The sequence below is a fragment of the Polyangium jinanense genome (assembly GCF_028435365.1).
This window is the reverse complement of the sequence record NZ_JAGTJJ010000025.1, coordinates 1-57,671: the sequence shown is the minus strand read 5'-3', so window position 1 is coordinate 57,671 and position 57,671 is coordinate 1. Positions and strand designations below refer to the sequence as shown.

The following is a 57,671-nucleotide window of genomic DNA, read 5'->3' as shown; positions in this document are numbered from 1 at the left end:
AGGCGCGGGCCGAGCCGGGGACGATCTCTTCGCCGGAGAGGAAGGCCTCGATGCGTGAGGCTCCCTCGGGGACGAGGATGCGGCTCTTGCGATCCCAGAGCAGGAAGGCCCGAGGCGCGCCCGCGGGCTCGCGGTAGGCCTGCACGATGCCGTGGAAAAACGAGGGGCGGTATCCCTCGGCAGCTGGATCCGCGTCGAGCGAAGCGCCTCCGCGGCGGAGCACGATCTCGATGCGGCCGCGGCCGTCCGCTCGGCCGATGCCTTCGTCGAGGCCGAGCTCGTGGACGAGATCGGGCGCGCCGTCCTCGGTTGTCCAGGCGAGCGTCGCGCCGTGCAGCGCCGCGGTTCGCATCTCGCGTCAGGCCGGCAGCACGAGGCCGTCTTCGAGCATCTCGCGCAGCACGCTGTCGACGTCGCGCGCGGCGGTCTCGCGATCGACGCGGAAGAGCGAGGTGATCCGCTCGGCGATCACGCCCGGCTCGGCGATCGGCTCGGCGAGGGATTTCCACACGATCACGGCGGCCGCGTTCAGCGTGAAATAGAACTTCGTGTCGAGGTGGAGCAGGACGCCCGTGCCGTCGTCGAGCTCGGTGAAGAGCACCTGGGGGTTCGGCCTGGGAAGGCGCGGCTCGGTCACGCGGCGGGCTCCTTTGGGTTTAGGCAGGGGTAGGCGTACGTCACGATGAGGTCGGGGGAAAGCTCTTCGCCGTACGGCGTGCCATCGAGCTCCACCCACGCATGCCCCTCGATCTCCCCGGGCCGCGAGAGGCCCATGACGAAACGTGCGGCATGCCCGGCGCGGCGGAGCAGCGAGAAGCGCGCGAGCGAGCGGTAGAGGCAGGTGTCGGGCACGAAGGGCAAGCGATGGGTGATCGCGTCCGCGCGCGCGAGGGCTTCGTCGATGGCGTCGAGCGGCGCGGGCTCGATCGTGCCCCGCGAGAGCGCGTCGAGCAGCGCGGGCAGGCTCGACTGCGCGACCCGCAAGGGGAGCGAGAGGCGCAAGGCCACCGCGGTCGCGGAGAGGCGGAGGTGCCGCGGCAAGGGCGAAGGCATTTCGCGCTCCCCCGAGCCGCCTAGCGCACGACGGGCAAGGTGACCTTTTTCGCCCACGCGCCGCGCCATCGCTCCCGCTGCGCCGGAGGACCGCCCGTGCCCGCGTTCGTCCAGTGGGGTTTGTCGAAGTGCTTCATGCACCAGTTGCAGGGGAAGTGGTCCCACGCGTCGAGCGAGCCTTCGGCCATGGCGGCGAGCCTCGCGGCCTGGGCCTCGTGGATGATGCCGAGCAGGCGGCCGTGGGCTTCGAGCAGGCTCGTCGTAGCGAGGTCGCCGGCGACGTCGCGCGGCGGGCCCGCGCTCGGGACGCCGGCGTGCTGGCAGCAGAGGTTCAGCCGGCCCTCGACGTCGACGTGGAGGGCCTCGCTCTTCATGGCCTCGCAGACGTGGAAGGCCTGCTCGCGGTAGAACCCCTCGGGCATCGTGACGGGCATGGTGAGCGCGGCGGCGAGGCGCTCGATGCGGTGCTGCGCGTCCTGCCAGGCGCGGGGCGGCAGGTACAAGGCCTCGTCGTGGTGCGTGCCAGTCGCCTGGAGCATGGAGAGCGAGGCGCGCGCCGCGCCAAGCTGCGCGGCCATGAGGCCAAACGCCTCGATCTGATGCACGTTGCGCGCGTGCAGCACCATCTGGAGCACGAACGGGATGCCGTGCGCGGTGCAGAGAGTGACGGCCTTCATGACGTCGCGGAAGCTGCCCGCGCCGCGGATCGCGTCGTGCGTCGCCTCGTCGGCGCCGTCGAGGCTGAGGTTCACGGCCGTGAGGCGCTCGCGCCGTGCAGGATCATCACGCACGAGCGAGAGGAGCTGCTCGAAGCGCCGGCCGTTCGTGACGATGTGCCACGTGCAATCATGCTCGACGATCGCGTCGAGGACGCCTTCGAACTCGGGATGGAGCGTGGGCTCGCCGCCCGTGAGCGCGACCTGGCGCGTGTGGTAGCGCCGCCGGGCCTCGGCAAGGACCTTGCGGATCGTGTCGAGCGAGAGATCCTTTGGCTTCTGTCCGGGATCACGCAGGCAGTGCTGGCAGTCGAGCTGGCAGCGATCCGTGAGGTGCAGGGCGATCCACGTGACGGCCATGGCGGATGGGAGCTCCAGGAAACGCGCAGCGGGGCCGCTCAGCCCATGACGACCATGCCCGTCGCCGGGCCCATGGGCGTGAAGAGCGTCGCGCGGGCGACGGAGCGCTTCTTCGTGAGGCGCGGCGGCTCGTAGGGCTTGCGGGGGTCGTCGGCCTCTTCGCCCTCCGCGTGCGGAGGGGCTTCGAGTTCGGCGCTTCTGTCTTCGATGTCGGCCATGCGCGTCGTTCTCCTTCTACCGCCGCCGCAGAGGCGCGCGCCTCCGATGACGCTTCGGCCAGCGTACCACCCGGGTGCGGAGGCCACAACGACGGCCACCGGACTTCGTTGCACCCGCGCAGCGGCGCATTCAGACCGCGCCCGTAAGCGGGGCGAGCAGCGCGTGCGGGTAGGGGCCTTCTTCGAAGAGCACGACCTCGTAGCCAGCCTCGAAGGCCACGCGCGGGATCTCGTCGGGTGAGAGGTACGAGAAGAATCCGCCATCCGGGTAAAACTGATCGCCCGGCTCGCTGCGGCCGGGAGCGCCCATCGCGGTGAAGGCGCGGCGGAGCGCGTCGCGCAGGCGTCCCTTGGTCTCGGTCTTCGCCTCGCTGTCGTGGCGGAGCTGGAAGCTCGTGAGCACGACGGCGCGTGGCGCGAGCGCGCGGACGGCGCGAAGAAGACCGAGCCGCGCGGAGGCAGGCAGGACGTGCGAGAGGCTGCCCCAGCCGAGGATCACGGCGTCGAAGGAGAGCGGATCGCCGAGCGAGGCGAGCGGGCCGCCGCGGCCCTCGGAGGCGGCGATGAGGTCGTCGTAGGAGCCGAGAAGGATCTCGGCGGAGCGGCCTCGGGTGAGCGTGCGGGCGCTCTCGACGAAGTCCTCGCAGGGGTCGAAGGCCGTCACTTCGTAGCCGCGCTCGAGCAGGGCGACGACTTCGCGCCCGGCGCCGGCCGCGCCGACGAGCACGCAGCCGCGGCGGGGGAAGGTGGGCGCGTCGAGGACACGTTTTTCCCAGGTGAAGAGGCCGCTCTCGAAGCGATGGCCGCCGGGGAGGTAGGTCTTCTGGCGCGCGTAGAGCGCGGCGGTGAGGGCGGCGCGATCGGCCTCGGGGATCCAGGCGAGGAGCAGCTCGTCGCGCAGGCCTTCGCGCGCGGTGGCGATGCGGTGTGCGAGACGGTCGGCCGCGAGCAGGGCGCGAATCCAGGGAGGGATCCTGTACGTCACGGGGCGCATCCTAGCGTCGCCGCATCCATCGGGGAGCCGTTTCGCTGGGGCGTTGCCCCAGGCCCCACCAGGGGCTATCCGCCCCTGGACCTGGACCAGCGCAAGCGCTGGACCCGGGGTCGATGAACTGCGCGATGCGCAGTTCATCGAACAGGCCGAGGCAAGACCGGCGAGCGACGCTGCCAATCAAGACAGCCGCGCTGCCATTTCGATCGGCAACGCTATCCCACCGGCCTGTGGGAAGAACTGCGCATCGCGCAGTTCTTCCCCCTGAGGTCCAGGGCTTGCCCTGGTTCGGGTCGAGGGGCGAACAGCCCCCGCGGGGCCCGGGGCAGAGCCCCGGTGCGGCGGCCCCAAGAAAAGACCCATGCGCAGGCCCCACGAGCAGCGCGCGCCTTTCGATCGGCCTCGCTGTCGGAGGGATATTCGCCGAGGGGATGCGAGGAGGGGATCCATGCGGGCGGTCCTTTCGGGGATCGAGTCTCGACCTGGGTGGTCGTAAGGCGGGTCGCATGCTGCCCGAGGCGCGACGAAGAAGATAAGGGGGGTTCGTAGGCGTGACTCCGACGCGCGCGCGCAAGGGGGGGAGGCTCGTGGGCCGCGACGTGAACCTGGGTGAAAGAGGGCGCAGGGGTCTTCGTTTGGAACACGCGCGCGGACTGAAGTGGGCGCGGGGGGCCTCGCGTCGCGCTCGGCGTGCGCGCGAGGAGGCACGCGACCTCGATGGTCGCGACGCGAGCGCCGATCGACGAGGCCGGAGACCTCCTTTCTTGGCACGCGTGTCGCGAGGCAAGAGCCCTCCGCCTTCCTGTGTCGGCGTCGACGCGCGAGACGAAGGGGGGCGCGACCTCCAAGGCGGAAGCTCACGTCGCGCGTCTTTCGGGCGGAGCGCGGCGCTCATCGGGTTCGGGTCGGAGGTTTCGAGGGGCGAGGGCTTCGAGGTTCGCGCGCGAGAACGAGGCGGCGAGGGGCGGGGGCGGTTTTGTCCGCGATCGAGAAGGAAGTGACGAGGCCGGGGGGGTCTTGGGCCGGTGTTCGAGGGACGTGCGCCGAGGGGCGCGGGCGTCTCGGCTGGGGGTCGAACGGGGGGTCGGGTGGGGGCGAGGGGCCGTGGAGGGGGGTGACCCTACGCTCTAGATCCCCAGCCCTTGGTCGAGCAACTGCGTGTACAGCTTCAGCTCGTCGTAGGTAGGTTGGCGTGCGTAGATCTCGAATACCGCGTCGTTGACGAGCTGCACGTATTCCTTTGCCTGCGCCAGGCTGCGGCCATCCAAAAGCTGGAGCGACCAGAAGGCCCGCTCGGCCGGGTTGGGTACGCGGCCGTAGTGCTCGCTGTAGATGCGGTCGACCTCGAGCGCCTGGGCCTCCTGCTCATGCAGGCGGAAAACCACGGACGCCACGTCCCCATCGCCGTAGCCGAGGTCGAGCAGCTCGCGGCCGGCGCGCAGCTCGTCCGCGGTCGGCTGGCGGTGCAGCAGATTGGCGTAACGGGCGCCGATGCGCGCGTTCTGCGCCTGCTGGTGCGCCCTCCAGTTGCTCGAACCGACGGTCCGCTCGTACTCGTACGAGAGGCGCAGGCGCACCGCCGAGAGGGGCACACGCGCGCCCTGGAACACGGTGCGCACCGAGAACTTCGCCCACGGCGAGGGCCGGGCGAAGAGCATGAGGTTGGCGTCGTCGCCGGTGAGCAGCGCACGCAGGAGCGACGCGGCGGCGGGGCTCGGCTGGTGCATGGTGAGCGTTCCGTTCTGCGAGCGTGCCGTCCAGCGCAGCGGGTCGCGCGTCTTCTGGTTGTAGTGCTTGAATACGTGCACCACGCCCTCGTGGAAGATGCGCGACAGCCCGCCGTGTTCGAACACCAGGTCCATGAAGCTCGCGCCTGCCGGCGGCGCGCCGGCGAAGCGTAGGTCGACGACCTCCAGGCCCAGCAGGCGCAGGTTCTCCTCTTCGAGACCGAACACGCCGCGCTCGGCGAAGTCGATCTCGAGCGGCGATCCCTCGTTGATGCGCGTGATCTCGTCGGGGGTGAGGTCGATCTCGACCTGGGTGGTCTGCAGCCGGCCTGCGTGCTCGGTCACGACGAGCTCGACCAGCGACGAGATCTCTTCGCGGTAAAGCGTGTACAGCTGCTCGTCCTGCTCGGTCGAGATCACGCCGGTGGCGTCGTTCTTCACCAGCGAAAGCACCTCGTTGAACAGCCGGGTGAGCGTCAGGTCGCCCGGGTACGGACGCAGCATGGTGTACTCGAACGAGCGCCCCAGCAGGTAGTGGTACTTGAGCAGCCGCTGCTCCGCCTTGGCACGCATGTCGCCGATGGCGAGCATGGCGCGCTGGGTGAGGAGCACCTCGGTGATGCCCTCCTCCTCGGGCAAGAGCTCGGCGAGGTGCAGGTAGTGCTCGCCCATCTTGCCCGCGGCGTTCTCCAGCTTGTCGAGCGTCTCGGTCAACCGGGCCGCGAACGCCTCGCGCTCCTTGGTGATCGCTGCGGCCTTCTCGGCGACCTCCTTGAACGCGGCGTCCTCGCCCTTGAGCTTCTCGAGCTCCTTCTCGAGCTCCTCCTTGGGCGCCTCGGCGCTCGCGAAGAGAGCCTTGTGCTTCTTGGCCTCTTCGATCACCGGCGACAGCTTGGTGGCGAGCTCCTTCACCCCCTCCCGCAGCGTCTTCTTGGTCTTCTTGGTCTCGGGCTTGACCTTCTCCTCCTTGGCCTTCTTGGCCGCCGCTGCCGCTTCCTTGGCCTTGTCGATCGTCTCGCTGGCCTGCTTGACCTGGTCGGGCAATGCCTTGACGGAGTCCCAGGGCGCGTCGCTCTTGACCTCGGCGATGGCGTCGAGCGCAGTGCCGGCGATCGCGCCCGTGTACGGCTGGCCCACCGGGATCAGGCGCGCGACGCTGGCGAGCACGCGCAGACCCTTCTTCCAGAACGGCACCTTGTGGCGATCCTCGACGTTCTCGCGCGCCCGCGCCTCGAGCCGCTGCTCGGCCACCAAAAGCTCACCCTCGAGCGTCGCGAGGTGGCTGGCCGCCGTCTCTGCGTCGATCTGCAGTTGCGGTAGCGCCAAAAGCGCGTCGTTGTATTGCGACTCGAGGGTACGGATCTCCTGGCGCAAGAGGTTCTTGGCCGCGTCGATGGCTGCGGCCCGGTCGACCTGACGCTCCTGCGTTTCGGTGATCCAGTCGGCCATGTAGATGGTGCGGATGGCCCACCTCACCTCCTCCTCGAAGAGCAGTTTGTTGGCCTCGAGCGAGAGCGCAGGCACCCAGTGCTCGGGGTTGCCGAAGTAGTCCTGGCGCGCGGCCAGCTTGCCCAGGAGGGTCTCGACGCGTAGCTCCTGCTGCTCGAGCAGCGCCTGGTCGCCGAGGGCGAGCGCCTGCCAGTCCGGGCTTTTCTGGTAGGTGTCGAGCGCCTGATCGAGCGAGGTCAGCTCGTCGACGGCCAGGGTGCGGAAGCCGTTCAGGAACGCGTCCTCGACGAAAGACAGGGTCATGGCCACCGAATGGGGGTGCAGCCAGGCGAATGGCGCGTTCACCAGCTCGGCCTGGCCCGCGTCGCCGGTGGAGCGGTTTGGCGAGGGCGAGTCGACGCTCCGCCCGTCGGTGGGCGTGGCCCGGGTGACCGAGGGAACGATCAATCGATCGGCCATATGGGTCGACCCGCCACAACCTCGGCAAGCGCCCGTGGAGAACCCAACCAGGTGCTGGCACTTTGCCGAGGCCAGCTTGATCGCGGGCGTGGGCTGGCCGGCCCGGCCGCCCCTGTAGTACCCGGCACTCAGGCCCGCACTCCCCCCCAACATTTCGGCGTAGGGCGCGAGGCCAGGCAGGTTGGCGTGCAACGAGCCGGCGTTGCCGGGTTCGCCCGGGCGCCCACCCGGGCTCGCGTTGGTGCCGCTCGTGGGAAGGTCCACCCCGAGCGCGACGGCATTGTTTTCGAGCTCGTCCAGGGTCAGGGGAGCCGGGTCGAACTTGAAACTGGAGACGTGAAAGTTCATCGAGGCGGCGATGCCGTGCTTGCGCGCGCACTTGAGCAGGTCCTGATGCGCGCTGGCAAAGGTCGTTTGCGATACCCCCGGGGCCCCGTGCTTGCCCGGGCCCGCGTTCTGCCCGTTGCCCCCGTTCATGCGAAAGCGCGGGAAGCGATTGCCCTGCGAGGAGAACTCCTTCACGAACAGGTGCACGTCGCCGGCGGACTGGCCGTTGTCGCCGTTGCGAAATTGCTCCGCACCGACGGGCGGCTGTTTCGCCGAGGTGTCGAGGAGCGCCGGCTCCGCGCCGGTGTCCTCGAAGCGCAGCTCGCGGGCGTAGATGCGCACGTGGGCGCCGGGCACCCGGATGGGGCGCCGTACGATCAATCGCTCGGCGTAGATGTCCAGCCGGGTGACGTTGCCTGCCTGGATGTCCTTCCCCATGCTGTTCACGTAGGCGTCGTCGAGGACGATCAGCTTTCCGGCAATCTGCACCTCGCGGGTGCCATTCGGCCACTTCTGCCAGTTGAAATCGGTGCGCGTCGGATCGAGCTTCTGAAAGGTGTTGACGTAGCGCTTGTCGGCTGGGTCCGGCGCCACCACCACCGGCTGGGTCGTGGTCGCGACCGAGGTTTCGACCGGAGAGGGCTCGACGTCGCCCAAAATGCAGGCCGACATGCCGAGCACGAGCGCCGAGAGTGCCAGAGGAAACGAGCCGGATGTCATCATGGTCGTTCTCCTCAGAAGGGCGCGTAGTCGCCGTGCTTGTCGGTGCGTGAGTTCTCGCCGCCGAGGATGGTGGCGGACTTGTGCTCGGCCGAGCCGGAGTAGCCGCCCAGGATCTGCAACTGGCGCGTTGCCAGCGTCAACGAAGTCACCTGGACGCGTAGCGCTTCGAGCGGGGCGTCGCCGGCATCCTGAGCCCACACGACCGCGGGCAAGAGAGCGGCAGCGAAAACGATGGCCAAGGTCTCCTTGGTCGACATGACTTGGTTCCTTTTCATTGGTTCGGAATTGCGCGAGACGAAGAGCGGACGCGCCAGCTCGGCAATGGGTGGCACGCTTGGTCAGGATTCCGGCCCCGACACGCGGCGAGTGCAGCGACGAGACGTGCGACCGGCAGCGACTGAAGATTGGAGGCCCCACGCCCACGCCTCGAGCAAGCCATGAGCCATCGCCCCGAGCGCTTCATTGCGGGGGCTCGCTCTCGCGTCGCTTTGCAGGCAACTTCAACGCTGGGAACGTTTCGAGAATACCAAGCCGGCAAGAATCATCGTCCGGGGCGTTCGCGCCGGATGGGCGCAGCTCTGCGGAACATGTTGTGGCTCGTGCCGTTCAAAAATGGCCGCGCTGCCATTTCGACCGGCAACGCCGTCTTTGGTCTTGCCACCGGCGCCTTGGAAGAACTGCGCATCGCGCAGTTCTTCCACAAAAGGTCCAGCGCTTGCGCTGGTCCGGGTCGAGGGGCGGACAGCCCCCGCGGGGTCTGGGGCAGCGCCCCGGCGCGGCGGCCCAAAAGAGAGCCTTTGGATACTCCCTTCTGTTCAGCTTGTCGCAGCGCGGTGGCGGATCGTCACCGAGGTCGGCAACGGGCCGAAATGGGACCGACGTAGATTGGTATGGGCGGTGCTTGCGAAAGAGGCATGAGCAACCGCCGCCTCTTCGGAGCCACCGCTATCGCCCTCTTTCATACATTCGCGGCCGGATGCGGCGACTCTCCTCGAGAGAAAGACGACGCGGCAGAGGGCGCGCAAGCGGTGGCCGTGGCGCGGCCTCCGCAATTCGTGATTCTCGCCTTCGACGGGTCGTACAACCTCTCGTTCTGGCGCGAGTCGCGCGCCTTCGCCGCGGCGAACAATCTGAAGTTCACGTACTTCATCAGCGGCGTGTACTTCATTCCGAACGCGGCCAAGCTACGTTACAACGCTCCGCGGCACGGCCCGGGGAAGTCGGCGATCGGGTGGGGCGGGACGGTCGACGAGATTGCCGAGCGCTTCGAGGAGGTCAAGAAGGCTGCGGCCGAGGGCCACGAAATCGCTTCGCACGCGAACGGCCACTTCGACGGGAGCTCGTGGAGCGAGGCCGACTGGAAGAGCGAGTTCGATCAATTCGAGGAGATCATCTTCAGGGGCGTCGGGCTTTCGGCTCCCGAGCTCGGCTTCGGCCCGCGCGACGTCGTGGGCTTCCGTGCGCCGCTGCTCGCGCACAGCCCCGGCCTTTTCAAGACGCTGGTGAACAAGGGCTACACGTACGATACGAGCCGAACGAACGCCGCGAATTACTGGCCCGAGAAGATCGCGGGCATCTGGAACTTCCCGCTGGCAGAGCTGCGCATCGTCGGCTCCGGCAAGGCCACGCTGTCGATGGACTACAACTTCTACTTCGCCGATTCGGGCGCCAAGCCGGACCCCGACCACAAAGAGACGTACAAAAAGCAGATGGTCGATACCTACATGGCCTATTTCGAATCGAACTACTTCGGCAACCGCGCCCCGCTGCACATTGGTCACCACTTCTCGAAGTGGAACGGCGGCGCATACTGGGAGGCCATGCAAGCGTTCGCGCAGGCCGTGTGCAGCCTGCCCGAGGTGACATGCGGCACGTACAAGGACCTCGTGAAATTCGTCGAGGAGCACGAGGACGAGCGGCGCGATCTCCAAGCCGGAAACTTCGCCCCCCTGTCCGAAAGCGACTGAGCTTTTGTCTCATCTGGGAGGCGCTGCGCTGGGGCTTTGCCCCAGACCCCACCGGGGCTATCCGCCCCTGGACCTGGACCAGCGCAAGCGCTGGACCCGGGGTCGATGAACTGCGCGATGCGCAGTTCATCGAACAGGCCAGGTCAAGACCAACGACGCCTCTGCCCGCCGCCAGCGTGGAAGCACCTCCATGGTCTTGCCACCGGCCTGTTGGAAGAACTGCGCATCGCGCAGTTCTTCCACGAACAGTCCAGGGCTTGCCCTGGTTCGGGTCGAGGGGCGAACAGCCCCCGCGGGGCCCGGGGCAGCGCCCCGGCGCGGCGGTTTGCGATTCAAATAGGGCTAAACAATACGCACCCTCGCCGGAATCGTAGGTAGGCACGATTTCGGCTCGCGTATCGGGCGTCCATCCTTTACCTTCGGGGCCGAAACGGAGACCGCCATGAACCGCATGAAACCCCGAACCACATTCGCCAACCGCCTTGCGCTCTCGCTCTCGCTCTTCCTCGTCGCGCCCGCGCTTGCCATACCCGCGTGCGGCGGCGAAGGCGGAAACGGCGGCTCGGGCAACCAGGGAGGCAGCGGCAATGGTGGATCCGGCGGGAGCGGCGGGGCCGGCGGCATCGGGTTCCCCGGCAGCGGCGGCAACGGCGGCAGCTCGAGCTCCGGCATTGATGCTTGCGTCTCCACGAACAAGACCGCCGAGCTGCGCCCGCTCGACATGTATGTGATGCTCGATCAGTCGGGCTCCATGGTCGGCTATCACGACACCTCCAAGTACGACAATTGCACCGCGGCCGTGGAGGACGACGGGCTCGTCTCCATCTCGCGGTGGAAGGACGTCACGACGGCGCTGAACGGGTTCATGAAGGACCCGAGCTCCACCGGGATCAACGTCGGCCTCGGGTTCTTCCCGCCGTATCAGGCGCCCACGCCTGGCGCGACGAAATGCCAGGACAACATGTGCGACATCAACGAATATGCGACGCCCGAGGTGCCCATCGCCGCGCTGCCGGGCAACGTGACGCCGATTGCCGACGCGCTCGATTTCACGCCTTGCCCGTGCAACGGCACGCCCATGTCGGCGGGGCTCCAGGGCGCCGTCAAGTACGCGAAGCAGCGGGCGGCGGAGAACCCGGATCACGTCGTCGTCGTCGTGCTTGCGACGGACGGCGAGCCGAAGGGGGATTGCTCGGGTGGGAGCGACGACGACGAGAATTATACCCCGCCCACGGAGGTCGCACAGGACGCGTTCACGGGCTCGCCGAGCATCCCCGTTTACGTCATCGGCGTGGGGGACCTGCTCTCGTCCCTCAATGGCATCGCAGCGGCGGGTGGGACGGGCCAGGCGTTCCTGGTGGACGGCGATCAAGGGACGACGGCTGCCTTCGTCCAGGCCCTCAACGACATCCGTGGCAAGGCGCTTTCCTGCGAGATCGCGATCCCGGCGCCGCCTCCGGGAGAGACGCTCGATCCGAATCTGGTCAACGTCGTGTACAAGCCGAGCGATGGCTCGCCGGAGGTCACCTTCACGAAGGCGGCCGATGCTGCGGTCTGCGCCGACGTCCCCGGGAGCTGGTATTACGACGACCCGGCCAAGCCGACCCAGATCATTCTGTGCCCCGAGGCGTGCTCGAAGATCAAGGGGGACAACAGCGCGCAGCTCAACGTGGCCTTCGGCTGCGAGTCGGTGATCGCGATCCCGAAGTGAGGCGTCACCTCGCCGTGATCCGATCCCCCACGCGCGCCGCCGCATACCGCGCGAGGCCTCGCGCCCACGCGCCGAGATCGTCCCGCAGCGGCGTTTGTCCCACGACCCACCGGATGCCGAGCGCTGCCTTCGTGCGCGGCACCGGAAACCCTCCCACGTCGTAAAACGGTACGAGCGCCGCGCGGCGGAGACGTCCGGGATCGAACGCCTGGACGAGCGCGGGATCGACGCTCGCGGCGCCGAGCGCTCGAAGCGTCGAGAGCATCACGAACATCACCGTCCCGAGGCGGAATTCGCGTGCTCGCTCGACGAGGACGCGCTTGTCGATCCCGCCTCGCATCAAGAGCTCCAGATCGAGCAACGCGATGTCGTGCCGGAACTCGTGCCCCGCGGCGTGCAGCGCCACGAGCAGCGCATGATCCTCGGCCGACGGCAAGAGCAGCCCCGAGAGCCCCGGCGCGGGCGTCGCGCGATCTTCCACGGCCGTGAGATCGATCGGCCGCGGCACGATCTTGTCGAGCGTCCCGTGCACCTCCACGAGCAGGCGCATCTCTCCGGCGCGCGCGACGAGCTGCGTTTCGCCGAGCATCTCGCGACTCCTCGGGCGAAAGCGATTCTCGTGCAGCTCGAGCCCGGCCGCCGCGAGCGCTTCGATCACCGCACGCTCGCGCTGCGGCGGCACGAGCAGATCGACGTCGCTCATCGGACGCGCGGCGGGCGAGGGGTAGATCGTCAGCGCGAGCGCCGCGCCTTTCACGAGCATCGCGCGCTCGCCTCGCGCCACGAGCGCGCGCGAGACGAGGCCAAGGACATGCGCGCGCAGCATCGCCTCGGCGTGCGCCTGCGGCGTCGGCGCCGGCATCACGGCGCGCGGATCACGCAGCAGATCGAGGATGGGCGTCGGGGGCGTCGTCATGCGGAGAGCCGGAGCACGTGGTTGGCAAAGCCGAGCACGGCGGGATCGTGGATCGCGGCGATCACGCGGCGGCGCGTGGCGAGGCGTCGAAGCAGCCCGGCGAGCTCGGTGACGCTCGCAGCATCGAGGTGCGCTTCGGGTTCGTCGAGCACCACGAGCTCGGCCTCGCGCACGAGCGCCCGCGCGAGCATCACGCGCCGCGCTTGCCCGCGCGAGAGCGAGCCGAGGCGAAGCTCGAGCGCCGCTGCATCCGAGCCGGCGCGCGCCCGGAGCACGTCCCAGAGCCCCACCTCGTCGAGGGCGGATGCAAGACGGGAATCGGGCGCATCCGCGTCGAAGGCGCGCAGCGACGCGGCGATCGTCGCGTCCGGCGGTTCGAACGGCGCTTGCGAGACGAAGGCCACCCGATCCCCGAAGCGCGCATGTCCCGGCCCCGGCGGCTCCTCGCCGCCGATGAGGACACGTCCTTCGTCCGGACGAACGAGGCCGAGTACGAGGTAGAGCAGCGTCGTTTTCCCCGCGCCGTTCGGGCCGAGCACGGCGAGGCTCTCGCCGGCCGGGAGCACGAGCGAGACGTCCCGCAGCGCGGGCGTCTTCGACGCGAAGGCGCCTTCCCGCGGAGGGTACGCGTATCCCACGCCGTCGAGCCGGATCTCCGCGCGAGCATCGAGCACACGAGCGGACGCGTCCACGGCCGCGGGACGAACCTCCGCGTCGCCCAACGCCCGCATGTCCCCGAGCGACGCGAGCTCGCCCCGCGCATGGACGAAGTTCCCGAGCCCCGCGATCGTCATCTGCAACGTGGGGATCGCGGCGAGCACGAGGAGCAGCGATCGGTGCACGTCGCGCCCTTCGCCGGCCTCGAACGCCTTCACGCCGAAGAGCTCCGCCGCGCCGAGCGCCGCGGCGATCGTCGCGAGCAGCGCGCCCCAGCCCGCGATCGCGCTCGTGGCGCGGGCCAAAAGCTCCGCCGAGGACCACGCCGACACCTCGGCCCTGAGCTCGTCGGCGAAGGCCCGCGCGCGCCCGTGGGCCACGAGCTCCGCCGCGCCGGCAAACCCCGCCGACGCCTGCGCCAAGAGCACACGCGCTCGCTCGAAGACCACGTCCCACGCCGCCTCGACGCGCTTAGCGCCGAGGATCGTGACGAGCCCGCCCGTCACGCCCGCGAAGGCGAGCGGCGCGAGCGCGGACGCCCCGAGCGCCGAGACGAGCAGCGCGGTCACAACGGGCACGGCGATCGCGCCGGCAAGCAGGATCGCCACGCCCTCCACGGCCCAGCTCACGAGCACGGGAAGCGCTGTCGAGAGCCGCGCGGACGTGACCTCCGGAGGTGGCATCGCCACGACCGCGCCACGTTCGAGCGGCGCAACGAACAGATCGACGACGCGGAGGCGCACCTCACGCGCGAGGGCATCCGCGGCCCGCGCGCGGACGAAGCTCAGGGCGGCCGCGACCGCGAGCAGGAGGAGCGCGTCGCGAGGCCCGCGGTCGCCGAGCCAGAGGGCCGCGAGGGGCAGGGCGACACGCTGCGCGCACGCCGCGGCCGCGACGACCCCGAGGCTCGGCCCGGCCCCGCGGAGCAGCATGCGCGCGGGGGCGAGGGAGGTTCGCGGGGAGGTCGGGGCCAGCTCGGGCACTTGGGTGGGGTCGTTTGCGGGCGAGCTCGGCCATGAACTTCACCCGGGGGCGTCCCGGCTTGATAGCATCGGCGCGGCCACCGCGGGGATCCCGCGGGCGAGCCCTCACGCGAGCACCCCGATGTCGACCTTCCACTCCGCTCCCCGCTCGTCTCGATTCCGCGGCCACGCGCGGGCGCTGTCGTTCCTCTCGGCGCTCGCGTTCGCGGGCCTTTCCTTCGCGGCGTGTAGCCGCACCGGCATCGGCGCACCCCCGGAGGAGACCGGCCCGGGCGGCGCGGGCGGGCAAGGTGGCGTCGGCGGCGCGAGCTCGACCTCCAGCACCGGCGGCGGCGGGCAAGGCGGCGTGGGCGGCGCGCCGATGTGCGTCGTGGCTCAAGATTGCGTCGACGCGGACCCTTGCACGACCGACACGTGCATCGACGGCGTCTGTCAAAACGGTCCGCGCGACGACGACGCGGATGGGTTTCCTCCGCTCGCGTGCGGCGGGACGGACTGCAATGATTTGAACCCCAAGGTCTTCCCGGGCAGCCCCGAGATCTGCACCGACGCGGCGGACAACGACTGCAACGGCGTCGCCGACTGCTCGGATCCCGCCTGCCTGCTCGCGCCGACGTGCGGCTGCGTGCCCAAGCCGGGCGGCGAGTCTTGCGCGAACGGCGAGGACGACGACTGCGACACCATCGTCGACTGCTTCGACAACGATTGCCTGGGCACGCCGGCCTGCGGCTGCAAGCCGAGCGAGGCGCTCGATTGCGAGAACGGGTTCGACGACGATTGCGACGGCAGCATCGACTGCGACGATCCGGACTGCTTCAGCTCCACCGCCTGCTCCTGCCAGGCGCTGACCGAGTTCTGCAGCGACGGGGCCGACGAGGACTGCGATCTCCTCGTCGACTGCGCCGATCCCGATTGCTTCGGCATCTTCCCGTGCGCCTGCCAGCCGCCGGGCACGCCCGAGGTGTGCACGGGCGGGATCGACGAGGATTGCGACAAGCTCGTCGATTGCGCCGATCCGAGCTGCATCGTCTCGCCGGCCTGCCAGAACTGCACGGCCGAGATCTGCGACGACGGCAAGGACAACAACTGCGACAACAAGATCGACTGCGCCGACCCGGCCTGCTTCTTCTCGCCGAACTGCGCGCCCAAGCCCGAAGTCTGCAACAACGGGCTCGACGACGACAACGACACGCTCGTCGACTGCCAGGATCCCGACTGCGCGAACAACCCGATCTGCATCCTCCAGCAGGCGAACTGCCTCTCGCCGAAGCTCATCCCCGGCACGGGCCAGTACACGGGCGACACCACGGGCAACGTGAGCGAGACGAAGGGCGTCTGCGGCGGCGACGCCGGCGAGGCGGTCTTCTATTTCGTGCTGAACCAGCCCTCGCGCGTCCACCTCGACTCCATCGGGACGAGCTTCGACTCCACGCTCTACGTGCGCACCGGCAAATGCAACTCCGGCAAGGAGATCGGCTGCGACGACGACAGCGCGGGCGTCACCTGGTCGGCGAAGCTCGACTTCACGCTGCTCTATCCGGGCACGTATTACGTGTTCCTCGACGGGTACACCGTCGATCCGGAGCTCGGCGCGAACGAGGGGCCCTTCGTGCTCAACGTGGAGATCGAGCCGAACCCGAAGGAGAAGTGCGACGACGGCCTGGACAACGACGGCGACGTCTACGTCGACTGCGCCGATCCCGACTGTGCGAGCATCGGCATCTGCGCGACCTGCCTCAATGGCGGCCCCGGCAAGCCCGAGTTCGGCGTCGCGGCTTGCACGAACGGCATCGACGACGACTGCGACGGCGCGAGCGACTGCGCGGACGAGGACTGCAGCGCGAGCGATTATTACGTCACCGAGTGCTGCGACGGCCAGGACGAGAACGGGAACATGATCCCCGACGATTTCAACTGCCGCTGCGCCTCGAACGACGACTGCCCGAGCGGGCAGGTCTGCTACACGCACACCGCGTACGCCTGCGGCATCCCTTGCACGCAATACTTCGGCGACATTTGCCCGTTCGTCGCGGCGGGATCGTATTGTAATCCTGCGACGAACCAATGCGAGTTCTGAGCCGACCCGTCCGGGCGTAGGCGCGGCTCGTCTCGCGCCCACGTGATCCCGAACACTTGCGTTTTCCGTGCCCGTCGCTGCCAGGCGGGGGGCACGCGTGATACCTTCATCGGCGTAGCTTCGCAGAGGGACGAGGAGACCGGGGGCGGATGACCCTTCGTATCGTCTACGTGCCGATCGCCTGCAGCATGCCGCTCCTTTATGCTGCGTCGCGGGGGTTTTTCGAACAGAAGGGGCTCTCCGTCGAGCTCCGCAGGGCCCCGAGCTGGGACGCCGTGCGGCGGCTGCTCACCCACGACAAGGTCGACGCCGCGCACGTCCTCGCGCCCCTCGCCCTCGCCACGGGCCTCGGGATCGACGGACGCGCCGCCCCGATCCGCGTCCGCGCCCTCCAGAACCAGAACGGCAGCACGCTCGTCCTGGGCAAGAACCAGGGCCGGATCACCGCGCCACACGAGCTCGTGGGCAAGGTCCTCGGCGTGCCGCACCGCTTCTCGATGCAGTATTACCTGCTCTGCGACTGGCTCGCGCGGGGAGGCGTCAATCCCTTGATCGACCTCACGATCCGCGAGGTCCCGCCCCCGCGCATGCCGCGCTGGCTCGCGCTCGGGCGCATCGACGGCGCGATGTTCCCCGAGCCGTTCGCGCAGCTCGTCGTGGATCGCGGGGGCGGCGTGGCCTGCATGCAGAGCCGCGAGGTTTGGCGGGGCCATCCCTGCTGCACGCTCTCGTTCGGGGCGAGGTTCTGGCGAGAGGCGCCCGAGCGCGCCGCCGCGCTGCTCGAAGCCGTCGTCGAGGCCCAGGTCGAGCTTGATCAGATGGATCCCGAAGGTCGCCGTGCCGCCGCCGGCCTCGTCGTCGCCCGCGGCTACCTGCCCGCGGAAGCCTGCTCCGCCCTCGAAAAAGCCCTCGCCGGCGAGCCCATGAGCCCAAGCGACGCCCTCGGCCCCGATCGTCTCTGCTTCGCCCCCACGCCCTTCGTGGAGTACGGCGTGTGGATCCTCGCGCAGATGCAGCGCTGGGGGCAGCTCGCGGGCGACGTCGAGCACCTCGCCGCCGCGCGCGCGATTTTCGAGGCCGAACCGGCGCGCGGGATCGCGGCGCGTCTCGGCATGGACGACACGGTCCCAGAGCTCGACGGCGTGCGCGGGTTCTCCTTCGACGATCCGCTCGGCGCCGTGCGAGCGGCGCCCTTCTGTGCCCATCGCACCGAGCGCCCGTCGCCGCCGCGGGCCACGCTTTCCGAGCCTGCCCGCGAGCGCATCCACCGCATCCTCGACAGGCTCGCCGACATGGCCTGGGGCGCGCCCGATCTCGGGCTCTCGACCTTCGAGGACGACGAGCTCGGCGAGCTCGAACGCGCGCTCGACGAGTCGATCCGGGCCCGCGCGTTCGCCGAGGAAGCGCTCGTCGAACACATGGAGCTCGAAGAGGCGCACGCGCGGCAGGACGCGCGGATCGAGGCGCAACGCACGCTCATCCGCGAGCTCGCCGCGCCCCTCGCGCCCGTGCTCCCGGGCGTCTTGCTCCTGCCGCTCGTGGGCCGCATCGATCGGGAGCGCGCGGCCGACATCGAGGAGCGCGCGCTGCGCGCGGCCTGGGAACGATCGGCGCGCCGCGTGATCATCGACGTGACCGGCGCGCGCCTGATCGACGAGGAAGCGATCGCGCTCGTCCTGCGCCTCTCACGCGCGCTCCGCCTGATCGGCGCCGAGTGCCTGCTCGTCGGGGTTTCCCCGGAGGCCGCGCGGATCCTCGCCGCGAGCCCGGATCCGGCCGGATTGCCGCGCTGCGTGCGGGATCTCTCGGCGGCCATCGGGGCGCCCGAGGCCGCATTTCCCCGGTGATTTCGCGCAGGAACGAGCCCATCCCGCTCCGGAATTCCCCGACGGAGTATCAGGATCTTCACGGGTTTCGCGGCTCGGCTAAGGCGGGGAAGATTTTCGACAAATCATGGATCGTGCTGGACATTGGGAGAGGGATTCTGGGAGCGATCTCTTCTTCACCTCGGACGCTCGATCCTCCGTTCTCCGCGAGGAGAGCAGAGCTCCCGCGCGGTCCGACGAAACGCACGCGTGCGGCGCTCGCCGGCGCCTCGCTTGCCTCGAGGAGATCACGATCGCGCTTCTCACCGCGACGGGCGAAGACGCCGTCGCCAAGGTGATCCTCGAGCTCGGCGCGGCTGCACTCGGGGCGAGCGCGGCGCTCGTCGCGATGGTCGAGGACGATGCGCTCGTGATCCTCGATGTGCGAGGGATGCCCGAGGAAACGCTCGCGCAGTGGCGAAGGCACCCGCTCGACGTCTCGACCCCGCTCGCAACGGCCGTGCGAACGCGCGCGCCCGTGTTCATCGAGACCGAAGCGGAGTGGTCAGCGGCGTTTCCAGATGCCGTGCGGGCCATGATCGGTCCGCGCGGGCCACGCATCGCGCTCCCGCTCATCGTGGGAGATCGGGTCCTCGGCGGGATAGGCTTCTGCTTCCCGGCGAGCGTGCGGTTCACCGAGGATGACCGGGCGCTCGCGGTGACGCTCGGGCGCCAGTGCGCGCTCGCCCTCGATCGAGCGCGCCTCTTCGATGCCGAGCGCAAGACACGCGCCGAGCTCTCGCTCTTCGCGCGGCGGCTCGATCGCCTCCAGCACACGACGGCCGCGCTCGCCGCGGCCACGACGCCGCTCGAGGTCGCGCGCGCCGTGGTGGGCGACGCGCGCGCGGCCCTCGCGGCCGATCGCGCCGTCCTCGCGATCCCCACGCCCGACGGACAGAGCCTCGTGGTGCTGGAGCACGAGGGCGCGGCGCCGTGGGCGAGCGGGACGCCGCATCCGTCGTTCCCGCTCGACGCGAACATCCCCCTCACGGTCACCTTCCGCACGGGCGAACGCCTGTGGCTCTCGTCGAAGGCCGCGATCGAGGCTCGTTTCGTGCCTGCGAGCTGGGGCGGCACGGCCACGCCGGGCTCGCTGCTCGGTTTCCCGCTCGTGGCCCGCGGCCGCACGATCGGCGTGCTCCTTTTCGGCTGGGGTGCCGAGGGCGCGCCGGACGTGGACGGCGCTTCCATCGCCGAGGAGATCGTGCACCGGAGCGCGGTTGCGCTCGACCGGGCCATGCTCCACGCCGCCTTCGAGCACGAGAACCGCACGCTCACCGCGTTCACCGCGGCTTGCCCCGTGGCGGCCATGATCCTCGATCGCGACGGCACCGTGCGCGTCTGGAACCCCGCGGCCGAGCGCATGTTCGGCTGGTCCGCGGCCGAGGCCGTCGGGCGCTTCTTGCCCATCACGGACAAACGTCACGAGACCGAGGCGTTCATCGCGCGGGTCGCGGGGGGCGAGGTCCTCTCGGGCATCGAGGTCGAGCGCAGGCACAAGCTCGGTCACACCATCGACATGTCCCTCTACTCGGCGCCCGTCGTGCATGGAGACGGCACGGTCCAGTGCCTGTCGATCTGCATGGACATCCGGGAGCGCAAGCAGGCCGAGGCCGAGCTGCGCCGCGCCTACGAGATCGCCCGCGACGCCGATCGGCGCAAGGACGAGTTCCTCGCGCTCCTCGGGCACGAGCTTCGCAACCCGCTCTCCCCGATCCTCACGGCGCTCTACCTGATGCGCCTCAAGGGGCGCACTTCGGGCATCGAGCGCGAGCGCGAGGTCATCGAGCGCCAGGTCCAGCACCTCGTCGCGCTCGTCGACGACCTGCTCGACGTTTCGCGCATCATGCGCGGCAAGATCCAGCTCAGCACGCGTCCCATGGAGATCGCCCGCGTCTTCTCGCAGGCCATCGAGATCGCGAGCCCGCTCTTCGAGCAGAAGCGGCACGAGCTCCGCGTGGACGTGCCGGCCGAGGGGCTCGTCGTCGACGTGGACGAGACCCGCATGGCGCAGGTCCTCGCGAACCTGCTCACGAACGCGGCCCGGTACACGGAAGCGGGCGGGCACATCGCGGTCGCGGCGCGGCGCGAGGGGGCGGAGGTCATCCTCTCGGTGCGGGACGACGGCAGTGGCATCCCCTCCGAGATGCTGCCCGTGATCTTCGACCTCTTCGTGCAAGGCGCGCGGGGCGCCGATCGCGCGGGCGGCGGGCTCGGGCTCGGGCTCGGCCTCGTGCGTAGCCTGGTCAAGCTGCACGGGGGTACGGTGAGCGCGCACAGCGACGGTCCGGGCAGGGGCAGCGAGTTCGAGGTGCGCCTGCCTGCGCTCTCGCCGCGCCGCGCCTCCTCGCCGGACCTTCCTGCGCCCGTCTCCCTGCGGCTCAGCAAGGTGCGGCGTGTCCTCGTCGTCGACGACAACCGCGACGCGGCGCAGATGCTCGCCGAGGTCCTCGCGAGCCATGGCCACGAGGTCGAGCTCGCGCACGACGGCCCGCAGGCGCTCGCCGTCGCCGCGTCGTTCCGGCCCGAGGTCGGCATCCTCGACATCGGCTTGCCGGTCATGGATGGCTACGAGCTCGCGCTCGAGCTACGCGCGGCCTACGGCGATCGCATCATGCTCGTCGCGGTGACCGGCTACGGCCAGGAGCACGACAAACGCCGCGCCTTCGAGGCGGGTTTTTCCCGGCATTACGTGAAGCCCGTCGCGGCCGACGCGCTCCTCCGCGAAGTGTTGCCTTGATGGGCTGACGCGCACTCGGGTCGAGCGCGAAGGCGCGGGCGGGGGAGGTAGCTTCCCGCCCGCGCGTCGATCCTCAGTGGATCTTGATGTGGACCTTCGGGCCGCGGCCCTTCCAGCCCCACTTGCCCTTGCCCTTGCCCTTGCCGTGGACGACAACGACGGGCGGGGTCGGGACGATGACGACGGGGGCCCAGTTTGCCACGACGAACAGGCCCACCACGGGCGCGCTCGGGCCCACGACGACGACCGCGCCGGGGTGCCACCCGCAGAGCACGACGACCGGCGTCGGCACGTCCTCCGGGTAGAGCACGACCGTCAGCTTGTGCGGGTTCGTCTTCACCACGAGCTTGCCGGTGAAGTAGAGGCCCTTCGGCTCCGGGTCGAGCTCGACGTACTCGGGCGTGTTCGCGACGACCGCGATCTTCACCTTCCGCTTGCCGACGGGGATCGGCTTGAGATCGTCGTCGAGCACGTAGACGCGCGACTCGCCCGTCTTCGAGTCGGCCACGATCTCGATGAGATCATCGCCGGCGACCTGCAAGACGCCGCCGTTCGGGCCCTTCTTGCCCTCGGGGAGCTTCACTTCGGCGCTCACCTTCGCGGTCGCGACGAGTTCGTGCGTGCCGCCCTTGGGCACGTACAGCGTGCTCTTCAAGGGTTTGCCCTTCACCTGGACGTCGTACGTCACCTCGGTGAGATCGTCGTCGAGCTTGGGGATGTCGGCCGTGTGCACGCCGGCCTTCGCGTCGAAGACGAGCTTCGCGGTCACGGGCTCGGCGCCTTTGCGCGCGGGCTTCACGATCACGTTGCCGGTCACGCCATCGTCGAGCGGCGCGCCGTCGGGCGACTTGAAGCGGGCCTTCACCTTGCCTTCCGGCGCGACGGCCCACGTCACGGTCGCAGCTTCGTGCTGCTCCGTGATCGCGTCTTCTGCCGCGATGTTCTCGGCCGTCACCTCGGCTTCGGCCTTGTCGTCGTTCTTCGAGCACGCGGGCAGCGCCGCGACCGCGGCGAGCGACAGCGCGACGAGCGTGGAGTGCAGGAGCTTTTCGAGTCGCATCCCGAACATCCTACCCAGAATCGCCCCTCCGCGCGATATCGATCACGACGAATCCCTGCCTTTTCCGGCCTCGACCGCGCGCGTGCGGTGGAAATGCCGCATGGTAACTGGGATTGGCAGGGGCCCTTCGACGGGTGGACACGTCATATTTGTCGTTTGCGGACGGACCAAACGAAGCCGTCGTAGAAGAAATGCATCAAGGCCACGGTCTGGACGAGGCTCCAGAGCGCGCGGCTCTCGTCGGACGTGATTTCGGCGAGGGCGCCGTAGCCGAGGGTCACGCAGGCGAACACGGCGGCGGCGATGGGCGCGCCGAGCCGGAATTGTTGGAGCCGCAACCTTTGGAGGAGCACGCGTCGCTCCGACCACCAGACGAGGCCGAAATATTGCACCGCGTGAAAGAGGTTCATGATGAGAAAGGCTTGCCCGAAGGGGTTCCAGCCCCAGGCCCAGATCGAGCAGAGGCCCGTCGTAGCGAGCAAAAACACCTTGGGGAAGCTCACGGCGTGGCCGCGCCGTGCGAGGCGGACGTAGCTCCGCACGTAATGGACGAGGAACAGGCCTCCCCCGACGATCACGGCCCAGGCGATGGTGCGCTGGTGGGACGACATCGCGATCGGGATCTCGGTGAGGAAGAGGGCGCCGACGTCCTCGAAAAGCTCGAACTTCTGGAAATGCGCCAGCATCGTGGCGCCCGAGACGATGGGGCCGGCGTAAAGCAAGAGGTTCAGGCCGAGATCGAGCCCGCGGAGCGCGGTGGGATCGTTGCCCTGGTTGCGCTCGTAAATGCGCCCGAGGCCGAAGGTCTGGAGCGCCGAATGGTAGACGTCCCAGAACGTGACGAGCACCGTGGCGATCACCACGGCCCACATCGACGTCATCATCGCGGCGAACGCGGCGATCGGGACGACGAGGAAGCGGAACTTGTGGCGCGGGAACACGTCCGGGTTGAGGTGGCTGCGGACGAACACCGCGACGAGATGGGCATTCACCACGATCCCGAGCAGCAGCGTGCTCCAGGTGACGCGCTTGCCGGCGAGCCAGAATCGGTCTGTCGCGAGCCACGTACCCGAGATGAGTGCACCGACGATCACCGAGGCGATCGGTGGCAGCAGGAAAAACACCCAATCGTAGACGGGGCCTGCGATGTAGGCGGATCGGGCCTTCGTGGCGCTTTCGGCGGGCCTCGTCGCGCCCTGCGTCGTCATTCCGTGGCCTCAGCCTCGCCTTCGGGCGCGGGCGCGGGCGCGGGGTTCGCGAAACGCAGGGTGACGCCCTTCTCCGCGAGGTGATCGACGAGCCAGAGCACGAACAGGTTGAGCCCGAGCATTTCGAGCGACTCTTCGACCGCGTCGATGAGCCCGTATCCGAGGTTGTGCGTGCCATTCTGCTCGGTCCAGTACCCGAGCGGCAGCTCCATCCCCACCGCGCCGCCGACGTAAATGGCGCCCGCGGCGAGGAACCGGATCCGCGTTTTCAGCGGCAGATGCCGCAGGAACGGGATGTACGCGAGGCCCACGAGCAGCACCACGACCGCGGCCGGGATGACCCAGCTGAAGTAGAGGACGCCCGTGAGCTCCACGAACGTGCCGGCCATTTCGTGGAACTCGAAGACCTCGTCCACGGCGATGTACGCGAAGCCCGCGGAGAGCCCCCACCAGTGCGCGACGAAGCGCTCGCCCGCTCGTTTCGTGGCCGCCGCGGCGAGCGCGAGCAGGAGCGACGTGAACCCGAGCAGCGACGCCGTGTAGAACGTCGGCACGTTGCCCTCGTAACTCATCGACAGGAAAGGCACGATCCCGCTGCGGCTCGGCAGCTTGTAGAGGGGCTTCAGCACCTCCACGATCACGCCGCCGAGGACGACCAGGCTCATGGGCACGAAAAGAAGCGGCCGGAGCCTCGATTTCGACAGGACGACGTCCATCCCAGTGCCTCTACACTCGCCCTTCGATCGGGCTCATCATGCACCCGCGCGGAGGCCACGCGCAAGCCTCACGTTCGTGGTATCAAGGGTTCGTGCACGACGGTCGTCCAAGCTTCACATCCATGGCCGTGGCCACGATCCGGGCGCTTTACACCGATCTTCCAGCGCCTTTCGCCGGCGCGCGGGATCCCATCGCGGCCGCGCTCGTCCCGCGACCCCTCTCGCTCGCGGCGCGCCTCGCCTCGCGGGCGGCGGTCACGGAGCGCGCAACGGCGCTCGTTCATCGCGGGCTTGGTCTCGCCTCGCTCGGCATGACGTACCACGTCGCGCTGCGCACCCAAGCGATCGACGACGCGCTCCGCGAGAGCCTCGCGCGCGGCGTGCGGCAGCTCGTCGTGCTCGGCGCCGGGCTCGACGGGCGGGCGTATCGCATGGACGAGCTCGCGGACGCGGCCGTTTTCGAGGTGGATCACCCGAGCACGCAGCGCGACAAACGGGCGCGCCTGCGGGCGGCGCGGATCGAGCCCAGGGCGCGCGAGGTGCGGCTCGTGCCCGTCGATTTCGAGCGTGACGATCTCGGCACCTCGCTCGCGCGGGAGGGTTTTTCCGCGGAGGAGCCCTCGTTCTGGATATGGGAGGGCGTCACCATCTATCTGACGCGCGCGGCCATTGCGGGCACGCTCGGCTCCATCGGCGCGGCGAGCGCGCCGGGCAGCCGGGTCGCGCTCACGTATTCGCCCCCGCGCAAGCCCCGGGTCGAGCGGGTGCTGCTCGCGGGCGGGCACGTGATCGCGCGCGCGCTCGGCGAGCCCATTCGTGGATTCATCGAACCCGAGGACCTCGCGGCGCTCGGCCGGGATGCGGGGCTCGACGTGCTCCGCGACGAGGGCGCGGACGCGTGGGCGGAGCGGTACTGGTCGACCGAATACGAAGGCATTTTCGAGTGGGAGCGGCTCGCGATCCTGGAGCGACGCGCAGGGTAGTTCGTTAGAACGAACCGCGGAGCTCGGCCACGCCCGGCACGTTTCGTTCGGCGAGCGAGCGAATCGTCCGGACGACGATTTCGTATTTGCCCGGCAGAGGGCGCGCGAGCAGGGCGAGGCACGTTTCGAATCGACCGAGCTCACGGAGCGCCTCCGCTTTCATCAGGCGTTCGTCGGGGTCGTCCTCGGAGAGCAGGGCGACGAGCGCTTCGAGGTTTTCTGCAGCTTCGTTCGACCACGCGACGGCCGCCACGGAATCGGCGCCCCGGCGCGCGTCGTTTCCGGCTTGCCAGGCTTTTATTCGTAGCGTGAGCACGGCCTCGCGATTCGGAGCGAAATCGCCGCGCGCGAGCGTCGCAAGGAGGTCGCGCTCGCCGGGCGGCGCGAGATCCGGCGCTTCGATCCATTCGCGCGGCGTGGGGCCTTCATACCCCTCGCGAATCGTCACCACGTACTCGACCTCGGCCCCCATCTTTTCGAGCACCTCCGCGCGGGATCCAGCCTGGAGATGCGTGAGCCCCGTCGCGACCGTCACCGGCAGCGCCGCGAAAAGGGCCTCTTCCGACCAGGCCCCGACCTTCAAGCGCAAGAGCGAAAAGAGCGGAATGGATTTGCGCCGGATCGCGGTGACCCGGAGCGCATAACTTTGCGCGCCGAGCTCCTCGACGATGGTCATCGTCCCGGCCCGCGTGGCGTCCTTCGGGAAATGCACGAGCCCACAGGCCTGGCAACGCGCGACCTCGGGCCGCTGAGGCAGCATCGGCATGTCCCCCTTGCCATCGGTCCAGAAACGGGCGCCCATCGAGCTCCCCGAGCCGATCGTGCGGTCCTTGGCGAATGCGCCGCAACGCGGGCAGGTAAGGAGATGGATCGGGCCGGGGCGCACGCATCGAGTATCGGTGCGGCAGAGGCCGCGATCAAGCTCCACTGTCGAGCCCTTGACGGGTACGTCCGCGCCTCGCGGACCGGTCGGGCTCCTGGTACCATGAGCCCATGAAGTACCCTCTTTCCTTCCTTGTTTTCGCGGCTTGGCTCGCGGGCTGTGGACCCGTGGTGGATACGAACGACACCTCCACGTCCGGGAGCGGCGGCGCCGGCGGTTCGTCCGGCGTGGGCGGTTTCGGCCCGGCTCCGTCCGCGCGGTGCGTGCCGCTCACGAAACCTTCGGTCGACATGCTTCCGCTTTGCGGCTCGGGAGACGCGCCTTGCCAGATCCTCGAAGAGGAGCTGCTCGTGGTTCCGCCCGCATACCGGAACGACGCCCCGGCGCTCTCGCTCGACGCGTCCTGCCGGCCCCGGATCCTCTTTTCGTCGGCCGTGAACGAATACAAAGGGTTTTACGCCGTGCGCAAGGCAGCGGGCGATTGGGAGGTGAATCCGACACCGTTCGACTCGGCCACGGCGGGGCTCGTATCGATCACGCCCGATGTGCCGGTCGCGCTCGTGAACGACGGGGCCTTCGGGGCGTCGTTGTGGTCGTTCACCGCGGAGGGGTGGAGCCTCGTCGACCATGTACCGGAGGAGGGCACGAACCTGGCCCGGGGATTTGCGATCGGACAAACTGGTGAGCTCTTCGCTGGATTTCGTGGTCCCGGCGACGAGCTCCTCTTCGGGAGACATGGTTCGTCCTGGTCCGTCGAAATGCTGGGCGGGACGCCCTTTCCGTTCCCGGTCGTGGTCTCGCCCGAGGGCGCGCCGCACCTGATCGCGTGGGAAGCCGTGAATGGCGCGTGGGAGCTCCACTGGCATGCGCCGCCGCTCGCGCACGAGGTCGTCATGCCGCTCGGCTCGGGGACCCTGCAAGCGGATTCGTATCGCCTCGTGCTCGGCGCTACCGGGGCGGACGAGGCGAACCCCCAGGGCAAACCCCACGTCCTCGCATTACGTCAGCTCTCGGATTTCACGTTCGAGCTTGTATACGTGACGCGCGAGGGGACGAATGCGTGGACCGTCACGCCCATCGAACAAGTGCCGCAAGGGGTCACCGTGTATCCGCTCGGAGTCGTGACGGACGAGGCGAGCTCCGTGCGCCTCTTTTATTCGCGGTTCGAAATCGGCGCGCCGACCACGGGGCAGTTCGTCGTCGCCGCGCCGCATCCCGGCGGCATCGCGCAGGCCGTCGTGACGGAGGGGTTTTCCGCGTTCGGCGCCACGTTCGACCGCGACGGGGCCGGCCGGCTTCACGTCGCGCTCTACGAGCTCGGGATCTCGAGCGACGTTGGGATCCGATATCTCGTGCTCAGCCCGTGATCGGCTAGAATCCCCCCTCGACCCCGATGCTCGGGATCACGAGCGGCCCGATCTCCTCGGGTGCGCATCCGTCCTGGAAGCTGCATTCGTATTGCGTCACCTCCTTGCCGGCGGTCGCGTTCAGCACCTCCACGGTGAACGAGAGCCATTTGCCGTTCGGGAACGTCCACCGTTTTTCTAGACGCACGTCGAGGCGGAAGAACGCGGGCAGGCGGTCGGGCAAATTCAGGCTCGCCACGTAGTTCGCGAGCAGCTTCTGCAGCTCCTCGCGTTGCGCGTGCTCCTCGGGGGTGTCCGGGAGATCCGGGCCATCTTCGGGGTCGTCCGGCAGGCCGAGATCGCGGCGGCGGACGCGGTAATCGAGGATCATCGGGGAGCCCGTGTAAAAGACGATGCGGCCGCCGATCTTCCAGTTCCGGCCGAGATCGTAGGAGGCCGCGAGGTTCACGACGTGCCTCCGGTCGTAGGCCGACTCGAACGTCGAGTTGCCAATGTGGCGGAGCGAGCGCGAGAGCGTATACGAGAGGAACCCGCCGAGGCGCTTCGAAAGGCTGCGGCGCAGATAGAGCTCCATGCCGTACGTGCTGCCGATCCCCCGGAGCTCCGCCTGTCGGGCATAACCGAGCTCGGTCCCAGGCGGACGATTGCCGATCGGATCACTCAGGTTGAAGAACGCGCCACGAAAGCCCGTCACGGTCGCGCTGATGTCGAACGGCAGGCTCATCTCGACGCCCGCGCTCGACAGGAGCCCCGTCTGCACGCCGCCCTGCAATCCGCCGATCTGGAGGCCCGGGGCCGCGCCGAGGAAGCTCGGGGGCTGGTGCGTCACGCCAAACGCGCCGACGAGCGTGAAACGTTTTCCGACCTCGAGGCGGCTCGAGAGCCGCGGATCGAAGGTCGCCTTGGCGACGCCGTCGGACGTGAAGATGTCGGAGCGCACGCCGGGGATGAGCTCGAGCGCGGGGTGGGGGCGGATCACGGCGTCGGCCCAGACGGCGGCCGTGAAATCGTCGCGGCTCGTGAGCTGGCGCATGAGCGCGAGGTCGTTCGGGCTTGGCGCGTCGTCGTCGTTCTCCTCGATGTCGATCTCGAAGCGCTCGAGGTATGCGTCTGCGCCCGCGCGTACGGTCACCATGTCCGAGGGGCGCAAGGTGAGCTCGGTGCGTGAGCCGAGCAGCCACGTTGTGCCGGCGTTCTCGCCGCCGCGGGCCTGGCTCTCGTCGTAGCCGAGCGTGATCGCGTGGCGCAATTTGCCATGCGCGCCGAGTTTTCGATCGTAACGGAAATCGACGCGGTGAAACTGCCCGGCCACGACGGTCTCCTTCTCGCCGTCGTCGTCGTCGATCTGCGCGAGGTAGTCGTGCGAGCCGAAAGCGAACACGCCGATGCGGTCCGAGGGCGTGAGGTCGTAATGAACGCGGGCCTGGTAGTCCCAATAGCCGAGCTCGACGCCCGGGGAGGCCAGCTTCAGGACGAGCTCGGGATACGCATACCGGCCGGCGACGAGCGCGGCGCCGCGGCCATTCGCGAAAGGCGCCTCGACCATGGCGCCGGCGTCGAACAGGCGGATGTTTCCCTCGCCGTGCAGGCGGTTTTCGGGCTCGCGGATGGTGCCGGTGACGATGCCGCCCGTGAACCGGCCATAACGTGAAGGAAAGCCGCCGGGATAGAGGTCCACGCGATCGACGAGCCCGGGATGAATGACGCTCGGCCCCGCGGCCACGTGGAAGAGGAGCGGGACGCGAATGCCGTCGATGAAATACCCCACGTTCCCGGGAGGCGCGCCGCGCACGAAGAAATAAGGGACACCCGAGGCAATCGGCGTGACGCCGGGCATGGCTTCGATCGCGCGGAAGGGATCACCGAATGCGCCGGGGAGCTGGCGCACCTCGACGCGGGACATCGTGCGCGTGGTGGGCGCCTGGTGTTCGCCCTGGACGCGGACCTCGATAGCCTCGGGCACCGGGTTTTTTGCAGGTGGCGCGGCGGGGGCGGGCGCTCCGGGGTTTTGTATTGGCGCGGGCGCGGAGGGGGGTTCGGTGGGTGGCGCGGGCGCTTCGGGGACGGGGGCGGGCGCGCGGAACGTGACGAGGAAGCGGATGCGGGCGCTGATGGGTTTGCCATTGCGATATGCGGGCTCGAACTCCCATGTCGAGGCGGCGGCCGCCGCGGCGCTGGCGAAGGGCTCGGGGCCTTCGATCACGCGGGCCTCGGTGACCTTGCCGTCCGAGCGCACCAGAATGGCGAGCATGACGTCGGCGTCGCCCGTCGCGCCCTCGGGATAGGGCGGGATCGTGGGCCCACGCGGCGAGGGCATGGTCGTCTCGGGCGGCGGCTCGCTCGCGGATTGTGCGTGGGAGGGGGCCGTCACGAGGCCGAGGGCGAGGGCCGCCGCGCCGGTGACGAAGCCGCGGACGAGGAGCGATCCCGGTTTCGACATGGTTTGACCACCAACGTACCACGAATTCCCGGAAATGCAGGCCTAGCCGCAGAGCATTTGCTCGAGGACGGCCGGATCGAGGGCGAGGAGGAGCTCTTCGAGTTCCTTGGGCCGGACGGCGTCGCCGATCACCTCCACGCCGTCGGCCGTCGGTCGGATGCGGAGCTTCACCTTTCGGCCCTCGGGATCGGCCGCGTACTCCTCGGGTGTGATGAGATCGGGGAGAGACGCGACGAATTCGCGTTTGGTCATGTCGGCACCTCGTCCCATCGCCCGGGGATGGCTTGTGAGCAATGGGGGCATTTTCCGTGGACGAGGTCGTTCTCCGCGAGCGCCCACACGTCCCTTCGAATCACGGCCTGGCCACAGCCCGCGCAATGTGTATTGCGCCCCTCCTCGCCGAGCGCGCGTTCGATGTACACGTGCGCGAGGCCGACGTTTCTGGCGATGTCGACGGCTCGGCGGAGGAGGTCGGGGTGCGTCGGGGGCGCATCCTGGAGGCGGTAATCGGGGTGGAAACGGACGAGGTGCCAAGGGGTCTCGGCGCCGAAGGAAAAGACGAGCGCGGCGAGGGCGCGGAGCGAGGCGTCGTCCGTGTTCAGGCCCGGGATGAGCGGGGTCGAGATTTCGAGCCAGACGCCGCATTCTTTCCAGATCGAGAGGGCCTCGAGGACGGGCGCGAGGGGCGCGGCCGTGAGCTTGCGGTGCGAGGCGTCGGCGGGTGTTTTGAGATCGACGTTGGCCGCGAGAAGGGCCGGGGCGACGAGGCGGGCGGCGCCTGGACTGACAAACCCGTTGGTCTTCCAAAGGATGGAGGGGCGAGCGTCGCCTCGGAGCTCGGCGACGTCGAGCGTGAGCTCGGCGGCGAGGATGGGCTCGGTGTACGAGAAGGCGAGGAGCGCGCCTTTCTCCGCGCATGCCGCGACGAGCTCCCGCGCCGTGATGGGGCGCGCGGTCCAGGATGCCTCGTTGGTGCGGCCATACTGCGACACGGAAAAATTCTGACAATAGGTGCAGGCGAACGTGCAGCCCGGCGCGGCCACGGTGAGGACGGTTTTTCCAGGATGAACATGATAGAGCGGCTTCCGCTCGATGGGCTGGGCGTGGAGGACGGACGTCGCGTAGGTCGCCGTTTCCATCGTGTCCCCGCGCCTCTGCCGCACGTGGCAGCGGCCGCGATCGCCGTCCGCGAGCGCGCACGCGAAGGGGCAGAGGGTGCAGGTGAGGCGCGCGCCGTCGGTCCGGTAAAATCGCGCGGGGCGCCATTCCGGCGAAGAGGTCACGCGAGCACCTGCCCGAGCGCGGCCGCGAGCAGGCCTTCGTCGTCGGGGCCGAGGCAAACGGCGCGCTTGCAACGCCTTTGCCACGCGGGCTCCCGCGGGTGGCCCGGGTAATGGACGAAGAAGCCCGCGAGATCCTTCGGCGCGGGGACGTCGAGATCTTCCTCGCCGAAGGACGGATGCGAGAGGAGGACGATCGTGGGCTCGAGCGGCCCGTGCATGGGCAAAGAAGCGCAGAGCTCGGCGGCGAGGGTCAGGGTTTTTCCGGTATGCACGGGCTCTCGCGCGCGGGCCGTGAGCAATTCGAAGAGATCGGTGCGGTGCACGATCGCCCGCGCCTCGTTTTTGCCGCCGGCGGCGATGAAATAAGCGGGCAGGCCGACGTCGAGCAGGGACGCGGCGAGGGCGTGCGCGGCTTGCCGGAGCATGGCCTCGACGGGGCCGAACGAGGTGGGCGAGACGTCGAGGACGAGGACGAGGGGGCGCAGGCGCGGCGGCTCGCGGCCGAAGCGGGCGCGGTAGAGCAGGCCGCCGTCGAGGGCGCGGTAATGCCGGAGATCGTCGGGCAAGGCCCATTGCGAGGGGACGAGGTGGAGGAGGTGGCCCGACGAGGAAAAACCCGAAGGTTCGAGCCACGGGCCCCGGGCCTCCGCGGCGCCGAGGCTTTGCGCGGGGACACGCAAGGCGAGGAGCCGGCGATCGAGGGCAATCCGAGGCGCGAGCTGGGCCAGCCGTCCGAGCATCACGAGCGGGAGCGTGGGATCGTCAGCGCACGCCTCGGGACCGAGGGAATCGAGCAAGGCGAGCAGGCGATTGTCGACGGCATCGAGGGCGCGTTCGAGGTAGGCGAGGGGCAAGGGCGGCGCGTCGGGCTCGGAGGCGCTGCCGGCGAGTGCGTCAATGAGGGCGAAACGAATTTCGGCGGCGGAGATGTCGTTTGGCGGGGCGAATGAGGTGTCCTCGTAGTCGCGGAGCAGGAGCAAGGCGAGCGCAATGCGGGCCCGCGGCGGCCAGCGGAGCGAGGCGAGGGCGCTCGCGCCGGGGTGGCGCGAGAGGCGCTGCGTGTCGGGCGACGAGGCCTGTCCCGCGGTGAGGGCGAGCAAATCGCGGAGGAGCGAGAGCGGCGCCGATCGATTCACGCGGAGCAGAGCGACGAGCGCGCCGGGGAGCGGATCGAGATCGGCGGCGAGCGGGCCCGCGCTGAGGAGGCGTGGCGCGGGCGCCACGGCTTTCACGGTGGTGCGCGTATTCCAGAGGCGCGCGGTGCAAGGGTGCGTCGACGCGAGCAGGACGCCGTCGGGCGAAAAGGCCAGGCGATAAGCGAATTCTTCGGGGAATTCGTAGCGGGCGAGCGGGAGGCCGGTATTCGCGTCCCAGATGCGGATGGTGCGATCGGCCGAGCCGGAAGCGACGCGGCGGCCCTCGGGGGACCAGGCGACGCAAAAGACGAGGCTCGTGTGGCCCGTGAGGCGGAGAATGGGATCTTTCGGATGGAGGCCGCAGATGACGACGTCTTTGTCCTCGGAGCCGGTGACGAGGCGATTTCCGTCGGGCGACCAGGCGACGCCGTGAATGTCGCCGCGATGATGCTCGTGGGTGGCGAAGAGGCCACCCGGCACATTCCAGAGGCGGAGCTTGCCGCCCGAGGCGCCCTCGGCGAGGAGCGGCGCCTCGGGGGCGAACGCGACGGAATAGGTCATCGACCAATGGCCCGGGGCGAGCTCGGTCTCGGCCATCGTGCCGAGGTGCACGACTCGCGCCCCGCGCTGGCCGCCCATGGCGAGATACTGGCCGTCCTTCGAAAACGAGAGCTCGAAGACGGCATTGCTGCCCTTGATCTCGCGGAGCGTCCTGCCGGTCTCGGTGTCGGCGATGAGAACGGAGCCGGTCTTGCGCGCGTAGGCGATCTGCTTTCCGTCGCGGGAAACAGCGACGCATAAAATGCCGCGCCCGTATTCGGATTCGCTCTGCTCCCAGACCAGCGTGCCCGTGGGCAGCGCGAGGCGCCGAAGCTTGCCGTCGTCGCGGCCGAAGTAGAGCGCGCGGCCGTCGGGGGCGAACGTGACGGAGCCCGGACCCTTGCCGAGGTAGCTCTCGGAGAAATCGTCGATGATGCCGAGCGAGGCTGCGCCCGTGGCGCCTTTGAAGGGGCCGACGGGGCCGATCGTGGTGATGTCTTCGGCCACGGGCGCGCGCCCCACCGTGGCGGCCTGGCGCGCCACGTACGCGTCGAGCGCGGCCTTGGGTGCGTGCTGCGCCTCGCTCATACCCTGGAGCTCCCGACCTCCGGGTGTATCCGAATCCGAGGGGATTTGCTAAGGTTCTTTGCGGATGGCGAAGCGGGACACCGGGGAAGCGGCCCTCCGCGAGGCGTTCGACCGAGGCCTCGGGAAGGGGCGGGATCCGACGCGCAAGGATCCCGGGGTAGACGGGGGCAACCGGACCACGATCCGCTCGCCGTGGCTGGGAAAACCCTGCGCGCGCTGCGGGCACACGTTCCGGCGCGGCGATGCCGTGGAGCCGGCGACGGCGATGACGGACGAGGTTCGTCACGGCGGGGTTTGTCCGGACGAGGAAACGGCGTCCATGGCGGCGTCGTCGCGGGAGCGCGAGGCGTTTTACGCAGGGGTCGCGTCCGCGCATCCGCCGCCGCCGGGGCTTCCGCTCGTGCGGCTCTTGCCGGGGGATCCGCGGCTCGTGGCGCCGGGGCCGGCGGGGCGGCGGCCGTCGTGCGTGATCTGCGGGCACACGCTCAGGCCGTTCGACGAGGTCGTGGTTTGTCCGTGTAGCCCCGAGGCGCCACTCTGCCGCGGGGCCGTGCACCGCGACGCGATCCGGACGATGTATTGCTTCGACGAGTGGCAGAAGAGCAAGATCGGGCAGCATTGCCCCGTGACCTCGCGGAAGCTCACGTGAGCGGTTTGCCCGAGCGATTCGCGCGGCACGCGCTCGTGCCAGGGTTTCGGCAGGATCGGCTCGCCGCGGCGACGGTGGTGATCGCGGGCGTGGGCGCGCTCGGGAACGTGGTCGCAGAGGCGCTCGCGCTCGCGGGCGTGGGGAAACTCGTGCTCTGTGATCCGGACGTGGTCGCGACCTCGAATTTGAGCCGCGCGCCGCTGTTTCGCCCGGCGGACGTGGGGCGGCCGAAGGTGCTCGCGGCGAAGGATACGCTCGCCGCGGTCGCGCCGGAGACGGTGGTGGAGGCGCGGCAAGCTTCGCTCGTCTCGGGCGTGGGGCTCGCGGAGATGCGGGATGCGTCGCTCGTCGTGGGTTGTCTCGACAGCCGCGCGACGCGGATGTCGCTCGCGGGGCGCGCGGGGCTCGTGCGGGCGAGGTGGATCGATGCGGCGACGTCGGCGTGGGGCGGGGAGGTGCGGCCGTTTCTGGATCCGGACGGGCCGTGTTACGCGTGCGCGCTTTCGCCCGAGGAACGCGCGAAGAGCGACGTGCCGTGGAGCTGCATGGATCCACGCAGGCCCGCGGAGCTCGGGGCGAGCGCGCCCATCGCGGGCCTCGTGGGCGCGTGGGCGAGCGCGCTCGCGATGCGGGTGATCATGGGCGAGCCCGTAGCGACGCATGCGGTGGTGATCGACGTGCTGCGCGGCGCGGCCGAGCCGCTCACGATCCAGCGCGCGCCCGATTGCCCGCTGCACGCACCGATCGGGGAAACGACGCGGATTCCGCTCGGGAGTGATGCGACGGTGGGGGCGCTTCGCGCGGCCCTCGGACCCGAGGCGCGGCCGCTCGCGTGGAGCCCGCTTTTGCAGAGGCTCGAATGTCCACGCGGAGATCACGTCGAGGATGCGTGGGGCACACGGGGAACCCGGGACTGCCCGCGCTGTGGTACGTTGATGCGAGCGCGGACGACGCTCCTCTTCGAGGGCGCGCCCGAGGGGGCGGTGTTGTCGGATCTAGGGGTGGCGCCGCGCGAGATCTTCGCGGTGCTCGGTCGATTCGGAATCACATACGTGGAGCTTTCCTGATGTCGAACGCGGGACTTCTTCTGGACAGGGCGGAGGCCGTAGGCGAGCTCGGGCGCGTGGCAGAGACACGCGAAGACGCGCTCACGCTGCTCGGAGGCGCGATCCTCGCAGGCGTTCCAGGCCTCGAAGGCGCGCGGCTGCCGCGGTTCGAAGGGCCGCCGCGCGACTATTTTCAGAAGGTCGCCGAGATCGTGGAGCAAGGCGGCGGGCGCGCCGGTGTCGCGGCGCTGCTTTCCGAGGCGTCGCGGCTCTTTCCCGGCAAGAGCGGCAAGGGGCGCGAGGCGGCCCCGGCGCGTGATTCCGCGGCGCCCGCGCTGCCCATTTCGATCGTGCTCCAGGAGGACCTCGGTGACGAGCAGATCCTCGCGATCGTGAAGGCGTCGCGCGGCGTCGCGGCCTCGCTCGGGCGAAGGGCGGCGCTCGATCTCGTGAGCCGCGAGGAAGGGGGCCTCTGCGTGTCGTTCGAAGGCGCGAGCGAGGACGAGGCGGAGACGATCGTGCGGTCGCTGCACGCGTCGATCGCACCCTCGATGCGCGTTTCGGTTGCGCGCGAGAGTCATGCGTTCCGCGATTATTTCCTCGATCCGCTCCAGGCCGAGGGGCCGGATGGGCAGCGGTTCGTGCTCGATCACGTGCGGGCCTCGACGCGGCTCGTGGACGTGGCGCAGGCGATCCTCGAGGCGTACGAGGAGGCGTTCTGGCCCATGGGCAAGGGCGAAAAGGCGCTTCCCGTCGTGGATCTGCGTCGGCCCGGCGAGCGCGGGGCGCGGCGGCTCTTCTCGCAGCAGACGCTGCACGACGCGGGCGTGCGGCCCTTCGATCTGCTCGAAGTGCATCCGGAGCGGCGCGCCGGCAGCGTGAATCCGTTTCTCTTGACCGAGAGCCTCGCGATGGTGAAAAACCAGATCCTCGAGTTTGCCGGGACGCGAGGCGGCTTCGAGGTGCAGGCGAACGCGCTCGACGTGCCGACGGAGTACCTCGTGCGCTTCCGCGCGCCGGGGTTCGCCCCGGGATCGCCGCCGCGGCGGATCGAGGAGCACGAGGTCCTGCTCGTGATGCCGCCCGATTTCCCGGTGAAGGCGCCGGAGGCGTATTTCCAGCGCGAGGTGTTCCACCCGAACGTGGACGCGAAGACGGGGCTCGTTTGTCTGGGCGTGCTCGCGGAGAGCTATCGTCCGGGGCTGCATTTCGGTACGGTTTGTCAGATGCTCGTCGACATGGCGTCGTACCGGAACTACGAGCTGCGCGAGTTCTACAATCCCGAGGCCCACGCCTGGGCGTCTTCGCCCGAGGGGCAGGCCGCGATCGTGGCGATCGGCGGGCGCTCGCGCGGCGAGCTCGAAGGCGGGCCGGCGCGGCGCGCGCGTAGCGTGAGGATCGAGCGGCTCTCGGCATGATCCGGGCGAAGAAGGCGTTCGGCGTGTCCCCGATCGAGGAGCCGCCGCCGCCCCTCCTCGAGAAAAGCGCGCTCGGTCCGCGCGCCCGCGCGTGGCCCGGAGAGGCGCGCGCGGAGGGGCCCGTGGACGTGTTCGTCCGGAAAAACGTGCGCGAAGCGCTGGGCGTTTCGTGGGCGTTTTCGCGCGAGGTGGAGGAGGGCGGGTTCCTGTTCGGACAGGTGCATCGGGACGCGGATCAGCCTTCGCGGTGGCTCGTGGTGGTGACGGAGGTGATCCGGGCGGAGCACGCGGAGGAGGCGCCGGACGCGCTCGTGTTTTCGCCGGAGTCGTTCGCGTCGATGCGGCGTCATGTCGAGGCGACGCGGGACGGGGCTTCGATCCTCGGGTGGTTTCACACGCACCTCGTCGCGGGCCCGGAGGATCGGGGGTTGTCCGTCGTGGACCGGGATCTGCACTTCTCCACGTTCCGGCGGCCCTGGCAGGTGGCGGCGCTCGTTTGCGTGGATCCGGCGCGGGATCCCGAGGGGCGCGAGGTCTCGTTTTTCGCGCGGCAGGGCGATGTCCTCGTGCCTTGCGCCGTGGAGGTGCTCGCGTGACCGAGCTCGAACGGGGTGCGTCGGGACGAACCACGGGGCGGATCTCGGCGGCCATGTCGATCGCGGCGGAGGTGATCGCGTGGGCGAGCGCGTCCGGCGGTGCACGGCCGCGCGGGAAGGCGCCGCTCGGCGAAATGGGGTTTCCGTCGTTACTCACGCCGCCCGAGGTCGTGCGAGCCGCGGCGGCGGCGCTTGCCTCGATCCACGCGGCAAAGCTCGGCCTGCGCGCGCCGCCGTTCGGGGATGCGCGGCCCCTCGGGCCCGGCGGCGTCGTGCTCGCGGCGGCCGTGGGGCTCGCGGAGTCGCCGAGCGTGGCGGAGGCGCTCGCGGAGGCCTGTCCGGAGCTCTCGGGGGCGTGGGATCTCTTGCTGCGGGATGCGATCACCTCGCGCGCGCTCGCGACGTCGATCGACGTGGATCTCGCGGACATGCTGCGCGCGCGTTCACCGCTCTCGGCCGCGCTCGGCAGGCCCGCGCCCGGAGGCGAGGACGAAACGATCGCCACGATCGCGGCGCTCGTCCGGCATCCGGACGGGAGAAGGTTGGTGGTCCAAACGTTCGCGCGGCCGGGCGCTCCGCGTGACGTGCGGCGGTTTCGCGCGGCGGCGATGGAGCGGCTTCGCACGGGGGACGCGGGCTTGCTCGATCTGGTGATCGAGGTGTACGAGGCGGCGCTCGTGTTTCACCGGGAGCGCGTGATCGAGGAGATCGCGGCGGCGCGTGGCGTGATCACCGGGCGAGGGGATCCGGAGGCGAAGATCGAGGACGCGCTCGCGGTGGCCGCTTTTTACGGCCCGCTCTGGCGGATCCGGAGGGCGCACGGCGAGCTTTTGCGAATGCGCCACGGGCTCGATCTCGAAGGGATGCTCGAAGGGACGCGCCTGTTTCAGCTCGGCGCGCATCTCTCCGGAGAGGAAGCATGAGCCGGCCGCTCGTCTCGCTCGCGCCGCTCGGGGATGCCGAGGCGTTTCAGGATGCGCTGTTCAATGCGCAGGATCAGACGCTGCGGGCATTGCTCGAAGCGTGGCCCGCGCTGTCCTTGGAGCCGCTCGCCGAGGTGCTCGATCGGCGCGTGTCGGACCTGCGGATCAAGGTGGTGGCGATCTCCGAGCGCACGCCGGTTTTCTGGCCGCCGGGGCTTCGGTTGAAGGCGGTAGCGGCGCGCGCGGAGGCGCCGGCACCCGCGCCGGTTGTCGCCCCGGCGGCCCCTGCGCCCAAGCCTTCGCCTGCGCCCGCGACCGAGGGGCATCCGCAGGCGATCTCGGAGGCGCAGGCCGTGGAGATCGCGTATGGCGACGAGATCGAGCAGGTCGCGTCGTTCCTGCGAGCCGGCCTCTCGGCAATGGTCATTTGCGACAAACTCGTCGTGCGGCACCTCTGGCCGCGGATCGTATCGGCCGCGCGGCTCGATCGGGTGGTGCTGGAGCTGCCGCCCGAGGACGCGGAGGCGGCCATCGTGCCTCGGGGGCTCCGGCAGATGCAGATCGCGCGGCTGCGGGAGCTGATCTTCGGGCTGAAGGAGGGGCAGGTGCTGGTGCTGCCGCACCTCGATCTGCTCGTGGCGGCGACCGAGCGCGGGATGTCGAGCGAGGCGCGGGAGATCACGGAACTTCTGTACGAGGCGCCGGATCGGCCGCTGCTCGCGTTCGTGGATCGATCGCTCGTGGTGCCGGAGGTCGTGGCGGCGCGGTTTTCCGTGCGGATTTCGCTTTCGGGTTTGCCGCGGGAGGTTTCGGTGGACGGGCGGCGGGCGCCGGTGGGCGTGGCGCTCGTGACCCAGCGAGAAAGGGCGATGTTCGCCGATTACAGCCCGGCGGAGCTGTTCAAGCAGGTCGCGGGGCTCAATCCGATCCGCCTGCGCGATGCCATCGCCTACGCGGTGCAGATCGAGGCGCGGCGGGGGCATGGCGAGGCAAACCCCTCGCGCGTCGCGCGGCTCTACGAGTCGATCCGCGTGTTCAAGGCGCAGACGTCCGAGGATTTTGTGATTCCCGACGTCACGATGGATGATATCGGGGGATATGAGGACGTAAAAACCCTGCTTTCGCGGGCGATCAAGCTGCTCGCCGGGGTGTTTCAGCTCCCGGACGACAAGCTGCGGCGCGAGCTCATTCCGCGGGGGTTTTTGTTTCACGGGCCGCCGGGGACGGGCAAGACGCTGTTCGCGAAGGCGATCGCGAACCAGATGAACGCGACGATCCGCGTCGTATCCGGGCCGGAGGTCACGGACATGTACGTGGGCGAAAGCGAGCGCAAGCTCCGCGCGATCTTCGCGGAGGCGCGGCGGAACGCGCCGAGCGTGGTGGTGTTCGACGAGTTCGATTCGATCGCGGCCAGGAGAAGCGGGCGGGACGACGGCGGGAGCCGCGCAGGCAACGCGCTCGTCGCGCAGATCCTGACGGAGATGGACGGGTTCCGGCCCGACGTGCCGATGCTGGTGATTGGCACGACGAACCGGCTGAACCTCATCGACGAGGCGCTGCTCCGGCCGAGTCGGTTTCAGCCGATCGCGATCGGTTTGCCGGACGAGGCGGCAAGGAGGCGCATCGCCGAGGTGCACGCGAAGCATTTTCGGATCGAGGCGAGCCCGGCGCTGCTCGACGTGATCGCGGAGGCGACGCACGGGATGAACGGGGATCAGATCCGGTCGATCTTCCGGGACGCGTGCGTCGGGCTGTTTTGCGAGACGCCGCCCGCTCCGGCGACGCCGGAGCGGATCGGGTTTCTGGTCGGGAGGATTCGCGCGGCGGCCGACGAGCAGAGGCTCGAAGGGGCCGCGCCGATCGTGGCGGTCGCCGCGCGCGCGCCATCGGGGCCCGGGCCGCGGCGGCCGTCGGGCGCATTGTTCACGCTTTCGTCGGGGAATGGCCCCGGCGGAAATGGTACGTCCGGAGGAGGATCGACGTGAGTTATCCGGAGGCGACCCTTCGGACGGTGGACCGGCTGTCGCGGCTCGCGAAGGAGCTGAAGCGGCAGTTTTTCCTGCGGGACGAGGCGGTCGACATCCTCGTGCTCGGCGCGGTTTGTCACGAGCACGTGCTCTTGCTCGGGCCGCCGGGCACGGCCAAGAGTGATTTGCTGACGCGGTTCGCCGAGCAGATCGACGCGCCGCGGTTCCATTACCTGCTCACGCGGTTCACAGAGCCGGCGGAGATCTTCGGACCGCTGGATCTGCCGGCATTCCAGGAAGGGCGATACCACGTGCGCACGGAGGGGATGTTGCCTTCGGCGACGATCGCGTTCCTCGACGAGGTGTTCCAGGGCGGGAGCGCGATCCTGAACACGCTGCTCACGCTGGTGAACGAGCGCATCTTTCATAATGGTCCTGTCCGGGAGCGGGTGCCGCTCATGTCGCTCGTCGGTGCGTCGAACGAGCTGCCGGACGATCCGACGCTGAAAGCGTTTGCCGATCGATTCGCGCTCCGGGTGCTGGCGCCGCCGGCGCCGGACGAGGGGCTCGGCGAATTGCTCGATCGAGGCTGGGACCTGGAAGTCGAGCGGCTCGACGCAGCGAAACGGAGCGAGCGCGGGGAGGGGACGGCCGTTTTGCCGATGCTGAAGGAATCGGCGGTGCGGGCGCTGCAACATCACCTCGCGGGGGTGAAGCTCTCCGACGTGCGGCCGCTGTACGAGCAGATCCTGCGGGATACACGGGCCGAGGGGCTGGAGCTTTCGGATCGGCGGATCGTGAAGGGGCTCCGGCTCGTGGCGGGCGCGACGCTCCTCGCGGGGCGGGAGCAGGCGACGGTCGAGGATTTGTGGCCGATCAAGCACGTGTGGTCGCGGCCGTCGGATGCGCCGATCCTGAGGCGCGTGGTGGAGACACGAATGGCCGAGGCCGGAGGCGCGAAGGCGCCGCGGGCGCGCGGGCAGAAGCATATTCTCGCGGATCTGGAGACGCTGGAGGAGCGCGAGGGGAGCCTGCGCGGGGAGACGGCGATTTCCGCGCATTTGATGGCGCTCAATCGACTGCGGCGCGAGGTGATTCTGGATCACCCGGACGGGCGGGAGCTTCGGGAGAGAATCGAGGGGGTCGTGCGCCGCGTGCTCGCGCGGCTCGAGGAGGCGTGATGTGCAATCCGCGTCGAGTGGAGGTGACGGCGACACGCGCGATCGTGGAGGCGTGGGACCGCGAGGTGCGGCGCGTGGCGTCGCGGACGGGGACGGTGCGCGGCGAGGTGAGGATCCGGCAATCGCTGGCAGGATCGCTCGGGGCGCCGGCGCTCGCTGCATTGGAGCGCGCGCTCGACGCGGGAGATCTCGCGTGGCGGGAGGTTCCGGAAGGGTATCGATACGAGATTCACGGGGGATGGGCGCTCTATTCGCCCGACGATCGGAGCTTGACGATCGTGGCCACGCAAAGCGAAGAGGTGGTCGGTCGGGGCGAGGCGGAGAGGCGTTTGTCGGGGCGCGTGGAGGAGCGCATCTCGGCGAGCGGGATGGGGGCTTATTACGACGACGGATACAACGGCAGGACGCGGGCCGCGGCGGACGCGGAGGCGCAGGCCTCGGCAGAGGTCGCGCTCGACGCAGCGGCGCGGGCGCGCGTCGCGCAGGTGGCGAGTGACGCGGAGGCGGCCGTGCGCGTGGAGGTCGAAGCGGAGGCGGCACGCGCGGCGGAGGCCGATTTCGAGGCGCGCGCGGCGACGCGGCAAGCGGAGCTCCAGCGGCAAGTGGAGGCGCGCGCGGATCGGGTGTTCGCAGAGGCGCGGCGGGCATTCCATGCGCTGCTCGCGCGGGCCTATCGGGACGCGCTGCTCGCGATGGCGCGGCATCGGGGGGCGCAAGGGATTTCGGTGCACGAGGACGGCGATGTCCTCGAAATCGAGTTCGAGCTGCCGAGGTAGGAGGCGCGCCATGCCGACGCTCGTGCGATTTCGATTCAACAAGGTGACGGGGGAGGTCGAGGAGTTTCTGGTCGACGATCAGGATCGCCATCTGCCCGAGGCCGAGCACGACCGGATTGCCGCCGAGGTCGGGCGGTTTGTCGCGGCGTTCCCGCGGTTGCGCGAGGTGGGGCCGGAGGGATCGCCCTTGCGCGAGGTCGAGGGCGCGCGCGAGGAGCCGGCCGAGGAGGCGGAAGGCGGGCCGCTCGTGCCGGAGGTCGAATGACGTCGGCGCGGGAGCTCTGGGCGTCGGCGGGGCGGTGCTGGCTGTCGATCGGGGACGAGGACGAGGCGCTCCGGTGCTTCGAGGCGGCCGCGGCGTGGGGGAGCCTCGGGGTGCTGCACGAGCGAAAGGGGCGGTTTTTCCAGGCCGCGAAGGCCTACGAGCGCGCGCAGCAATGGGTGGACGCGGCGCGGTGTTTTCACGCGGCCGGGAAATGGGAGCCGGCCGGGCGTTGCCTCGCGAGGGCGGAGCTGCCGATGCGGCGTGCCTGGACGCTGGTGCACGAGATGGGGCGTGCGGCCGAGGCGGAGAAGGTGATCGACGCGGCGCCGATGCGCGACGTGGCGGAGACGGTGTCGATGACGCTCGTGCGCGCGCGGTGTGACGTGGCGCGCGGGGATCACGCGGCGGCGGCGAAGAAGCTGCGGGAGGTGTTTCCGGATCTCGCGCGGGTATCGCCGGCGTCGGGATATCGGTGCGTGACGGAATGGGCGGTGCTGATCGGGGAATCGATGCGGCGGCCGGATCTGTCGGCGCTGGCGCTGGCCGCGGGGCCGCGGGGCGTCGAGGCGGACGAATTGTGGGAGCGCTGGTCCTCGCGGGTGTTCGGGGAGGTGGTGCCGCCGCCGTTCTCGCTGCACGCGCAGGAGGACGAGGAGGCGAACGCCGGATGAGCGAGGGCAAACCCACGACGTTCTGGCAGCGGCTTTTCGGGCGCGCAGGCGACGTGGCGCGATCGGACGAGGCGCCGGCGAAGGAAGACCCGCCGCCGCCGCCGCCCCCGCCTGCTATTGCGCCTCCGGCTTCGGTTCCGCCTCCGCAATCCCCAGCCGTGGCGGAGTTTTCCCAGGCGCCGGCAGGGCAGGCCATGGCGCTTCTGGAGGCGAATCTCTGCGGCGCGATGTTTCCCGGGGCAGGCGAGGCCCTCGCATTTCTCGGGGCGCTCGGCGGGGCGCGGCTCGCGGCGCGCGCGGTTTGTCGGAGAGGTCCACAAGGAAGAATATGGGTCGAGGTGGCGGCGCCGCCCGAAAAGGCAGCGACGCTCGCGCGTCTGGCCGGAGGTCGCGCATTCACGGGCCTCGTCGCGGGCGCAGGAGAGGAGCCGACCCTGGGCGCGCCGCGCGCGTGGGTCGCCATGCTGCCGGATGGAAAACCGATGCCACCGCGGATTCTGTTGCCGCAGGGGTCATCGCGCACGGTGCTGGTCACGGGGCGCGACGTGGAGCGGCTGGAGCGGACGCTGTGGACCCATGCGCCGCTCTCGGCGCTGCTCGAATCGACGTCGCTGCGCGCCGAGCGAGCGCGGGCGCGCAGTGAAATCGTGGCCGTGGTGCCGCCGGAGCTCGCGCGCTGGGTCGTGGGGCGTTGTCTCGCGCTCGGGCTCGTGGTCGCGCTCGCGCCAGCCGAGCGGCGTGAGCTCGCCGAGGAAGGGGAGGGCGCGGGCGTCGTGTGGATGCGCGTGCACGCGCCGAAAGGCGTGGTGCCGGCGTCGTGGATCTCGCGGCTCGCGGATCTGCCGGGCGTGGTGGTCGCGTATGCGGCGGGCGGGGACGCGCGGCTCTTCGTGGATGCGCGGTGCGACGCGCCGGCGTGGGCGCCGTTTTTCGCGTCGTTCCTCGACCGAGACGAGGTGTGGGTGCTCGGCGCGGTGGATGTGGGGCACGCGAGCCTGCGTCTGCTCGGCGAAATGGTCCCCGGCGGATCCCTCGTGACCCTGCCGGATCGAGCGGCGGCGCCGATCGAAATGGGGAGAGCGGCGGCACGTTTGCCGGAGCCGATCCGGGTGGAGCTCGTGCACGATGGGCGCGCGACGCGGATCGACGGCGTCTTGCTGGACGCAGACGAGCTCGCCTGGGCGCGGCAATGGCTCGTGCGGCTGCCGGCAGGGGACGCGGTGTATCTCGCATTCGGAGAAGATCGGCACCTGTTGCTCGCGGCGGACGAGACCGCTTCGCGCGTGCCGTTTGGCATCGCGCTGTCGCGGATCGGTCCGGGGGCGATTTACGTCGAGCAGGGGCTCGGGTTTTTCCCGGCCATGCCCTCCGAGGCGCGGCGCCGGGCCTTCGGGCCGAAAGAAGGGGAGCTCGTGGTTGTCACGCGCGGCGGGTCGTTCGTTTTTCGGATCGATTCGCTTTCGCCGGCCTGGTCGGCCTGGATCGCGGAGCCGCCGCCCATGCACGCCGAGCCGTTCGGTCAGGCGACAAAGAAGCTCGCGGAAATCGAGCGGCAAGCGCGCGCGGACGGGGAGCGCGCGGCGGCCCGGAAGCTGCCCGTCGAATTCGATGTGCAGGACGGAGACATCGACGAGGCCAAGATACGCGAGCAAGCCGCGCGCGCGCTCGCCGGCGGGAGCCTCGCCCGCGCCGCGCAGCTCTACGAGCGAATCGGCGATCTCCGCGCGGCGGCGCAGCTCTACGAGCGCGCCGCGCGCGGCGAATAAGCGACGGAATCGACGCCGCCCCCGACAGGACGGGTTTTGCGCCCCGGGCATTCTCGTGTTTCGAGCGCCGTTCCCGCGTGCTCCTCACGTCTTGTCGTTGTAGGCTGGGTTACTTTACTGGGGGCCGAAGGCGTGAAGCATGCGCGTTCGGCGAATGAAATAGGGAGGATGCATGCAACGACGACGGATGGCGGGCGTGGCGCTCGGCGTGGGGCTTCTTCTCGGTATCGGGGCTTGTAGCAAGAACGATGAAACCCGGACCGAGACCTCGACGGGGCCTGCGGCCTCGGGTCCTGCGATGTGGTCGAACGCGCTCGGCGCCGACGGCAGGCAGGCAGGATGGTTCATCGGCGCGTCCAAGACGGGTGAGCTCGTCCTGGCCGGGACGATGGAAGGCTCCGTGAAATTCGGCGACGCAGGCGCACTGCAAGCGAAGACGAAGAGCGACATCTTCGTGGCGTGGCTCGGGCCGGACGGGAAGATCAAGCGCGCGCGGCGCTTCGGCGATTCGGGCCGCCACGTGCCCGTGGGAATGGCCGTCGATCCACAAGGCGGCGTGGTGATCTCGGGCCTCACCGACGGGAACATCGATTTCGGAGGCGGCCCGCTCGCGGACCTCGGCGGCGGTGACGCCTTCGTGGCCTCGCTCGGTCCGAACGGCGAGCTGCGTTTCGCGCTGCGCGCCGGCGACGCGACGATGCAAAATGGCGGCGAGGTCGCGCTCGCGGCCGACGGGAGCGTCTACTGGTCCGGTTCGTTCGAAGGGACCATCGATATCGGTGGACAAACCCTGACGAGCGCCGGAAACTCGGACGTGTTCGTCGCGCGGATCGAGCCGACGGGCAAGGTGAGCTGGGCGAAATCACTCGGCGGGACAGGGACCGAATCGGATGGCTCGCTCGTGATCGACGCGAAGGGCCAGATCCTCGTGTCCGGGTATTACGAGGGCGCGCCGAACCTGGGCGCGGGCGCGCTGCCGGACACCGGCGCGGCGGACGGCGAAATGCTCGTCGCCCTCGATTCCACAGGCAAGGTGCTGTGGTCGAAGGGCGCGCCGAACAAGACCGGCTTCTTCGGGTTTGGTCTACATGCCGGCGAGAATGGGACGTTCCTCGTCGGCACCGTGGCAGGGTCGATCGATTTCCTCGGCAAGACGCTCGCCGCGCAGGGCGGCTCAGGCGAGGGGCTCGGGGTCGTGCAGATCGACAGCACGGGCAAGGTGCTGCGCTCGGACGTCTTCCCAGTCGAGCGGCTCGGGCAGGTCTACGCGACGCCGCTGAAGGGCGGCGGTCTCGTCCTGGGTGGCCATTTCCAGGGCACGATCGATCTCGGCGGGCAGAAGCTCACGAGCGCCGGGGAAGAGGATCTGTTCGTGGCCTGGATGAACCCGCAAGGGCGCATCGAGCGTCGCGAGCGGCTCGGCGGCAAGGAGCACGAGCGTCTCGGCGATCTCACGGTGACGCCGGACGGGCACGTCGTGGTGACCGGCATGTTCGAGGGGACGATGAACCTCGGCGCCGGCGATCTGGTGAGCGGCAAGGGGCCGGACGCGTTCGTCGCGTTCCTGCGGTAATGCAATAAGGACCAACGGAGCGCGTCGGGCTCGCTTTGGGCAGGGCGGGCCCGACGCGCTCGCTTTTCTTCGCTTCGTTATCGCGTGGGCTTGAGGTGGAACGCGCCGCAGCCCGGGAACGTGATCTTGCCGGCGAAGAGCGAGCCGTCCGTGGCAATTTCGCCTTCCATGCTGACCATGACGTAGTCCTCGGGTTGCACGATCCAGCGGCTCGGATCGAAGCGCACGCGGCGGGTCTCGGGCTCGTACGTGCCAGCGATGAGGTAGGAGCCGGTCGCGCCCGAGGGGGCGTGCTGGAAGTCGAAGACCGCACGCACGACACGGCCGCGGACGTCGACGATGCGGAGCGCAAGGCCAGTGTTCCCCTGGACGCAGTCGTAATCGCCGACCCAGGTGCGCGAGCGCTGGAACGGGTTTTCCGCGGGGAACTCGCGCGGGATCCAGCCGCTCTCGTCCTGGGTGACGATCTCGGGCGCCGCAGTGCCCTCGGGCTGGTTGACGATGATGTAGATGGCCGTGGGCTCGGGCGCGGGCGCGACGACCTCCACCGGATCGGGAGGCAGCGGCGCCGGGGAACGGACGTAGTGCGGGCCGCCCCCACACCCGAGGGCCGACAAGGCCCCGACGAGGAGCGCCCCCCAGGCGGAAACGGCGCCCAACCACTTTGCGACCCTTCCCTCGGACGAGCTCAAGAACATCGTCTCCTCCCCGGCTCGCGTGTCTTCATGACCCGCGGCGGCCGGCCGCAGGGGTGAGAATAGCGCGTTTTCCCGGAAAGCACGTGGATTTCGCGCGTTCCCGGAAAGGCCCGTCGCTCTGGACATGATCCCGCGCATGCCGCCGGAGGTCCTGACGGCATTTCCCGAAACCCCTTCCGTGAAACGCGAGGTGCAGGGGCTCGCAGTACGGGGTAGAGATCACACGCCATGGATCTCCTTCTATTTCGACACGGCGAGGCCGTGGAAAACGCTCCCGGGCTCGGCGACGCAGGCAGGTGGCTTACGGCGAAAGGCCGGCGGGTGACGCGAAAGGTTGCACGCTGGCTCGACGAACGGTCGTCGCGTAGGCCCACGGCGATCTGGACCTCGAGCCTGGTGCGCGCGGTGCAGTCAGCGGAGATCCTCGCGGCCGAGATCGGCCTCGTCGAGGAGATCCTCGTACGGCCAGAGCTCGCGCCGAGCGGGGATCTCTCGGATCTGGTGCGCCTGATCGAGGCACATCGCGGGCGCGGGCCGCTCGCACTCGTAGGCCACGAGCCAAGTTTGTCGATGCTCGCGCGGAACCTGCTCGGCGACGTGGCCTGGCCCGGGATCAAGAAGAGCGGAGTCGCCGCGATCCGGTTCACGCCAGCCGAAGGCGAGGAAGGGCGGCGCGAGGCAAGCTTCCGGTTTTTGCTCCAGCCAAAGGGACTCGAGGTCGTGCGCTCACTCGACGCGAACTCGCTGGAAGAGGCAGCGCCGCAGCAGCCAGCGGCCTGAGCGGCTCCTGGAGGCGTTTCGCTGGGGCGTTGCCCCAGGCCCCACCCGGGGCTCTCCGCCCCGGGACCCGGACCAGCGCAAGCGCTGGACCTTTGGTCGATGAACTGCGCGATGCGCAGTTCATCGAACAGGCCGAGTCAAGACCCGTAGCGACCCTGCCAACCAAGACCGCCGTGACTGGCAACGCTGTCTCTGGTCTTGCCACCGGCCCGTTGGAAGAACTGCGCGACGCGCAGTTCTTCCACCCCGAGTCCAGGGCTTGCCCTGGTCCGGGTCGAGGGGCGGACAGCCCCCGCGGGGGCCGGGGCAGCGCCCCGGCGCGACGGCCCAACTAGCGGACGCTCTTCGCGGCTGCTTCGAGGACGTCGACGTCGCGTACGCCGTCGGCCTCGGCGCGGTAGGAGAGGACGATGCGGTGGCGGAGCGCGGGTATGAGCATGGCGCGCACGTCGTCGACGTCGGCGGCGGCCTCGCCGCGCAGGGCGGCGCGTGCTTTGGCGGCGAGGACGAGGGCTTGGCTGCCACGCGGGCCGGCGCCGTAACGCACGTACTCCTTGACCTCGCGCGCGACTTTGCCTGCCGTGGGACGCGTGGCTCGGCAGAGCGAGACGGCGAGGGAGACGGCCTCGTCCGTGACTGGGATGCGCGGGACGAGCTTGCCGATGGCGCGCACGTCGTCGGCGTGGAGGACGGGCTCGATTTGTGGGGCCTTGCCGCTCGTGGTGCGGCGCGCGACCTCGCGCTCCTCCTCTTCGCTCGGGTAGTCGACGTGGATTTCCAGGAGGAAGCGGTCGAGCTGGGCCTCGGGCAGGGGGTAGGTACCCTCCTGCTCGATGGGGTTTCTCGTGGCGAACACCTGGAAGGGATCCGGGAGCGGGTGCGTCGCCGCGCCGACTGTGACCTTGCGCTCCTGCATGGCTTCGAGGAGCGCGGCCTGGGTCTTTGGGGGCGTGCGGTTGATCTCGTCGGCCAGGATCAGGTTGTGGAAGATCGGGCCGGGCATGAAGCGCAGTGTGCGGCTTCCGTGCTGCTCGTGGAGCACGTCGGTGCCGGTGATGTCGGCTGGCAGGAGGTCGGGCGTGAACTGGACGCGGCCGAACGAGAGATCGAGGGCGCGGGCCAGGGAGGCCACGAGCAGCGTCTTGGCGAGGCCTGGGACGCCGACGAGCAGGGCGTGGCCGCGCGCGGCTAGGGTCACGAGCATGGATTCGACGACCGCGTCCTGGCCGACCACGGCCTGGGCCACGGCGGTGCGGAGGCGCTTGGCGGCGGCCTCGGTTTTTTCGAGCAGCTCGGCGTCGGAGAGTTCTGCCTCTCCCGTGTCGGTCGTCGTGTCGGTGGACATGGGGGTTCGGGGGCCGAGCTCCGCTCGCGGAGCGGAGCCCCTGAGCGTCGTACGGCGCAGGCCTCGTACCGCGAGCGTCGTGCCCGAGCAAGGCTTCCGGAACTTCCCATGATCCGTCCGGGCCCAACTGTGTGACAATCATCGTGATGCCCCCCAAGCAGGAGCCTCGCGAAAAAGAGCCGCGGGAGGTCGCCGCGTTTGCCGTGCCGCCGCCGCCCCTCGTCCCCGCTGAGGCGGAAGAGGGCCGGGAGGCCAAGGACTTGGCCGAAGAGCCCTCGAAAGAGCGAGAGCGGCCGCCGGAACGGCCGTCGAGCCCGGGAAAACGCAACGGAAACGGGAACGGCTCGGCGAAAGGGCAGGTTGCCGAGCACGCGGCGACCGCGCCGCTCGAGTCGCTCAGCCTGCGCGACGAGCCGATTCCGTCGGTGCCGCCGCCGCCCGCGGCAGGGCCGTGGCGCTCGTACAAGGAGATCCTGGCCAAGCTCTCGCAGCGCGTGCTGGAGGCGCAGCGGCCGATCCGGATCCTGCAGGCGCTCCGCTGGGAGTCGGCGGTGGAGGAGCAGTTCCTCCGGGGCAAGCAGCGTGATTTGCCGAAGGTGACGTACGCTTCCGACCTCGGTTTCGACGCGGACGCGAAGATCGCCGAGCTCGAGGAGATCCTGCGCGACGCGGAGCGCGAGCTCGGGAAGAACGACAGGCTCGGGCAGATCCTCCGGCAAACCGCGGCGGAGTACCGCGACGTCGTGCGGATGCTGAAGTCGCGCGGGAAGAAGGATTTTTACAAGCTGTCGCGGCTGCTCTACGGGTCGCCGAAGGACAAGCTGCCCGACGGTCAGACGAGCGTGCGTGACATGGGGATCGTGCTCTACGACGTGCTCACAGCGATCGGAGGCGAGAAGCTCGGTCCCCCGGAGCGGCGTGAGATCACGGCCGAGATGGCGGCGATGGAGCTGAACGCGCGCTTCGATCGGTTCTTCGGGAGCGCGGCGATCCGCGTGCAGGTGGACGACTCGATCCTCGCGGACGCGGCCGCCGGCAGCGACTACGTGAAGATCCGGAGCGGGGCGACGTTCTCGACGCGGGACATCGACATCCTCGAGGCGCACGAGGGCTGGGTGCACGTGGCGACGAACCTGAATGGGCAGGCGCAGCCCGTGGCGCGCTGGCTCGGCAAGGGTCCGCCGCGCACGACGGCGGTGCAGGAGGGGCTCGCGGCGCTGGTCGAGATCTTCACGTTCCGGTCCTCGCCGCGGCGCGCGAAGAAGCTGAACGATCGGATCCTCGCGGTGGACAAGGCCGAGGACGGCGCGAGCTTCCTCGACGTGTTCGAGTGGTACCGGACCGAGGGCTACGAGGAAGACGAGTGCTTCCAGAACGCGCGCCGTGTCTTCCGCGGCGGGCTGCTCGAAGGCGGAGGACCGTTCACGAAGGACGCCTGTTACTGCAAGGGGATCGTCTTGAACTACGCGTTCATGCGGGCCGCGATCCAGCAGGACAAGGCCGCGCTGATCCCGTTCTTGTTCGTGGGGAAAGTGGCGCACGAGGACGTGCCGGTGCTGTATGCCCACGTCACCGACGGGATCGTGAAGCCTCCGCCGTACCTGCCGCCGCTCTTCGATGACATGAACGGGCTCGCGATCTGGATGTGTTACTCGTCCTTCTTCTCACGGCTCGGGGCCACGGCGATCGCCGAGCACTACAGCAAGGTGATGTCGCTGTAGCGCAAGTCGGACGGCATATAGCCGCGGCCTTGTCAAGGAAAAAGGACAGGACATGGGATCGCGGACGATGACGTACGGGGTGAGCGTGGCGCTTCTTTGCGTCGCGCTCGTTGGGTGTGGAGAAGGCGGCGGGACGGGCGGCACGGCCGGCGCGGGCGCGTCGAGCACGGGCACGGGCACGGGCGGCGCCGGCGGTAGCGGCGGGGACGGTGGCGGTGGGACGGGCGGCTCCGGCGGCTCCGGCGGCGGGACCGTGGACAAGGCGAAAGATTGCGCCGACACGTTCGGCGACGCGCTCACGAGCGCGTTCGGGCGCGTGGACGGAACGGTGCTCGCCATCGTGAAGCCGACCGATACGCAATGCGCGATGCCGAATGACGATCACGTGGTCGTGCAGGTCGTGATGGACGGCAAGGCGTATCGGATGGTGGTGAACGTGCTATCGAGCTTCGGGGATCCGAATGTCGGATATCTCGAGACCACGCACGTGATGCCCGGCCCCGCGTGGCAGGAAGGCTGGCATACCGGAGTTTCCCTCGATTATCCGACCGACCTCGGGGTGCAGGCGGAGGAATTCACGGCGTACGACATGGCCACGCTGTCGGACATGATCGCCGACGCGATCCCGCTCGGCGAGAAGATCAGCGTGTTTGCCCACAGCTCGGGCGGAGCGAGCGCGCACAAGGTGCACCGGAACAGCGCGGCCCAGGATGGGGTCATCGTGCTCGATCCGGAGAGCGCCGCGCCGAAGATGCTGCTCTTCCGGTTCTCGAATCAGGTATTTTGAAACTCTCTCCGCGTTGCGCCGCGCGGCCCTGAAAACGGGGCCCGCGCGGCGCGGACGGGCCTCGGCACGGCCCGTAGGGGCGCGCCCATAAGATTTCTCCTGCGTCGGGCGAACGCCCGCGACACGTGTTCCATCGCCAGACCGCTCGACGTTTCGGCGCCCCGGATGAATGAATTCGCTTGGGGTCGGACCCCTGTGCAAGCGAGCACATGGTTGCTTTTTTTTCGCACTGGGGAAGGCCCTCATCGAAAAGGAAACAGGGGGAGGTTTCACATGAAGAACGTGTCGAGGATCGTTGCGCTGATCCTGTCCGCGTCGGCTGGCGTGTGGCTGACCGGTTGCGCTGCCGAGCTCGGTGATGCGGGTGAGGATACGGATTCCGCGATCGCCAACGTGCACGAGGGCAAGGGCATCACCAAGGGGCGTCTGGGCGGCCAGGCGGACATCCCGGTGATCTCGAAGGGCAAGGGCATGGGCGGCGGCCAATTCGAGGGCGGCCAACTCGGCAAGGGCGCGCGGGTCGCGGGCGGCGGCGAGACGCAGATCGAGGAACGGACGTTCGGCGGCGGCGGTCAGCTCGGCGGTCAGCTCGGTGGCCAGCTTGCTGAACGGCTCGGTGGTCAGGTCGCGGGTGAAGAGAAGTTCGAAGACACCCAGCGGGCCGAGGTCGGGGCCGAGGCCGAGGGACAGCTCGAGGATCTGGGCCTCCGCCACGAGGAGAGCGCGGGCCAGGCCGAGGAGGAGGGGGATACGGCGTCGTCGCAAGAGGCGCTGTCCTCTTGGTGGGGGGCCATCGGCCCCGGGTACCGGTACGGCTGGCGTGGCTACGGGTACTACCCCGGGCGGTTCTACGGCGGCTACTGCGGCTACGGCGGCTACGGCGGCTACGGCGGCTACTGTGGCTACGGCGGCTACGGCGGCTACTGCGGCTACGGCGGCTACGGCGGCTGCTGGTGATTGCTTCGGCCATGGCCGTACGGATCTCGTGAGTTGAGCTTTACGGGCCCGCTAGGACTTCTCGGAGTTCGAGCGGGCTCGTTTCATTTCCACGCTCGACCATTTTCCAAGCAAACGAACCTGCTCCGGACATGGGTTTTTTCGAGCCCATGGGGCGATACGTGTCCCGCACATTCCCGCGCCGAGACCGCTCGACGTTCGGCCGCCCTGGCCAAATGAATTCGCTTGTGGTCGGAGCCTCTCGCGAAGGCGAACGGCTCGCCGTTCGGGGCGAGGGGGGAAGGCCGCAGCGAAGTGGAAACAGGGGGAGGTTCGTATGAAGAATGTGTCGAAAATCGTGGCGCTGATCCTTTCCGCGTCCGCGGCCGTCTGGATGACGGGTTGCGCGGCCGAGGTCGGGGATTTCGAGGATACGGACAGCGCGCTCGCGAACGTGGAAAAGGGCGCGGGGATCACCGGGGGGAATATCTCGGCGGGCCAGGACAGCCAGCTCGGCGAGAATCTGCCCCTGGGCGGCGAGATCCTGCGCGGTGTGATCAGCAAGCGCATGGCGAGGGGCGGCGAGAAGGCTTTCGAGCAGGGCCCCGGCAAGGGCCTCCAGAAGGGACGGCTCAGCAAGGGCCTCGAGCAGAACCTCGGCAAGGGGTTCAGCAAGACCGCCCCGATCCCGGCGCAGGAGAAGGCCGTGGAGCAGCCGGCGCAGCCGGAGCAGCCGGCGCTCGGGCAGGAAGAGGAGAGCGGGCAGGTCGCGGGCGTGGAGAGTATCGAAGAGAGCCAGGTGCCGGGCCTCGAGGAGATCGCGGGCCAGGAGGCCTCGGGTGAGGAGGCTCTCAGCCTGGCCGAGGAAGAGACCGGCGAGTCCCAGGAAGCGCTTTCGTCGCAGTATTGGCGCGGCCGGCATCGCGGCTGGTACGGCGGGTATTACGGGTACGGACGGCATGGACACCGCTATCCGTACTACGGCTACTACCCGCGCTACCCGCGCTACGGCCACTACCCGTACTACGGCGGCTACTACCCGTACTACGGCTACCCGTACTACGGCGGCTATCCGTACTACCGTCATCACCGCCGTTACTGGTGGTGAGCGGCCGAATGGCTTCGGCCCAATAACTTCGTGACGTGAGCATACGGGCCCGGTCAGTCTCCTCGGAGGCCGATCGGGCCCGGTTCCTTTGGGCCATGGTCTCTCTGGCGACCGCTTCCGTCCCCGGTCCGCGTCCCCCGCCCTCTCCACCTGCGCCCGCCCTTCCTTCCTTTCCGCTTCCGCTCCCGTCCGCCCCGGTGGCATCATCCTCCCCGTGAGGATCTGCCCCGCGTGCTCGCGCGAGTACCCCGATGCGCGCTCGCATTGTCAGGATGACGGGATCAAGCTCGTCATCCTGGACAAGACGGCGGCGATCCGGGCCGGAGAGCTCGTGGGGCAGCTCGTCGACGGGCGCTATCGCATCGAGCGCGTCCTCGGCCACGGCGGCATGGGCACGATCTACGCCTGCCGGCACGTGGTCGTCGGCAAGGCGTTCGCGATGAAGGTGCTGCGTCCGCCGCGCAGCGGGCACAACGAGGGCGTGCTCGCGCGCTTCATCCGCGAGGCGCAGACGGCAAACGCGCTGAAGAGCCGGCACATCATCGAGACGACGGACTTCGGCCAGCTCGCCGACGGCCCGTTCTACGTGGTGATGGAGCTGCTCGAGGGCCTCGATCTCGCGCGGGCGATGCGCGAGTCGAGGCTCGGTCCAGCGCAGCTCCTGCACGTGTTCATCCAGATCGCCGACACGCTCGAGCTCGTGCACGCGCACGGGATCGTCCACCGCGATCTGAAGCCGGACAACGTGTTCCTCGTGCAGGAGAACGGCGATCCGCTGTTCGTGAAGCTCCTGGATTTCGGCATCGCGAAGGTGCTGCACAGCGGTTCGTCGGAGCTGACCGAGGAGGGGATGATCCTCGGCACACCGCACTACATGGCGCCCGAGCAAGCGCGCAGCGAGGGCGTGGATCACCGCGCCGACGTGTACTCGCTCGGCGTGATGATGTACCGCGCCTTCACAGGAAGGCTGCCGTTCACCGCGGAGTCGACGATCGGCGTGATCACGCGGCACGCGATGGAAGCGCCGGAGCCGCCGAGCCGGTTCTGCGCGATGGACGGGCTGCTCGAAGCCATGATCCTGCGCTGCATGGCGAAGCGGCCCGAGGAGCGGCCGCAACGCATGGCCGAGGTGTCGCGGGATCTGCGCGCGCTCGCGATGAAGTCGTCAGGCCAGGGCTGGCCCGTGCCGAGTCCCACGAGCCCCCCAGGACACGCGCCGGGGCCGTACGCGACCGGAAACTTCGCGCGGATCCCGACAGGCAACGCGCCAGTGCCGATGCCCGCAGCGACGCCGAGCCAGGCGCCGCCGCCGATGGTGGAGAGCGGCGCGACGCAACGCGGGTTCGTCACATCCGCCACGGGAGCGCACAAGGCGCCGCCGAAGCGCAGCGCGGCCGTGCTCGTGTCCCTCGTCGTCGCAGCGCTCGCGATGGGCGGGATCGGCGCGGTGCTCGCATTCGCCGTGATGCGCGGAGGCCAAAGCTCGCAAGAGAACGCGAGCGCATCGAGCGCACAAGCGCCCGCCCCGAGCGCAAGCCCGACGTCGCCGCCGCAAGCGCTCGCCGCGACAGCGCCGTCCGAGCCGACGACGCCGCCCCCCGCGACCTCGGCCGCGTCGTCGCCGACGTCATCGCCGACGACGACGCCCGCGGCCACGCAGACGCAAGCTCGCACGTCGCCAGGGCCCGTTCGTACGGCAGCGCCGCCGCCCACGACCACCAGCAAAACGGGCCGCAGGTCGGAGATCCGGAGTCCCTTCGAATGATCCGTCGCTCCATGCCGCTCGTCGCGGCGTCGCTCCTCGGTTTGTCCTTCCTCGTCGCGAGCCCCGCGGCCTCGGCCCAGGCGAAGAAGCCCGCGCCGTCCACGCCGGCGGCGAAGAAGAAGCCGCCGAACAAGAACGATCCGAAGCTCGTGGAAGCCAAGCGCCTGTTCCAGCAGGGCGAGGATCTCTACACGAAGGGCGACTACGAGAAGGCCATCGAGGTGTGGGAGATGTCCTACGAGCTCTCGCAGCGAGAGCTGATCCTCGAGAGCATCGCGAACGCCTACGAGCGGCTCGGGAAGGCCGAGAAAGCACGCGAGTACCTCGGCCGCTGGCGTGAAGGAGCGCCGCCGGAGGAGCACGCCGATCTCGACGCGCGGCTCGCAAAGCTCGACGAGCGCATCGCGAAGGAGAAGGCGGAGAAGGACGCAAAGGAGAAAGCCGACCAGGACGCGAAGGACAAACACGAGGCCGAGGAGCGAGCCAAGCGCGAAGGCGGCAAGCTCTTCATGCCAGGCGTGATCCTCGCAGCCGCAGGCGGAGCCGTGGCGATCGGCGGCGGCGTGCTCGACATCCTGGCCGCGACGCGCAGGCCCGACGCATCCGTCGTGTGTGGAAAGACGGCGGATGGAAGGCAGCTCTGTCGCTCATCAGCGCAGGACGACATCGAGTCGTCGAACACCTTCGCGACCGTGGGCGACATCATGCTGATCGGCGGAGGCGTGGCGGCCGTGGTGGGCGTGGTGCTCGTGGTGACGCAGAGCGGCGGGAAGAAGGGCGCGGAAGAGAAGAAGACCGCCGTCGCGCCGTGGTTCCTGCCAGGCGGCGGCGGGATCGTGGCGGGCGGGTCGTTCTAGAAAGAACGCGTCGTCGCTTTCGACGCGCATTTGTCAAGCCATTTCCCCCGGGCCCGCGAGCGCGGATCCGCAACCGGCCGGCCCCTGCGTTGACGCGCATACATCGTGGACGCATTGAATACGTGTCATGCGCGACGTGGAATGCACGCCGCGATGGGTGCGCAGCCGCGGGTCGCGCTGGAAAGGGGGAACCATGCGATTCATCAAGCCCATGACGTTCGCATTCGTGCTGGCTACCAGCAGCATTCTCGTGATGCCGCCGGCGACGGCGCGTGCCGACGTCATCTTACCCTCCAGCATCTATGCCCTCGGCGCCGATTTCGATTCCAGTGCCAGGCCTGGTCTGGAAGGCGCCGAAATTCGCAGCCTTCATTTCCTCAGCCCGCTGCTGCGGGCGCGTATCGTGGGAGGCGGGACCTACATCGCCGAGGTGGGCGACATCATCACGTCCGTCAATGACCGGCGGGTCTTCGACCACTACGACCTCGCCACGAGGCTGCGCGGCTTGTCCAGCGGCTCCAACGTGAAGCTGGGGATCGTGGACATCCGCTCGGGCAGGACCGTGCAGGTCTGGGTGACACTCCGCTAAGGGGAGGCCTCGCGTCCCCCTCTCGTCCAGGCAAAGCCCAGCCGATTCACCCCCCGAGGGAAGATCGCTTCGCGATCTTCCGAGCATCGACCGGTTCGATGCTCTCGTACCCCCAGCCGTGTTCCCTCGAGCGAGGGATGCGGGAGGTGGTTGTCAAGCGATTTACCGTCGAATCCACGCTCTCGGGGAAGGTGTCGCTCGTCGATACGACCTCGGGGGCCCGAGCCGGCCCTGAGACAGCGCTGCCGCTGCCGCTTCCGCTGCCAGGCAAAAAGGACGGGCGATCGGGGAGATCGCCCGTCCTTCTCGCGGGAACGCTGGATCAGGTATCGCTCGACATGCGGAACCTGTAGTCGGCGATGACGTTCGGGGCCCACACGCCAATCCACACGCGATACGTGCCAAGCCGCGGGTTCAGGATGTTGACCTCGGGCTGCTGATTCCCGCCGCTGTCATCGTCGCACCGGTACGAGCCGTCGGGGAGCTGCACGAGGAGGACGAGGTCCTTCGAGGACTCGGTGTTCAGCCGGAGGTTCGGCCGCGCCCGATCCACGGTGATCTCGAAATCGTTCATCTCCACGATGTATCCAGGGCAGCCGGCCGATCGGTCCGACGCCCGCTGCGTACCGGACGCCGTTCCGACCGCCGTCGCAGAGGCACCCGGCCCCGGCGCTCTGACCAATCGCGGCTGCTGAGCGTACACCGTCGCCGCGACCATCCCCACAACCAGCACCATACTCATCGCAATCGCTTTCATGGAACCACCTCCCACCGTCCAGGACAAGCAATGGTTGCGCCACGATAAAACCGAGCACTTGCGCACGAGCGCACCACTCATCCCCCGCGCCGCGGCCTGAGCATTGGTCTCATCGCGAGGCGTCGCGCCGGGGCGCTGCCCCGGGCCCCGCGGGGGCTGTTCGCCCCTCGACCCGAACCAGGGCAAGCCCTGGACCTTAGGGGGAAGAACTGCGCGATGCGCAGTTCTTCCCACAGGCTGGTGGCAAGACCATGAAGGTGCGTTGCACGCTGGCGACGGGCACAGCGCCGCGGTCTTGGCAGGCAGGGTCGTCGCCGGTCTTGACTCGGCCTGTTCGATGAACTGCGCATCGCG

The 57,671-nt window shown here is 69.3% G+C and carries 49 protein-coding genes (1 of these 49 running past the window's edge); 27 read left to right on the top strand and 22 right to left on the bottom strand.

Going from position 1 to position 57,671, the window contains the following annotated elements:
- From KEG57_RS31310 to KEG57_RS31270, 9 genes are all read right to left on the bottom strand, one after another.
- Positions 1-352 carry the beginning of a phosphoenolpyruvate carboxykinase (ATP) gene (locus KEG57_RS31310; protein WP_272422790.1) on the bottom strand. 632 nt of this gene lie to the left of the window's left edge, so only the first 352 of its 984 coding nucleotides appear in the window; it begins with the start codon at positions 350-352; its stop codon lies off the left edge, out of view.
- 6 nt (positions 353-358) lie between these two features.
- Positions 359-637: a PqqD family protein gene (locus tag KEG57_RS31305; RefSeq protein ID WP_272422791.1), complete on the bottom strand. Its 279-nt coding sequence runs from the start codon at positions 635-637 to the stop codon at positions 359-361.
- A complete protein-coding gene (locus KEG57_RS31300) occupies positions 634-1,053 on the bottom strand; it encodes a lasso peptide biosynthesis B2 protein (protein ID WP_272422792.1) in 420 nt (139 codons plus the stop codon). Before KEG57_RS31300 ends, KEG57_RS31305 begins: the two co-directional genes overlap by 4 nt.
- 20 nt (positions 1,054-1,073) lie before the next feature.
- Positions 1,074-2,129, bottom strand: a complete 1,056-nt coding sequence (locus KEG57_RS31295) for a radical SAM protein (RefSeq protein ID WP_272422793.1) — start codon at positions 2,127-2,129, stop codon at positions 1,074-1,076.
- Between the two features lie 38 nt (positions 2,130-2,167).
- Entirely contained in the window at positions 2,168-2,347 is a 180-nt protein-coding gene (locus KEG57_RS31290) for a hypothetical protein (RefSeq protein WP_272422794.1), read from the bottom strand.
- A gap of 130 nt (positions 2,348-2,477) precedes the next feature.
- The gene (locus KEG57_RS31285) at positions 2,478-3,332 is read right to left on the bottom strand and encodes a class I SAM-dependent methyltransferase (protein WP_272422795.1); all 855 of its coding nucleotides are present in this window, start codon (positions 3,330-3,332) and stop codon (positions 2,478-2,480) included.
- 1,133 nt (positions 3,333-4,465) lie between these two features.
- Entirely contained in the window at positions 4,466-8,023 is a 3,558-nt protein-coding gene (locus KEG57_RS31280) for a coiled-coil domain-containing protein (RefSeq protein ID WP_272459113.1), read from the bottom strand.
- An 11-nt stretch (positions 8,024-8,034) separates the two neighbouring features.
- Positions 8,035-8,280: a hypothetical protein gene (locus KEG57_RS31275; protein WP_272422798.1), complete on the bottom strand. Its 246-nt coding sequence runs from the start codon at positions 8,278-8,280 to the stop codon at positions 8,035-8,037.
- Between the two features lie 243 nt (positions 8,281-8,523).
- Positions 8,524-8,724 carry a hypothetical protein gene (locus KEG57_RS31270; RefSeq protein WP_272422799.1) on the bottom strand — a complete coding sequence of 67 codons (201 nt, stop codon included), beginning with the start codon at positions 8,722-8,724 and terminating at the stop codon, positions 8,524-8,526.
- A 213-nt stretch (positions 8,725-8,937) separates the two neighbouring features.
- Between KEG57_RS31270 and KEG57_RS31265 the strand changes: the two genes are divergently transcribed.
- Together KEG57_RS31265 and KEG57_RS31260 are read left to right on the top strand one after the other, a co-directional pair.
- Positions 8,938-9,990, top strand: a complete 1,053-nt coding sequence (locus KEG57_RS31265) for a polysaccharide deacetylase family protein (protein ID WP_272459112.1) — start codon at positions 8,938-8,940, stop codon at positions 9,988-9,990.
- Positions 9,991-10,432: 442 nt separating this feature from the next.
- A complete protein-coding gene (locus KEG57_RS31260) occupies positions 10,433-11,701 on the top strand; it encodes a vWA domain-containing protein (protein WP_272459111.1) in 1,269 nt (422 codons plus the stop codon).
- Between the two features lie 4 nt (positions 11,702-11,705).
- Here the strand turns inward: KEG57_RS31260 and KEG57_RS31255 are convergent, their stop codons facing one another.
- Positions 11,706-12,617, bottom strand: coding sequence for a nucleotidyltransferase family protein (locus tag KEG57_RS31255; RefSeq protein WP_272422802.1), 912 nt, complete (start codon positions 12,615-12,617; stop codon positions 11,706-11,708).
- Positions 12,614-14,206, bottom strand: a complete 1,593-nt coding sequence (locus KEG57_RS31250) for an ATP-binding cassette domain-containing protein (protein WP_272422803.1) — start codon at positions 14,204-14,206, stop codon at positions 12,614-12,616. The genes KEG57_RS31255 and KEG57_RS31250 overlap by 4 nt, the downstream gene beginning before the upstream one ends.
- A gap of 172 nt (positions 14,207-14,378) precedes the next feature.
- On the opposite strand from KEG57_RS31250, the gene KEG57_RS31245 reads away from it, so the two are divergent.
- The 3 genes from KEG57_RS31245 to KEG57_RS31235 all read left to right on the top strand — a co-directional run bounded on the left by KEG57_RS31245 (position 14,379) and on the right by KEG57_RS31235 (position 20,939).
- Positions 14,379-16,334 carry a MopE-related protein gene (locus KEG57_RS31245; protein WP_272422804.1) on the top strand — a complete coding sequence of 652 codons (1,956 nt, stop codon included), beginning with the start codon at positions 14,379-14,381 and terminating at the stop codon, positions 16,332-16,334.
- Between the two features lie 149 nt (positions 16,335-16,483).
- Positions 16,484-18,181, top strand: coding sequence for an ABC transporter substrate-binding protein (locus tag KEG57_RS31240; protein ID WP_272422805.1), 1,698 nt, complete (start codon positions 16,484-16,486; stop codon positions 18,179-18,181).
- A 106-nt stretch (positions 18,182-18,287) separates the two neighbouring features.
- Complete coding sequence (locus KEG57_RS31235; RefSeq protein ID WP_272422806.1) at positions 18,288-20,939, top strand: ATP-binding protein; 2,652 nt, start codon at positions 18,288-18,290, stop codon at positions 20,937-20,939.
- Positions 20,940-21,012: 73 nt separating this feature from the next.
- Here KEG57_RS31235 and KEG57_RS31230 read toward each other — a convergent pair whose 3' ends face one another.
- From KEG57_RS31230 to KEG57_RS31220, 3 genes are all read right to left on the bottom strand, one after another.
- A complete protein-coding gene (locus KEG57_RS31230; protein WP_272422807.1) occupies positions 21,013-21,999 on the bottom strand; it encodes a hypothetical protein in 987 nt (328 codons plus the stop codon).
- 143 nt (positions 22,000-22,142) lie between these two features.
- A complete protein-coding gene (locus tag KEG57_RS31225; RefSeq protein WP_272422808.1) occupies positions 22,143-23,207 on the bottom strand; it encodes a hypothetical protein in 1,065 nt (354 codons plus the stop codon).
- A complete protein-coding gene (locus KEG57_RS31220; protein ID WP_272422809.1) occupies positions 23,204-23,923 on the bottom strand; it encodes a DUF8692 domain-containing protein in 720 nt (239 codons plus the stop codon). Before KEG57_RS31220 ends, KEG57_RS31225 begins: the two co-directional genes overlap by 4 nt.
- A 92-nt stretch (positions 23,924-24,015) precedes the next feature.
- On the opposite strand from KEG57_RS31220, the gene KEG57_RS31215 reads away from it, so the two are divergent.
- A complete protein-coding gene (locus KEG57_RS31215) occupies positions 24,016-24,906 on the top strand; it encodes a class I SAM-dependent methyltransferase (protein ID WP_272422810.1) in 891 nt (296 codons plus the stop codon).
- Positions 24,907-24,910: 4 nt separating this feature from the next.
- Here KEG57_RS31215 and KEG57_RS31210 read toward each other — a convergent pair whose 3' ends face one another.
- Complete coding sequence (locus KEG57_RS31210) at positions 24,911-25,834, bottom strand: hypothetical protein (protein ID WP_272459110.1); 924 nt, start codon at positions 25,832-25,834, stop codon at positions 24,911-24,913.
- Positions 25,835-25,899: 65 nt separating this feature from the next.
- On the opposite strand from KEG57_RS31210, the gene KEG57_RS31205 reads away from it, so the two are divergent.
- A complete protein-coding gene (locus tag KEG57_RS31205; RefSeq protein WP_272422812.1) occupies positions 25,900-27,156 on the top strand; it encodes a hypothetical protein in 1,257 nt (418 codons plus the stop codon).
- 4 nt (positions 27,157-27,160) lie between these two features.
- On the opposite strand, the gene KEG57_RS31200 is transcribed toward KEG57_RS31205, so the two are convergent.
- Genes KEG57_RS31200 through KEG57_RS31185 form a run of 4 tightly spaced genes read right to left on the bottom strand, consistent with a single transcriptional unit; the run spans position 27,161 to position 33,143 of the window.
- Complete coding sequence (locus tag KEG57_RS31200; RefSeq protein ID WP_272422813.1) at positions 27,161-29,596, bottom strand: TonB-dependent receptor domain-containing protein; 2,436 nt, start codon at positions 29,594-29,596, stop codon at positions 27,161-27,163.
- A 42-nt stretch (positions 29,597-29,638) separates the two neighbouring features.
- Positions 29,639-29,848 carry a radical SAM-modified peptide, FtsH ternary system-associated gene (locus KEG57_RS31195; protein WP_272422814.1) on the bottom strand — a complete coding sequence of 70 codons (210 nt, stop codon included), beginning with the start codon at positions 29,846-29,848 and terminating at the stop codon, positions 29,639-29,641.
- The gene (gene amrS / locus KEG57_RS31190; protein WP_272422815.1) at positions 29,845-30,879 is read right to left on the bottom strand and encodes an AmmeMemoRadiSam system radical SAM enzyme; all 1,035 of its coding nucleotides are present in this window, start codon (positions 30,877-30,879) and stop codon (positions 29,845-29,847) included. Before amrS ends, KEG57_RS31195 begins: the two co-directional genes overlap by 4 nt.
- Entirely contained in the window at positions 30,876-33,143 is a 2,268-nt protein-coding gene (locus KEG57_RS31185) for a WD40 repeat domain-containing protein (RefSeq protein ID WP_272422816.1), read from the bottom strand. Before KEG57_RS31185 ends, amrS begins: the two co-directional genes overlap by 4 nt.
- A gap of 64 nt (positions 33,144-33,207) precedes the next feature.
- On the opposite strand from KEG57_RS31185, the gene KEG57_RS31180 reads away from it, so the two are divergent.
- The 12 genes from KEG57_RS31180 to KEG57_RS31125 all read left to right on the top strand — a co-directional run bounded on the left by KEG57_RS31180 (position 33,208) and on the right by KEG57_RS31125 (position 45,974).
- Positions 33,208-33,792, top strand: coding sequence for a hypothetical protein (locus KEG57_RS31180; protein ID WP_272422817.1), 585 nt, complete (start codon positions 33,208-33,210; stop codon positions 33,790-33,792).
- On the top strand, positions 33,789-34,859 hold the full coding sequence (locus KEG57_RS31175) for a HesA/MoeB/ThiF family protein (protein ID WP_272422818.1): 1,071 nt from the start codon (positions 33,789-33,791) through the stop codon (positions 34,857-34,859). The genes KEG57_RS31180 and KEG57_RS31175 overlap by 4 nt, the downstream gene beginning before the upstream one ends.
- A 56-nt stretch (positions 34,860-34,915) precedes the next feature.
- Complete coding sequence (locus tag KEG57_RS55765; protein WP_272422819.1) at positions 34,916-36,256, top strand: ubiquitin-conjugating enzyme E2; 1,341 nt, start codon at positions 34,916-34,918, stop codon at positions 36,254-36,256.
- Positions 36,253-36,852 (top strand): MPN domain-containing protein, encoded by a 600-nt coding sequence (locus KEG57_RS31165; RefSeq protein ID WP_272422820.1) that lies wholly within the window; start codon positions 36,253-36,255, stop codon positions 36,850-36,852. Before KEG57_RS55765 ends, KEG57_RS31165 begins: the two co-directional genes overlap by 4 nt.
- Positions 36,849-37,775, top strand: a complete 927-nt coding sequence (locus tag KEG57_RS31160; protein ID WP_272422821.1) for a hypothetical protein — start codon at positions 36,849-36,851, stop codon at positions 37,773-37,775. Before KEG57_RS31165 ends, KEG57_RS31160 begins: the two co-directional genes overlap by 4 nt.
- A complete protein-coding gene (locus KEG57_RS31155) occupies positions 37,772-39,760 on the top strand; it encodes an ATP-binding protein (protein WP_272422822.1) in 1,989 nt (662 codons plus the stop codon). The genes KEG57_RS31160 and KEG57_RS31155 overlap by 4 nt, the downstream gene beginning before the upstream one ends.
- On the top strand, positions 39,757-40,923 hold the full coding sequence (locus KEG57_RS31150; RefSeq protein WP_272422823.1) for an AAA family ATPase: 1,167 nt from the start codon (positions 39,757-39,759) through the stop codon (positions 40,921-40,923). The genes KEG57_RS31155 and KEG57_RS31150 overlap by 4 nt, the downstream gene beginning before the upstream one ends.
- Positions 40,923-41,699 (top strand): hypothetical protein, encoded by a 777-nt coding sequence (locus tag KEG57_RS31145; protein WP_272422824.1) that lies wholly within the window; start codon positions 40,923-40,925, stop codon positions 41,697-41,699. Before KEG57_RS31150 ends, KEG57_RS31145 begins: the two co-directional genes overlap by 1 nt.
- A gap of 10 nt (positions 41,700-41,709) precedes the next feature.
- Positions 41,710-41,964, top strand: a complete 255-nt coding sequence (locus tag KEG57_RS31140; protein WP_272422825.1) for a hypothetical protein — start codon at positions 41,710-41,712, stop codon at positions 41,962-41,964.
- Positions 41,961-42,635, top strand: a complete 675-nt coding sequence (locus KEG57_RS31135; protein ID WP_272422826.1) for a tetratricopeptide repeat protein — start codon at positions 41,961-41,963, stop codon at positions 42,633-42,635. Before KEG57_RS31140 ends, KEG57_RS31135 begins: the two co-directional genes overlap by 4 nt.
- Positions 42,632-44,401: a DUF8588 domain-containing protein gene (locus tag KEG57_RS31130; RefSeq protein WP_272422827.1), complete on the top strand. Its 1,770-nt coding sequence runs from the start codon at positions 42,632-42,634 to the stop codon at positions 44,399-44,401. Before KEG57_RS31135 ends, KEG57_RS31130 begins: the two co-directional genes overlap by 4 nt.
- Positions 44,402-44,573: 172 nt before the next feature.
- A complete protein-coding gene (locus tag KEG57_RS31125; protein WP_272422828.1) occupies positions 44,574-45,974 on the top strand; it encodes a hypothetical protein in 1,401 nt (466 codons plus the stop codon).
- A gap of 77 nt (positions 45,975-46,051) precedes the next feature.
- Here KEG57_RS31125 and KEG57_RS31120 read toward each other — a convergent pair whose 3' ends face one another.
- The gene (locus KEG57_RS31120; RefSeq protein ID WP_272422829.1) at positions 46,052-46,633 is read right to left on the bottom strand and encodes a hypothetical protein; all 582 of its coding nucleotides are present in this window, start codon (positions 46,631-46,633) and stop codon (positions 46,052-46,054) included.
- A 267-nt stretch (positions 46,634-46,900) separates the two neighbouring features.
- On the opposite strand from KEG57_RS31120, the gene KEG57_RS31115 reads away from it, so the two are divergent.
- Complete coding sequence (locus KEG57_RS31115; RefSeq protein WP_272422830.1) at positions 46,901-47,452, top strand: SixA phosphatase family protein; 552 nt, start codon at positions 46,901-46,903, stop codon at positions 47,450-47,452.
- Positions 47,453-47,783: 331 nt separating this feature from the next.
- Here KEG57_RS31115 and KEG57_RS31110 read toward each other — a convergent pair whose 3' ends face one another.
- Positions 47,784-48,797 (bottom strand): AAA family ATPase, encoded by a 1,014-nt coding sequence (locus KEG57_RS31110; RefSeq protein WP_272422831.1) that lies wholly within the window; start codon positions 48,795-48,797, stop codon positions 47,784-47,786.
- A gap of 146 nt (positions 48,798-48,943) precedes the next feature.
- On the opposite strand from KEG57_RS31110, the gene KEG57_RS31105 reads away from it, so the two are divergent.
- From KEG57_RS31105 to KEG57_RS31075, 7 genes are all read left to right on the top strand, one after another.
- A complete protein-coding gene (locus tag KEG57_RS31105) occupies positions 48,944-50,518 on the top strand; it encodes a peptidase MATCAP family protein (protein ID WP_272459109.1) in 1,575 nt (524 codons plus the stop codon).
- Positions 50,519-50,570: 52 nt separating this feature from the next.
- A complete protein-coding gene (locus KEG57_RS31100; RefSeq protein WP_272459108.1) occupies positions 50,571-51,305 on the top strand; it encodes a hypothetical protein in 735 nt (244 codons plus the stop codon).
- A gap of 282 nt (positions 51,306-51,587) precedes the next feature.
- A complete protein-coding gene (locus KEG57_RS31095; RefSeq protein ID WP_272422834.1) occupies positions 51,588-52,262 on the top strand; it encodes a hypothetical protein in 675 nt (224 codons plus the stop codon).
- Positions 52,263-52,578: 316 nt separating this feature from the next.
- The gene (locus KEG57_RS31090; protein WP_272422835.1) at positions 52,579-53,349 is read left to right on the top strand and encodes a hypothetical protein; all 771 of its coding nucleotides are present in this window, start codon (positions 52,579-52,581) and stop codon (positions 53,347-53,349) included.
- Between the two features lie 214 nt (positions 53,350-53,563).
- Positions 53,564-55,114 (top strand): serine/threonine-protein kinase, encoded by a 1,551-nt coding sequence (locus KEG57_RS31085; RefSeq protein ID WP_272422836.1) that lies wholly within the window; start codon positions 53,564-53,566, stop codon positions 55,112-55,114.
- Positions 55,111-55,971: a tetratricopeptide repeat protein gene (locus KEG57_RS31080; RefSeq protein WP_272422837.1), complete on the top strand. Its 861-nt coding sequence runs from the start codon at positions 55,111-55,113 to the stop codon at positions 55,969-55,971. Before KEG57_RS31085 ends, KEG57_RS31080 begins: the two co-directional genes overlap by 4 nt.
- Positions 55,972-56,098: 127 nt before the next feature.
- A complete protein-coding gene (locus KEG57_RS31075) occupies positions 56,099-56,560 on the top strand; it encodes a hypothetical protein (protein ID WP_272459107.1) in 462 nt (153 codons plus the stop codon).
- 322 nt (positions 56,561-56,882) lie between these two features.
- Here KEG57_RS31075 and KEG57_RS31070 read toward each other — a convergent pair whose 3' ends face one another.
- Positions 56,883-57,317, bottom strand: coding sequence for a hypothetical protein (locus KEG57_RS31070; RefSeq protein WP_272422839.1), 435 nt, complete (start codon positions 57,315-57,317; stop codon positions 56,883-56,885).
- Positions 57,318-57,671: the final 354 nt, after the last annotated feature.

Coding starts and splice junctions, on each gene's coding strand:
- KEG57_RS31240 (WP_272422805.1), top strand. CDS start 16,484: ATGACCCTTCGTATCGTCTACGTGCCGATCGCCTGCAGCATGCCGCTC.
- KEG57_RS31070 (WP_272422839.1), bottom strand. CDS start 57,317: ATGAAAGCGATTGCGATGAGTATGGTGCTGGTTGTGGGGATGGTCGCG.
- KEG57_RS31165 (WP_272422820.1), top strand. CDS start 36,253: ATGATCCGGGCGAAGAAGGCGTTCGGCGTGTCCCCGATCGAGGAGCCG.
- KEG57_RS31130 (WP_272422827.1), top strand. CDS start 42,632: ATGAGCGAGGGCAAACCCACGACGTTCTGGCAGCGGCTTTTCGGGCGC.
- KEG57_RS31145 (WP_272422824.1), top strand. CDS start 40,923: ATGTGCAATCCGCGTCGAGTGGAGGTGACGGCGACACGCGCGATCGTG.
- KEG57_RS31100 (WP_272459108.1), top strand. CDS start 50,571: ATGGGATCGCGGACGATGACGTACGGGGTGAGCGTGGCGCTTCTTTGC.
- KEG57_RS31265 (WP_272459112.1), top strand. CDS start 8,938: ATGAGCAACCGCCGCCTCTTCGGAGCCACCGCTATCGCCCTCTTTCAT.
- KEG57_RS31125 (WP_272422828.1), top strand. CDS start 44,574: ATGCAACGACGACGGATGGCGGGCGTGGCGCTCGGCGTGGGGCTTCTT.
- KEG57_RS31090 (WP_272422835.1), top strand. CDS start 52,579: ATGAAGAATGTGTCGAAAATCGTGGCGCTGATCCTTTCCGCGTCCGCG.
- KEG57_RS31110 (WP_272422831.1), bottom strand. CDS start 48,797: ATGTCCACCGACACGACGACCGACACGGGAGAGGCAGAACTCTCCGAC.
- KEG57_RS31185 (WP_272422816.1), bottom strand. CDS start 33,143: ATGAGCGAGGCGCAGCACGCACCCAAGGCCGCGCTCGACGCGTACGTG.
- KEG57_RS31290 (WP_272422794.1), bottom strand. CDS start 2,347: ATGGCCGACATCGAAGACAGAAGCGCCGAACTCGAAGCCCCTCCGCAC.
- KEG57_RS31080 (WP_272422837.1), top strand. CDS start 55,111: ATGATCCGTCGCTCCATGCCGCTCGTCGCGGCGTCGCTCCTCGGTTTG.
- KEG57_RS31155 (WP_272422822.1), top strand. CDS start 37,772: ATGAGCCGGCCGCTCGTCTCGCTCGCGCCGCTCGGGGATGCCGAGGCG.
- KEG57_RS31115 (WP_272422830.1), top strand. CDS start 46,901: ATGGATCTCCTTCTATTTCGACACGGCGAGGCCGTGGAAAACGCTCCC.
- KEG57_RS31300 (WP_272422792.1), bottom strand. CDS start 1,053: ATGCCTTCGCCCTTGCCGCGGCACCTCCGCCTCTCCGCGACCGCGGTG.
- KEG57_RS31135 (WP_272422826.1), top strand. CDS start 41,961: ATGACGTCGGCGCGGGAGCTCTGGGCGTCGGCGGGGCGGTGCTGGCTG.
- KEG57_RS31255 (WP_272422802.1), bottom strand. CDS start 12,617: ATGACGACGCCCCCGACGCCCATCCTCGATCTGCTGCGTGATCCGCGC.
- KEG57_RS31275 (WP_272422798.1), bottom strand. CDS start 8,280: ATGTCGACCAAGGAGACCTTGGCCATCGTTTTCGCTGCCGCTCTCTTG.
- KEG57_RS31105 (WP_272459109.1), top strand. CDS start 48,944: ATGCCCCCCAAGCAGGAGCCTCGCGAAAAAGAGCCGCGGGAGGTCGCC.
- KEG57_RS31245 (WP_272422804.1), top strand. CDS start 14,379: ATGTCGACCTTCCACTCCGCTCCCCGCTCGTCTCGATTCCGCGGCCAC.
- KEG57_RS31280 (WP_272459113.1), bottom strand. CDS start 8,023: ATGATGACATCCGGCTCGTTTCCTCTGGCACTCTCGGCGCTCGTGCTC.
- KEG57_RS31075 (WP_272459107.1), top strand. CDS start 56,099: ATGCGCGACGTGGAATGCACGCCGCGATGGGTGCGCAGCCGCGGGTCG.
- KEG57_RS31230 (WP_272422807.1), bottom strand. CDS start 21,999: ATGCGACTCGAAAAGCTCCTGCACTCCACGCTCGTCGCGCTGTCGCTC.
- KEG57_RS31225 (WP_272422808.1), bottom strand. CDS start 23,207: ATGACGACGCAGGGCGCGACGAGGCCCGCCGAAAGCGCCACGAAGGCC.
- KEG57_RS31250 (WP_272422803.1), bottom strand. CDS start 14,206: ATGCTGCTCCGCGGGGCCGGGCCGAGCCTCGGGGTCGTCGCGGCCGCG.
- KEG57_RS31260 (WP_272459111.1), top strand. CDS start 10,433: ATGAACCGCATGAAACCCCGAACCACATTCGCCAACCGCCTTGCGCTC.
- KEG57_RS31195 (WP_272422814.1), bottom strand. CDS start 29,848: ATGACCAAACGCGAATTCGTCGCGTCTCTCCCCGATCTCATCACACCC.
- KEG57_RS31220 (WP_272422809.1), bottom strand. CDS start 23,923: ATGGACGTCGTCCTGTCGAAATCGAGGCTCCGGCCGCTTCTTTTCGTG.
- KEG57_RS31295 (WP_272422793.1), bottom strand. CDS start 2,129: ATGGCCGTCACGTGGATCGCCCTGCACCTCACGGATCGCTGCCAGCTC.
- KEG57_RS31235 (WP_272422806.1), top strand. CDS start 18,288: ATGGATCGTGCTGGACATTGGGAGAGGGATTCTGGGAGCGATCTCTTC.
- KEG57_RS31205 (WP_272422812.1), top strand. CDS start 25,900: ATGAAGTACCCTCTTTCCTTCCTTGTTTTCGCGGCTTGGCTCGCGGGC.
- KEG57_RS31200 (WP_272422813.1), bottom strand. CDS start 29,596: ATGTCGAAACCGGGATCGCTCCTCGTCCGCGGCTTCGTCACCGGCGCG.
- KEG57_RS31140 (WP_272422825.1), top strand. CDS start 41,710: ATGCCGACGCTCGTGCGATTTCGATTCAACAAGGTGACGGGGGAGGTC.
- KEG57_RS31180 (WP_272422817.1), top strand. CDS start 33,208: ATGGCGAAGCGGGACACCGGGGAAGCGGCCCTCCGCGAGGCGTTCGAC.